Annotated in this window: 49 protein-coding genes and 10 pseudogenes (1 of these 59 running past the window's edge); 33 read left to right on the top strand and 26 right to left on the bottom strand. The window is 35.3% G+C overall.

Annotation, left to right across the window (positions count from 1 at the left end; all coding sequences use genetic code 11):
- Both AAGD69_RS00300 and AAGD69_RS00295 read right to left on the bottom strand, forming a co-directional pair.
- Window positions 1-555, bottom strand: the 5' portion of a protein-coding gene (locus AAGD69_RS00300; protein WP_341812178.1) for an ATP-binding protein. The gene continues 258 nt to the left of window position 1, outside the view; 555 of the gene's 813 nt are visible here — the first part of the coding sequence; the start codon lies at window positions 553-555; its stop codon lies beyond the left edge, outside the window.
- Between the two features lie 144 nt (window positions 556-699).
- A complete protein-coding gene (locus tag AAGD69_RS00295; protein WP_341812177.1) occupies window positions 700-1104 on the bottom strand; it encodes a sigma factor in 405 nt (134 codons plus the stop codon).
- Window positions 1105-1731: 627 nt separating this feature from the next.
- Between AAGD69_RS00295 and AAGD69_RS00290 the strand changes: the two genes are divergently transcribed.
- The 9 genes and pseudogenes from AAGD69_RS00290 (at window position 1732) to AAGD69_RS00250 (ending at window position 8150) form a co-directional block, all read left to right on the top strand.
- Complete coding sequence (locus AAGD69_RS00290; protein ID WP_341812176.1) at window positions 1732-2043, top strand: hypothetical protein; 312 nt, start codon at window positions 1732-1734, stop codon at window positions 2041-2043.
- Window positions 2044-2056: 13 nt separating this feature from the next.
- A complete protein-coding gene (locus AAGD69_RS00285; RefSeq protein ID WP_341812175.1) occupies window positions 2057-4006 on the top strand; it encodes a DUF4815 domain-containing protein in 1950 nt (649 codons plus the stop codon).
- Window positions 4007-4018: 12 nt separating this feature from the next.
- A pseudogene (locus tag AAGD69_RS00280) lies at window positions 4019-5208 on the top strand (hypothetical protein).
- Between the two features lie 7 nt (window positions 5209-5215).
- The gene (locus tag AAGD69_RS00275; protein ID WP_341812174.1) at window positions 5216-5416 is read left to right on the top strand and encodes a hypothetical protein; all 201 of its coding nucleotides are present in this window, start codon (window positions 5216-5218) and stop codon (window positions 5414-5416) included.
- Window positions 5413-5758, top strand: a pseudogene (locus AAGD69_RS00270) (hypothetical protein); the annotation flags it as partial. The gene AAGD69_RS00275 and the pseudogene AAGD69_RS00270, both read left to right, overlap by 4 nt.
- Before the next feature lie 141 nt (window positions 5759-5899).
- Window positions 5900-6734: pseudogene (locus AAGD69_RS00265) on the top strand (transposase family protein).
- 163 nt (window positions 6735-6897) lie between these two features.
- Window positions 6898-7245 carry a phage tail protein gene (locus tag AAGD69_RS00260; protein ID WP_341812173.1) on the top strand — a complete coding sequence of 116 codons (348 nt, stop codon included), beginning with the start codon at window positions 6898-6900 and terminating at the stop codon, window positions 7243-7245.
- On the top strand, window positions 7242-7451 hold the full coding sequence (locus tag AAGD69_RS00255) for a tail protein X (protein WP_341812172.1): 210 nt from the start codon (window positions 7242-7244) through the stop codon (window positions 7449-7451). The genes AAGD69_RS00260 and AAGD69_RS00255 overlap by 4 nt, the downstream gene beginning before the upstream one ends.
- Window positions 7452-8150 carry a hypothetical protein gene (locus AAGD69_RS00250; RefSeq protein ID WP_341812171.1) on the top strand — a complete coding sequence of 233 codons (699 nt, stop codon included), beginning with the start codon at window positions 7452-7454 and terminating at the stop codon, window positions 8148-8150.
- On the opposite strand, the gene AAGD69_RS00245 is transcribed toward AAGD69_RS00250, so the two are convergent.
- Window positions 8147-8959 (bottom strand): transposase family protein, encoded by an 813-nt coding sequence (locus tag AAGD69_RS00245; protein WP_410529851.1) that lies wholly within the window; start codon window positions 8957-8959, stop codon window positions 8147-8149. The two genes, AAGD69_RS00250 and AAGD69_RS00245, sit on opposite strands and share 4 nt — an antisense overlap.
- Here AAGD69_RS00245 and AAGD69_RS00240 point away from each other — a divergent pair.
- Genes AAGD69_RS00240 through AAGD69_RS00220 form a run of 5 tightly spaced genes read left to right on the top strand, consistent with a single transcriptional unit; the run spans window position 8948 to window position 11740 of the window.
- Window positions 8948-9373 carry a hypothetical protein gene (locus tag AAGD69_RS00240; protein ID WP_341812169.1) on the top strand — a complete coding sequence of 142 codons (426 nt, stop codon included), beginning with the start codon at window positions 8948-8950 and terminating at the stop codon, window positions 9371-9373. The two genes, AAGD69_RS00245 and AAGD69_RS00240, sit on opposite strands and share 12 nt — an antisense overlap.
- A gap of 26 nt (window positions 9374-9399) precedes the next feature.
- Window positions 9400-9954, top strand: a complete 555-nt coding sequence (locus AAGD69_RS00235) for an ankyrin repeat domain-containing protein (RefSeq protein ID WP_341812168.1) — start codon at window positions 9400-9402, stop codon at window positions 9952-9954.
- Between the two features lie 2 nt (window positions 9955-9956).
- Window positions 9957-10178, top strand: coding sequence for a hypothetical protein (locus AAGD69_RS00230; RefSeq protein WP_265032659.1), 222 nt, complete (start codon window positions 9957-9959; stop codon window positions 10176-10178).
- A 15-nt stretch (window positions 10179-10193) separates the two neighbouring features.
- On the top strand, window positions 10194-11126 hold the full coding sequence (locus AAGD69_RS00225) for a patatin-like phospholipase family protein (RefSeq protein ID WP_341812167.1): 933 nt from the start codon (window positions 10194-10196) through the stop codon (window positions 11124-11126).
- Window positions 11111-11740, top strand: a complete 630-nt coding sequence (locus AAGD69_RS00220) for a hypothetical protein (protein ID WP_341812166.1) — start codon at window positions 11111-11113, stop codon at window positions 11738-11740. Before AAGD69_RS00225 ends, AAGD69_RS00220 begins: the two co-directional genes overlap by 16 nt.
- Window positions 11741-12021: 281 nt before the next feature.
- Here the strand turns inward: AAGD69_RS00220 and AAGD69_RS00215 are convergent, their stop codons facing one another.
- Complete coding sequence (locus AAGD69_RS00215; RefSeq protein ID WP_410529812.1) at window positions 12022-12834, bottom strand: transposase family protein; 813 nt, start codon at window positions 12832-12834, stop codon at window positions 12022-12024.
- Window positions 12835-13727: 893 nt separating this feature from the next.
- Between AAGD69_RS00215 and AAGD69_RS00210 the strand changes: the two genes are divergently transcribed.
- Both AAGD69_RS00210 and AAGD69_RS00205 read left to right on the top strand, forming a co-directional pair.
- On the top strand, window positions 13728-14501 hold the full coding sequence (locus tag AAGD69_RS00210; protein ID WP_341812165.1) for an ankyrin repeat domain-containing protein: 774 nt from the start codon (window positions 13728-13730) through the stop codon (window positions 14499-14501).
- Between the two features lie 40 nt (window positions 14502-14541).
- Window positions 14542-14898 (top strand): hypothetical protein, encoded by a 357-nt coding sequence (locus AAGD69_RS00205; RefSeq protein WP_341812164.1) that lies wholly within the window; start codon window positions 14542-14544, stop codon window positions 14896-14898.
- 331 nt (window positions 14899-15229) lie between these two features.
- Here the strand turns inward: AAGD69_RS00205 and AAGD69_RS00200 are convergent, their stop codons facing one another.
- Entirely contained in the window at window positions 15230-15973 is a 744-nt protein-coding gene (locus tag AAGD69_RS00200; protein WP_341812163.1) for a helix-turn-helix transcriptional regulator, read from the bottom strand.
- A 248-nt stretch (window positions 15974-16221) separates the two neighbouring features.
- On the opposite strand from AAGD69_RS00200, the gene ligA reads away from it, so the two are divergent.
- Together ligA and AAGD69_RS00190 are read left to right on the top strand one after the other, a co-directional pair.
- Window positions 16222-18144 (top strand): NAD-dependent DNA ligase LigA, encoded by a 1923-nt coding sequence (ligA, locus tag AAGD69_RS00195; RefSeq protein ID WP_341812162.1) that lies wholly within the window; start codon window positions 16222-16224, stop codon window positions 18142-18144.
- A gap of 258 nt (window positions 18145-18402) precedes the next feature.
- A complete protein-coding gene (locus AAGD69_RS00190) occupies window positions 18403-19323 on the top strand; it encodes an Rpn family recombination-promoting nuclease/putative transposase (RefSeq protein ID WP_341812161.1) in 921 nt (306 codons plus the stop codon).
- Here the strand turns inward: AAGD69_RS00190 and AAGD69_RS00185 are convergent.
- Together AAGD69_RS00185 and AAGD69_RS00180 are read right to left on the bottom strand one after the other, a co-directional pair.
- Entirely contained in the window at window positions 19320-20699 is a 1380-nt protein-coding gene (locus AAGD69_RS00185) for a hypothetical protein (RefSeq protein ID WP_341812160.1), read from the bottom strand. The genes AAGD69_RS00190 and AAGD69_RS00185 overlap by 4 nt on opposite strands.
- 3 nt (window positions 20700-20702) lie before the next feature.
- Window positions 20703-21371 carry an ankyrin repeat domain-containing protein gene (locus AAGD69_RS00180; protein WP_341812159.1) on the bottom strand — a complete coding sequence of 223 codons (669 nt, stop codon included), beginning with the start codon at window positions 21369-21371 and terminating at the stop codon, window positions 20703-20705.
- An 815-nt stretch (window positions 21372-22186) separates the two neighbouring features.
- Here AAGD69_RS00180 and AAGD69_RS00175 point away from each other — a divergent pair.
- The 3 genes from AAGD69_RS00175 (at window position 22187) to AAGD69_RS00165 (ending at window position 26815) form a co-directional block, all read left to right on the top strand.
- A complete protein-coding gene (locus tag AAGD69_RS00175; RefSeq protein WP_341812158.1) occupies window positions 22187-23647 on the top strand; it encodes a hypothetical protein in 1461 nt (486 codons plus the stop codon).
- A 210-nt stretch (window positions 23648-23857) separates the two neighbouring features.
- Complete coding sequence (locus AAGD69_RS00170; RefSeq protein WP_341812157.1) at window positions 23858-24043, top strand: hypothetical protein; 186 nt, start codon at window positions 23858-23860, stop codon at window positions 24041-24043.
- Between the two features lie 42 nt (window positions 24044-24085).
- A complete protein-coding gene (locus tag AAGD69_RS00165) occupies window positions 24086-26815 on the top strand; it encodes a hypothetical protein (RefSeq protein ID WP_341812156.1) in 2730 nt (909 codons plus the stop codon).
- On the opposite strand, the pseudogene terL reads toward AAGD69_RS00165, so the two are convergent.
- The 6 genes and pseudogenes from terL to AAGD69_RS00135 all read right to left on the bottom strand — a co-directional run.
- Window positions 26799-27737 (bottom strand): annotated as a pseudogene (gene terL, locus AAGD69_RS00160) (phage terminase large subunit); the annotation flags it as partial. The gene AAGD69_RS00165 and the pseudogene terL sit on opposite strands and share 17 nt — an antisense overlap.
- Window positions 27698-28630 (bottom strand): annotated as a pseudogene (locus AAGD69_RS00155) (integrase core domain-containing protein). The pseudogenes terL and AAGD69_RS00155, both read right to left, overlap by 40 nt.
- Entirely contained in the window at window positions 28552-29361 is an 810-nt protein-coding gene (locus AAGD69_RS00150; RefSeq protein ID WP_341812155.1) for an ankyrin repeat domain-containing protein, read from the bottom strand. The pseudogene AAGD69_RS00155 and the gene AAGD69_RS00150 overlap by 79 nt, the downstream one beginning before the upstream one ends.
- Window positions 29362-29612: 251 nt before the next feature.
- On the bottom strand, window positions 29613-30593 hold the full coding sequence (locus AAGD69_RS00145) for a hypothetical protein (protein ID WP_341812154.1): 981 nt from the start codon (window positions 30591-30593) through the stop codon (window positions 29613-29615).
- 352 nt (window positions 30594-30945) lie between these two features.
- Window positions 30946-31563, bottom strand: a pseudogene (locus AAGD69_RS00140) (hypothetical protein); the annotation flags it as partial.
- A gap of 609 nt (window positions 31564-32172) precedes the next feature.
- Window positions 32173-33732, bottom strand: a complete 1560-nt coding sequence (locus tag AAGD69_RS00135; RefSeq protein WP_341812153.1) for an ankyrin repeat domain-containing protein — start codon at window positions 33730-33732, stop codon at window positions 32173-32175.
- A gap of 171 nt (window positions 33733-33903) precedes the next feature.
- Here AAGD69_RS00135 and AAGD69_RS00130 point away from each other — a divergent pair.
- Both AAGD69_RS00130 and AAGD69_RS00125 read left to right on the top strand, forming a co-directional pair.
- Window positions 33904-34738, top strand: a pseudogene (locus AAGD69_RS00130) (transposase family protein).
- Window positions 34739-34815: 77 nt separating this feature from the next.
- Window positions 34816-34968: a hypothetical protein gene (locus AAGD69_RS00125; RefSeq protein ID WP_410529850.1), complete on the top strand. Its 153-nt coding sequence runs from the start codon at window positions 34816-34818 to the stop codon at window positions 34966-34968.
- On the opposite strand, the pseudogene AAGD69_RS00120 reads toward AAGD69_RS00125, so the two are convergent.
- From AAGD69_RS00120 to AAGD69_RS00105, 4 genes and pseudogenes are all read right to left on the bottom strand, one after another.
- A pseudogene (locus AAGD69_RS00120) lies at window positions 34969-35190 on the bottom strand (hypothetical protein); the annotation flags it as partial.
- A 73-nt stretch (window positions 35191-35263) separates the two neighbouring features.
- The gene (locus AAGD69_RS00115; RefSeq protein WP_341812152.1) at window positions 35264-36085 is read right to left on the bottom strand and encodes a DNA polymerase III subunit delta'; all 822 of its coding nucleotides are present in this window, start codon (window positions 36083-36085) and stop codon (window positions 35264-35266) included.
- A gap of 17 nt (window positions 36086-36102) precedes the next feature.
- Window positions 36103-36690, bottom strand: a complete 588-nt coding sequence (locus AAGD69_RS00110; protein ID WP_253309491.1) for an L-threonylcarbamoyladenylate synthase — start codon at window positions 36688-36690, stop codon at window positions 36103-36105.
- A gap of 118 nt (window positions 36691-36808) precedes the next feature.
- Entirely contained in the window at window positions 36809-37279 is a 471-nt protein-coding gene (locus AAGD69_RS00105) for a hypothetical protein (protein WP_341812151.1), read from the bottom strand.
- A gap of 75 nt (window positions 37280-37354) precedes the next feature.
- On the opposite strand from AAGD69_RS00105, the gene miaA reads away from it, so the two are divergent.
- Window positions 37355-38248, top strand: coding sequence for a tRNA (adenosine(37)-N6)-dimethylallyltransferase MiaA (miaA, locus tag AAGD69_RS00100; protein WP_341812150.1), 894 nt, complete (start codon window positions 37355-37357; stop codon window positions 38246-38248).
- A 3-nt stretch (window positions 38249-38251) separates the two neighbouring features.
- Here the strand turns inward: miaA and AAGD69_RS06905 are convergent.
- Window positions 38252-39094, bottom strand: a pseudogene (locus tag AAGD69_RS06905) (hypothetical protein).
- A gap of 177 nt (window positions 39095-39271) precedes the next feature.
- On the opposite strand from AAGD69_RS06905, the gene recG reads away from it, so the two are divergent.
- Entirely contained in the window at window positions 39272-41293 is a 2022-nt protein-coding gene (recG, locus tag AAGD69_RS00085; protein WP_341812147.1) for an ATP-dependent DNA helicase RecG, read from the top strand.
- Between the two features lie 444 nt (window positions 41294-41737).
- Here the strand turns inward: recG and cgtA are convergent, their stop codons facing one another.
- From cgtA to murC, 3 genes are read right to left on the bottom strand one after another with little or no spacing between them, the layout of a single operon-like run.
- Window positions 41738-42760, bottom strand: coding sequence for an Obg family GTPase CgtA (cgtA, locus tag AAGD69_RS00080; RefSeq protein WP_341812146.1), 1023 nt, complete (start codon window positions 42758-42760; stop codon window positions 41738-41740).
- Window positions 42748-44022, bottom strand: a complete 1275-nt coding sequence (gene eno / locus AAGD69_RS00075; protein ID WP_341812145.1) for a phosphopyruvate hydratase — start codon at window positions 44020-44022, stop codon at window positions 42748-42750. The genes cgtA and eno overlap by 13 nt, the downstream gene beginning before the upstream one ends.
- 4 nt (window positions 44023-44026) lie before the next feature.
- Window positions 44027-45586, bottom strand: a complete 1560-nt coding sequence (gene murC, locus AAGD69_RS00070; protein WP_341812144.1) for a UDP-N-acetylmuramate--L-alanine ligase — start codon at window positions 45584-45586, stop codon at window positions 44027-44029.
- Between the two features lie 26 nt (window positions 45587-45612).
- Between murC and AAGD69_RS00065 the strand changes: the two genes are divergently transcribed.
- The 6 genes from AAGD69_RS00065 (at window position 45613) to AAGD69_RS00040 (ending at window position 49159) form a co-directional block, all read left to right on the top strand.
- A complete protein-coding gene (locus AAGD69_RS00065) occupies window positions 45613-46287 on the top strand; it encodes a septal ring lytic transglycosylase RlpA family protein (RefSeq protein ID WP_341812143.1) in 675 nt (224 codons plus the stop codon).
- 221 nt (window positions 46288-46508) lie between these two features.
- Complete coding sequence (locus tag AAGD69_RS00060; protein ID WP_341812142.1) at window positions 46509-47222, top strand: ankyrin repeat domain-containing protein; 714 nt, start codon at window positions 46509-46511, stop codon at window positions 47220-47222.
- Window positions 47223-47236: 14 nt separating this feature from the next.
- Window positions 47237-47422 (top strand): hypothetical protein, encoded by a 186-nt coding sequence (locus tag AAGD69_RS00055; protein ID WP_341812141.1) that lies wholly within the window; start codon window positions 47237-47239, stop codon window positions 47420-47422.
- A 309-nt stretch (window positions 47423-47731) separates the two neighbouring features.
- Window positions 47732-48049 (top strand): ATP-binding protein, encoded by a 318-nt coding sequence (locus tag AAGD69_RS00050; protein WP_341812140.1) that lies wholly within the window; start codon window positions 47732-47734, stop codon window positions 48047-48049.
- The gene (locus tag AAGD69_RS00045; protein WP_341812139.1) at window positions 48021-48284 is read left to right on the top strand and encodes a hypothetical protein; all 264 of its coding nucleotides are present in this window, start codon (window positions 48021-48023) and stop codon (window positions 48282-48284) included. The genes AAGD69_RS00050 and AAGD69_RS00045 overlap by 29 nt, the downstream gene beginning before the upstream one ends.
- 41 nt (window positions 48285-48325) lie before the next feature.
- Window positions 48326-49159: a hypothetical protein gene (locus AAGD69_RS00040; RefSeq protein ID WP_341812138.1), complete on the top strand. Its 834-nt coding sequence runs from the start codon at window positions 48326-48328 to the stop codon at window positions 49157-49159.
- A 148-nt stretch (window positions 49160-49307) separates the two neighbouring features.
- On the opposite strand, the gene AAGD69_RS00035 is transcribed toward AAGD69_RS00040, so the two are convergent.
- From AAGD69_RS00035 to AAGD69_RS00025, 3 genes are all read right to left on the bottom strand, one after another.
- Window positions 49308-50120 (bottom strand): transposase family protein, encoded by an 813-nt coding sequence (locus AAGD69_RS00035; RefSeq protein ID WP_410529849.1) that lies wholly within the window; start codon window positions 50118-50120, stop codon window positions 49308-49310.
- Between the two features lie 735 nt (window positions 50121-50855).
- The gene (gene glyA / locus AAGD69_RS00030) at window positions 50856-52133 is read right to left on the bottom strand and encodes a serine hydroxymethyltransferase (protein ID WP_341812136.1); all 1278 of its coding nucleotides are present in this window, start codon (window positions 52131-52133) and stop codon (window positions 50856-50858) included.
- A 46-nt stretch (window positions 52134-52179) separates the two neighbouring features.
- A complete protein-coding gene (locus tag AAGD69_RS00025) occupies window positions 52180-53385 on the bottom strand; it encodes an MFS transporter (protein WP_341812667.1) in 1206 nt (401 codons plus the stop codon).
- Between the two features lie 606 nt (window positions 53386-53991).
- On the opposite strand from AAGD69_RS00025, the gene AAGD69_RS00020 reads away from it, so the two are divergent.
- Together AAGD69_RS00020 and AAGD69_RS00015 are read left to right on the top strand one after the other, a co-directional pair.
- On the top strand, window positions 53992-54804 hold the full coding sequence (locus tag AAGD69_RS00020) for a transposase family protein (protein ID WP_410529848.1): 813 nt from the start codon (window positions 53992-53994) through the stop codon (window positions 54802-54804).
- A gap of 46 nt (window positions 54805-54850) precedes the next feature.
- Window positions 54851-55339 carry a hypothetical protein gene (locus AAGD69_RS00015; RefSeq protein ID WP_341812666.1) on the top strand — a complete coding sequence of 163 codons (489 nt, stop codon included), beginning with the start codon at window positions 54851-54853 and terminating at the stop codon, window positions 55337-55339.
- A gap of 53 nt (window positions 55340-55392) precedes the next feature.
- Here the strand turns inward: AAGD69_RS00015 and AAGD69_RS00010 are convergent, their stop codons facing one another.
- Together AAGD69_RS00010 and hemE are read right to left on the bottom strand one after the other, a co-directional pair.
- On the bottom strand, window positions 55393-56586 hold the full coding sequence (locus tag AAGD69_RS00010) for a pyridoxal phosphate-dependent aminotransferase (RefSeq protein WP_341812134.1): 1194 nt from the start codon (window positions 56584-56586) through the stop codon (window positions 55393-55395).
- 124 nt (window positions 56587-56710) lie between these two features.
- Window positions 56711-57604, bottom strand: a pseudogene (hemE, locus tag AAGD69_RS00005) (uroporphyrinogen decarboxylase); the annotation flags it as partial.
- Window positions 57605-57671 lie beyond the last annotated feature (67 nt).

Below are 57671 nucleotides of genomic sequence, written 5' to 3'. Positions count from 1 at the left end.
GAACTCATCTAGAGATTTTCCAAGAGTAGCAGTTAAAATAATATCCTTGTCTTTTATGTGTTGGAGTTGAATTAACCAACCTATCATTTCTTGAGCAAGTTTACCAAATGCTGCCCATTCATTTGCCTTTCCTGTTTTTTCAGAGAAAACATCTGGATGTAACTGTGCCCATGCCAAACATAGTCTTGAAGCAGCTATCATACTGTCGAAAAAAATGCATTGATATTGGAACAGTTTTTGAGAAAGCTCTTTCTCTTTATTGAATGCATACTCATAGTGTTTCTGGCTATATGCTTGATCAGCTCTGACAGCAGGATTAGGTCCACCAAGAAGACAAGCTATATCACGTATATCGTTCCAAGTTTCAATCTCAATGGACCCTCCATCCCAATCCTTAACGGAGCCAAGACCCTCTTCGATATCAAGACAAAGTGTTGGTTTATCTATAGTCTTAAGCAGACTAGTTTTGCCAATACCAGCAGGACCAATTATCACTGCTGTTATGCCTGCTTGTGTTTTCAGTCTTTCATTATTGTTTAAAATTTTAAAAGTCATTTATTCACCTCAATGTTATATGTTATATATTCAGGAAAGGTAAAATTTATGTTCAATTTTTCTTTTTGCCCTTGTAGTAAATGGAAGAGAGTTTTATACGTATTTTTCTTACCATAGTATTTAAAGTAGTTCTTGATATGTTGTTCATCTTAGCAACTTCATATAAGTTAAAGTACTTGAGTTGTTCGCTATCTTTTGCATCTTTCTTGGTAGCGTTGAAATCATGTAATCTACATCAGTACGTTTCGTTACTTCATCTTCAAAAGCTTCTATTTTCTCAATATTGATGTAGTTATTAATATTGCGTTTTATACATAGTTGTTTCTCTAATAAGTTGTTTGCACGACGTTCAGTTAACCTTGCTACAAAAGTGTTAAAGCTACCTTTACTTTCATCATATCTATCAAGATAAGTCCAAATTTCACAGAAGAGTTCTTGCTCAAGATCTTCATGGGTTTCATGAGTAAAGCATTCAAAAAATTTTAACCTTTTAACTTGGTACTGTATATTTTGAACAACTATAGGGTCAACACCAGTTTTTAGTTTCATAACTTTTCCCTAAAACAATTAATGCTTTAAGGATGAGAACTTATAGGTACACTTTGTAGGACAGGAGCAAAAATAAATAATACAGATGCAATTTTTAAACTACTGATATTCAATTACTTTTCTTCGAGAATAATACAGTTCGATTTTTAAATAATACTGCAACAAAAAATTAGGCAAAAATTCATTTTTTTTGGACAAAAATTTTCCAAATCCTGAATATATATTATATAAGCCTTTCAAACTCATCACAGGTGTCAATTCTTACACAATCAGGTCGAGCAGCAATAGCAGCAAGTATAAAAGAGAAAGCCCTTACATCTTGCCTGGGGTAGTGGTGATGGAAACTCTGGAAGTAGTCATCAGGTCGAAAATTCTTTCACCCCTGATGGCGAAATAAAGCTTGATCATACCACTATTAAAAACGTAAAAGTTTTTACAGGACAGACAATTTATCAGCCAAGTATAGACTATACAGTTGATAGCGGTACTGGTGTTATTCAGCGCACAGAAAATAGCTCTATTCCTACAGGTGGAACAGTTACTATAGAGTATACTCAAGATACACCATCTGAGTCCATTAAGTCTGAAAAACTGCTCAATGAACTTGGCAGACGCACTGCAGACGAAGTGCTATTCTGCACAGGTGATGAGAATGGAGAGCTTGTTACTCCCTCTGGAAGGTTTAAATCTTCCGCTGTACCAACCAATAACTTGTACCTTAAATTTACTTTCGATTTCACGGACGCAGCAAATCAAGTGATAAGGGAACTAGGGGTTATGGTTGGTACTAAGGTAAAGGAGAAAGTACCTCCAGGACAGAGATATTTTGAACCACAAGATATAGAAGACCCGGGAATTTTATTGGTTTTAGAGCACACGGTACCACTTATTAGAACTGCAACAACCCGTGAAACTTTTGCCTTTGTCTTTACATTCTGAAGAGGGGAAAAGAATGACTTTGAATAGCTATTATAATCGCTTTAATCCCGATAAAGAATACGAAAAAAGTTTATTCTTAGCAGGAAGAGGTTTGCAGTCAACAGAATTAAATGAGATTCAAGATTATGCTCTTTTTAGGCTCAAAGGCATAGGAGATGCGATATTTCGTGATGGTGATGTTATAACAGGAAGCAATTGCATTATAGATGCAGAAACCGGCGAAGTTACACTTGAATCGGGAAAAATCTATCTTCGTGGAGCAGTTAGAAAAGTTGAAAAAGAAGAATTTATTATTCCACTTAATACTACAGTTCGCATAGGTGTTTATTATGTAGAATCCACCATTACAGAACTTGAGGATGAAAATCTTCGTGATCCTGCGGTTGGTACACGTAATTATCAAGAAGTTGGAGCTGCAAGGCTTAAAGTTTCCACCATTTGGGGTTATCAATCTGAAGGTTTTTTTCCACGTTTTTCTGCAGGAGAATTTTATCCAATTTACAATATTGAAAATGGGGTATTAATAGAACATTCACCTCCACCACAAGCAAACATGGTAACTACAGCTCTTGCTCGTTACGATAAAGAGGCAAATGGTTCCTACGTCGTAAGTGGCCTAGAAGTAATGTTTCTGCAGAAGGAAGAGGAAAGGGGTGGAAAAAAAGGTCGAAAGAGACAGGTATTTGTGGTTAATGGAGGTAAAGCTCGTGTTGATGGCTATGAAATAGAATTATCCCACAGTATTCGAGCTTATTTTGATGAAGATCCAGACATAAAGACAGTTGCATCAGAACCCCATACTTTTCAGCCAAATAGCCAAAGAATAATGGAACTGAAGGTTAATGATTTTCCAATCAATGAAATCAAAAAGGTAGATATAACTGTTCAGAAAACATTTGACATTACTCATGGTTCATACTCTGGAGCTATTGATCCTATACCTGACTCTGCGGTACTTGAGATTATTCAGATAAAGCAAGGAGACGTTATTTATGAAAATAGTATAGATTATAAACTAAACGCCGGAAATGTTGATTGGTCACTACCAGGGAAAGAGCCAGCCCCTGGGAGCAGCTATCAAATAACCTACCGCTTTCACACTCATGTAAGCCCTGAAGATGTGAATGAACAAGGGTGTAAAGTAAGGGGTGCAGTTGATAACAGCTTGGTTTTAGTTGATTATACTTGGAAGATGCCCCGTTATGATTTAATCACCATAGACGCAAAAGGGGTAGTAAGGAGAATAAAAGGAATTGCGCATCCTTGGAAACCATCGATGCCTAAAGCCCCTAGCGGACAACTGTTACTCTGCTACATTCACCAAACGTGGAAAAACGGGGAAAAAGAAAAGGTGAAAATAGTGAATAATGCCATCCATGCAGTACCGATGAATGAGCTTGAAGCAATGAAAAGGGGCATAAATGATCTTTATGCACTCGTTGCAGAGGAACGTCTACGTAATGATGCAAATTCAAGGGATCCGACAGCAAAAAAAGGAGTATTTGTTGATCCCTTCTTTGATGATGATATGCGTGATCAAGGAATTGTTCAGTTTGCAGCAATAGTAAATAAGGAACTGATATTGCCGATAAACGTGGAAATTATTGATGTTGAAAGAGGTAAGGAACCTTATTTATTGCCGTATGAACTTGAGCCAGTGCTTGAGAAGCTTTTACAAACTAAAGAGATGAAGATAAATCCTTATCAGGCATTTGATCCAGTACTGGCAAAAGTTACCATGAACAAAAACATCGATCACTGGACCGAGGTAAAGACCAATTGGTCCAGTCCAGTGACAAGAGAATTTAATACTAGAGAAACAACAGAGCTTCTGTCAAGTAGTACGCATGAAGCTGAATTTATGAGAGAAGCAGTACAAGATTTTGAGATCGAAGGTTTTGAGCCAAATGAGAAGCTTAAAGAGATAAAATTCGATGGCATCGTCATTCAACCCGTGGCATAGGGGGAAAAAAAAGTGGAAAAAAGAGCTAACAACCAGGGAAAATTAAAGGGAAAGGTGAAAGTACCGGCAAATATTCCAGCAGGTACTAAATTAGTACAGTTTTATGGGGATAAAGGAAGCTATGGAGAACCAACATATACTGGTAAAAAAACTATTACCATAGAAGAGCGAAGAAGAGTTTTTTCCAGCAAACGTGTTGATCCTTTAGCACAGACATTTACCTTGGATGAGAGTAGGCATATAGGAGGTGTAGAGCTATGGTTTACAAATAAAGGCAAAAAACGTGTTGTTGTGCAGATTAGGGAAACAACAGTTGGAGTGGCCTCGCAGACTGTTATTGCTGAAAATTCCATCGAGCCAACTAAGATCAATACTGATGGCACAGCAACACGTATAACTTGGTCACCAGTATTTTGCCATGCAGGGCAAGAGTATGCGATAGTTTTACTTACTGATGATGCAGATACAGCGGTAAAGATAGCAGAACTCAGCAAATATGATGCAGTAAACAGTAGATGGGTAACCAGTCAACCGTATCAAGTAGGAGTATTACTGTCATCGAGCAATGCAAGTACATGGACACCGCATCAGAATTTTGACCTTACTTTTCGACTACTAGCTGCGAAATTTACAGAATTTTTTCATGTTATTGATCTTGGCAAAGTTACTGCAAAGAATACATCAGACTTAATCGCTCTAACCAACGTGGAGAAAGTGGGTTTTGATACCAATGTAGAATTTATCTTAACAGATGAGAAAGGAGAAGAAAATTTTCTGTCTGATAATTTGCCGCTCGCACTGCGTGAAAGAATCAGCGGAGAGTTAACAGTAAAAGCAAACCTAAAAGGTGGGAAAAAAGAAGTCCAGTGCTATATCCTGGGCTACAGCTAGTTCTAGGTAATCTTTCAGAGTCCGGAGATTATGTAACTAGGAGCATTACAGCAGGTTCTAACACTAAGATTACCATTACCTATGATGCGCTGATACCTGGTACTGCAGATGTTAAAGCATATGTGGAACAAAGCGCCAAAGGATGGCAATTGGTGAATTTAACAACGGGAAAACCAATTGGAGAAAATTGGGTAGAGAGGACTCATGTGCTGACAAACTTTAATGCAAATGAGACAAGAGTAAAATTGGTCTTGAGTGGAACGGTTGTTTATCGTCCTAAAGTGAAAAATCTCAGAGTAATAGTAACATAAATTTTAAATGACTATTGATCAAACCAAAAGAGGACATTTGCTTCCGCATCCAGAGAATATTGCGGTGGAAGATGTAGTACGTATTCGCAGAGCCATAGAAAAAATAGATGAGGATATGAGTAAGAGGGAAAATAAACACAATCAACTTAAGAGTGATTTCGAACGGTTTAGCTTTGAAACTTTTTTAAATCTGTGGGGTAACAAATGACCATTGCCAAAGAAGCAATAGATGCGTTGCAGCAAAGAATTAAAGATTTAGCAGTAAATAGCACAGCTGATCAATTAGCTTACCTTGCTAAGTCATTGGAATCGATGGTGGGTAAAAGAGAAATTTCTGATATCGTGCAAATGACTAAAGTAAAAGAAATAATTGATGCACTACAGAGAAGGCTTAAGGATTTAGCGGTAAGTAGCACACCAGATCAGCTTGCATATCTTGCTAAGGCATTGGAATCAATAGTCGACAAAAGTGCGGTTTCTGAAATTGTACAGATAACAGATGGTAAGCTAAAAGAACTTCTTGATAGTGCAAAAAAACACTTGAATGACATAAACAGCAATAAAGCAACCTCTATATCGGCAATAACTGCAGCAAAAACAAATTCTGTCAATAGACCTGCTGCAAAAGGTGATTGAAAAAATAATGTGAGAGAAGTAGAAGAAGAATAAGCAGATTGAGTAAGGTAAAAAAATGAGCTTTAGTTACTATAACATGAAGAAACACCCAAGAAACTTTCGTAATATAACAGGTTTAACTATAGAGGAGTTCGAAAAGGTAGTGGAAAAAGTTAGGTCTGGGTGGGAAAGAGTTGAAAAACAGAAAAAGTGCCATGGTAGAAGATCACAACTACCAACTCTAGAAGATAAGTTATTTTGCGTAATTTTGTACTATCGCACTTACATAACACATAGATTTTTAGGGTGCCTGTTCAATGTGCACAACGCAAATGTATGTAGGTTACTGAAGAAAATAGAGCCATTACTTGCTAAAAAAGTTACTATAACAAAAGATAGAAGTATGACACCAGAAAAAATACTGAAGATTCTGGCTGATGTTACAGAACAGCAAATACAGAGACCAGAAGATAGTAAAAAACGGAAGAAATCATATTCAGGAAAAAAAAAGAACCAACACTATGAAAACTGAGATTGTTATCGAAGAAGGTGGAAGAATTTTATCAGTGTCAAATTCATATCGTGGTAGAATTAATGATTTTCGCATAAGGAAACAAGAAAAATATTTACCAATCGATAGCATAAAATATGCCGATTCTGGATATCAAGGTTGGCAAAAATTGCAAAGCAATGTTATAATTCCATATAAAAAGTATCGTAAAAAGCCATTAACTCCAGAGCAGAAAGAGCATAATAGAAGATTAGCATCATTTAGAATGAGAGTAGAAAATAAGATCCGTGAGATAAAGATATTTAAGATTATGTCTCATGTTTACCGCAATTTTCAGAAAAAATACAACCTGAGGTTCAATATTATTGCTGGTATTGTGAATCTTAAGCACGCCTTTTAGTTAACCTTGATTTTAGTCACCCTCCTTTCCTTCTTTTTATTGCTTGATTCTCAGCAGGTCTATAGCCAAATCAAGATATCCGTAGCCTTGCAGATGAAGTAATAAAAAGGATAAGAGAAAAGTCACGTGATGTTTTATTTGATACGGTAGAGACATTTTATTGATGTTATCTCTTGGTCCGTATAAATTTGCTCCCACAAGTTTAAGGTATAACAGAGAAAATCGTTGGAGCACAATTGAGTGTATTGAAAATATGCCACTATTGCAAAATATTGGTCAAGGAGTGGAAAATATAGATTTAGAAGGAGTGATTTATCTTCATAATTTTAATGGCTTAAATCAATTAAAGAGTATGAAAGAAGCTGAGAAACCACATGTTTTAGTAGATAGTTTAGGTAATATTTTAGGACAATTTGTAATTACTAGGTTAGAAGAAAAGCAGATGTATTTTTTACCTAATGGACTACCAAGAAAAGTTGAATTTAGTTTGAGTTTGAAGAGCTATAGATGACTATATATTACTTAACCAAAGAAGGAGAAATGCTAGATCTGATTTGCTGGAAACATTACGGATTTACGGATGGAGTAGTGGAATTAGCACTAGCAGAAAACTTAGGTTTGGCAGAATATGGAAGCTTTTTGCCTGCTGGATTAAAGATAAAGCTTCCTATTATCCAGAAAATAGTACAAAAATCAAAATTAAGGGTGTGGGAATAAATGCAGCCAGATTTTATAATAGATAAATGTGAATCAATTATAGATAAAGTTATATCATTGCGCCTTACCGATGAATCTGGAACTATAGATGATGTAGCCGAAGTACATATTGATTACAGGGATGAAAACTTAAATGTTCCGAATGAATTAAATATCGCTCTGGGTTACAGAGAAACTGGAGTAGTACCTATGGGTATATATACAGTTAATGAAATTACGGTGCAGAGTTCACCTAAAACCTTACTAATAAAGGCTCATGCAACAAATTTAAGACTATCATTAAAGGAGAAAGTATCAAAAGAATGGCATCAAATTACTCTGGGTAACTTGGTTAAGGAAATAGCAGAAAAGCACGGATATGGATGCAGAGTTGCAGAAGAATTTGAAAATGTGTTGATTCCACATATTAACCAAATAGAAGAAAGTGATATAAGTCTGTTAACAAAGATCGCAACAGAGCGTGAAGCAATGGCAAAGCTAGCTGGCGGATATATACTTTTTATTCCAAAAGGCAAAGCAAAATCGGCAACTGGAAAAGCTTTAGGAACAACAGCTATTAGACCTCAAGACACGATAAATTGGAAAGTGCATTTTACCGTAAGCAGGTACAACTCAGTGATTGCAAAATGGCATAAGATCTGCTGCGAATCAAGCAATAAAAAGAAGGAAAGGAGGGTGACTAAAATCAAGGTTAACTAAAAGGCGTGCTTAAGATTCACAATACCAGCAATAATATTGAACCTCAGGTCGTATTTTTTCTGAAAATTGCGGTAAATATGAGACATAATCTTAAATATCTTTATCTCACGGATCTTATTTTCTACTCTCATTCTAAATGATGCTAATCTTCTATTATGCTCTTTCTGCTCTGGAGTTAATGGCTTTTTACGATACTTTTTATATGGAATTATAACATTGCTTTGCAATTTTTGCCAACCTTGATATCCAGAATCGGCATATTTTATGCTATCGATTGGTAAATATTTTTCTTGTTTCCTTATGCGAAAATCATTAATTCTACCACGATATGAATTTGACACTGATAAAATTCTTCCACCTTCTTCGATAACAATCTCAGTTTTCATAGTGTTGGTTCTTTTTTTTCCTGAATATGATTTCTTCCGTTTTTTACTATCTTCTGGTCTCTGTATTTGCTGTTCTGTAACATCAGCCAGAATCTTCAGTATTTTTTCTGGTGTCATACTTCTATCTTTTGTTATAGTAACTTTTTTGGCAAGTAATGGCTCTATTTTCTTCAGTAACCTACATACATTTGCGTTGTGAACATTGAACAGGCACCCTAAAAATCTATGTGTTATGTAAGTGCGATAGTACAAAATTACGCAAAATAACTTATCTTCTAGAGTTGGTAGTTGTGATCTTCTACCATGGCACTTTTTCTGTTTTTCAACTCTTTTCCACCCAGACCTCACTTTTTCCACTACCTTTTCGAACTCCTCTATAGTTAAACCTGTTATATTACGAAAGTTTCTTGGGTGTTTCTTCATGTTATAGTAACTAAAGCTCATTTTTTTACCTTACTCAATCTGCTTATTCTTCTTCTACTTCTCTCACATTATTTTTTCAATCACCTTTTGCAGCAGGTCTATAGCTATGAAAAAGGTGAAACTATATCAGAAACAGTTGGCTCTGGTAGTCCAAGTTATACTATACAGACGCTTTACTCTAATGTAGAATCAGCTCTAAGTGCAGCAAATGCTAAGTTAAAACAACTTAAGCGAAATAATGCAGTGTTGGATATCACTATGCCTGGTAACTCAGAATTATTTGCAGAGGCGAAACTTAGCTTGTTAGGGTTTCATCAAGATATAGACGGTGAATGGGTAATTGACAGAGCAGAACATGTGTTAGATGGTTCAGGTTATCGCACTGTGTTATCAGCATCTATCAGTAAACGTTAAGGGAAAATCAGTAAAACAAATGTTTAATGTTGAAAAAAGTATTGAATATGAATAGAGACTCAAAAAATAAGCTACACTTTTGGTGGTTTATAGTAACAGTAGTATGTGTTATTATTACCTGTTGCTATATGAAAGCAAAAGCTACAGACAATTATAAAACAATACTGCGGATTGCATCTGAAAATTGTAACTTAGAAATTGTGAAGTTTTCAGCAAATAATCTATTAGATATTAATACACAGATTCCCGAATTAACAGCATTACATTATGCATCCAGTGCAGGATGTGTGGAGGTTATTAAATTTCTAATAGAGAAAGGAGCTGATATAAACACAGCAAAATATGAAAAATGGACAGCATTACATGCAGCTTCATACAAAGGTAACCTAGGGATAATTAAACTTTTGTTAGAAAAAGGCGCAAACCCTAACATTAGAGAAACAGATGGAAAAAATCCAAGAGATGTAGCTGTACTAAGATCACGGCACAATAAAGATAAACCTTACAGGGAAATCATTAAGCTACTTGCAGAAGCAGAGGATCAGAATAAATCCGAAAATAAGCTATTATCGGCAATATAAACATGCAAAATCAAAAAATCCCAATTACGGTAATTATTACCATGTTAATCCAAACCGTAGCAGTAATCTGGTGGTTGGCCAAGCTCGATTTACGGGTGCACATCCATGATAAATTTATAGAAAAAAACCAAGGACTAATAGAAATAGTCTATCGACTTGAAGAGAGAGTGAAAAACCTCACTGAAGAAGTCAATGAACTTGAAGCCATTCACAAACACAAATAACAACTAAGTTTCACAATGACAAAGTACATCTTATCCGTTGACGGCGGAGGCATAAGAGGCATCATACCGGCCATAATATTAGCAGAAATAGAAAAGAGAGCAAAGAAACCGATTGCTGAAATCTTTGATCTTATGGCAGGAACTTCAACAGGTGGCATCGTTGCAGCAGGGTTATGCAAGAAAGATGAACGAGGAAAACCTCAATACTCTACAAATGACTTGGTCCAGCTTTATCAACAATATGGATCATATATCTTTGAATCATCATTCTGGAGAAGGTCAATCGCTTCTTGGCTAAATGGTGCTCAATACTCATATAAAAACATAGAATTCATTCTCGATAAATACTTCGGCAAAAGTACTATTGCTGATGTTTCAAGTAATCTACTGCTTACCAGTTATGACATTCACAATAATTGCCCATTTTTCTTTAAAAGCTGGAGAGAAGACAGAAACTTTATTAAACTAAAAGACGCGCTCAGAGCTACAACAGCTGCACCAACGTATTTCATACCAAAACATCTAAAAATCAACCAGATAGACAGAGTATTAGTGGATGGCGGGGTATTTGCCAATAATCCAGCTGCTTGTGCATATGCAAGTGGCAAGAGGTTGTTTCCAAATGATGATATTGTACTGGTATCAATAGGTACTGGAAGAACAAATAGAAGTATAAAGTATACTAATTCAAGGAGATTTGGAAGAATAGGGTGGATAAAACCACTACTACATGTGATGTTTGCTTCAAGTTTAGATGCAATAAACTATCAGCTTGATCAAGTAATAGGCGACAAATATATACGAATACAATCGCAACTGAAAGTAGCATCAGCTGAGATGAATAATATTACATTCAAAAATATTAAATATCTGCAGCAAGAGGCAAATGCAACGATAGAGGACAACCAGGAATTAATAGATAAATTTTTGAAATGCCAAGCAAGATAAAGAACTTATATAAAAAAGCAAAGAAGGGCTTAAAGAATATAATTTCGCCCAAAAAGCATAAAATTGTGACTAAGGGTCAAGAAGCTAAAATTTCAAACGATAAGCCAAAACCGCTCTCTGAAATTGTGATGAAACCTAGCCTATGCTCGGAAGTAACCTCTAAAGCAGAAAACGTCAAAAAAGATAAAAAAGGAATAAAAGAAAAAATAAAAAGCTTAAAAACAAAACCCGTAGAAAAAGAGCTGAAAAGAGGCAACGTGTTCAAAAAAAGCTTCAAAAAGCTAAAAGCAAAAGTAAAAAAATTAAATCCTATAAAGGTTAAGAAAAATAAGATAATCGGGAGCAAGAGATTAGCATTTTTATTGACATCTGGCACGATTATAGCAATTTTGCCGACATTCAATTTAGCCCCTTTTGCAGCGTTAGCAGTAACTTCTGCATGTGTTTTCAGTATTAATTTTATTGCAGTCAAAACATTAAAGAAGTTTATCAAACAACGCAAATTAGCAGCAGAATCTAAAGAAGTAGCTGAACCAAACAAGCCGGAAGAAGAAATTCAAGATGTATCGATTCAGCAAGTAGCGGAAAATTCTAAACAAAATTCCAGAGAATAGATTGGCAACTTCTAATGCAGACATATTTTCAGTGTAGCAAATAAAGAAAAGAAAACAAATTTTGCTTGTAAAGTCTCCTCTTCGCTACCCTGGGGGCGCCGTTTCTCAAATTATTAATAAATATATTCCAAAAGGGTTATCTACGCTTTGCTCTCCTTTTATAGGTGGGGGATCAATAGAGCTAGCATTAGCCAGCAGAGGAACAAAAGTTTATGGCTATAGACCTGCTGAGAATCAAGCAATAAAAAGAAGGAAAGGAGGGTGACTAAAATCAAGGTTAACTAAAAGGCGTGCTTAAGATTCACAATACCAGCAATAATATTGAACCTCAGGTTGTATTTTTTCTGAAAATTGCGGTAAACATGAGACATAATCTTAAATATCTTTATCTCACGGATCTTATTTTCTACTCTCATTCTAAATGATGCTAATCTTCTATTATGCTCTTTCTGCTCTGGAGTTAATGGCTTTTTACGATACTTTTTATATGGAATTATAACATTGCTTTGCAATTTTTGCCAACCTTGATATCCAGAATCGGCATATTTTATGCTATCGATTGGTAAATATTTTTCTTGTTTCCTTATGCGAAAATCATTAATTCTACCACGATATGAATTTGACACTGATAAAATTCTTCCACCTTCTTCGATAACAATCTCAGTTTTCATAGTGTTGGTTCTTTTTTTTCCTGAATATGATTTCTTCCGTTTTTTACTATCTTCTGGTCTCTGTATTTGCTGTTCTGTAACATCAGCCAGAATCTTCAGTATTTTTTCTGGTGTCATACTTCTATCTTTTGTTATAGTAACTTTTTTGGCAAGTAATGGCTCTATTTTCTTCAGTAACCTAAATACATTTGCGTTGTGAACATTGAACAGGCACCCTAAAAATCTATGTGTTATGTAAGTGCGATAGTACAAAATTACGCAAAATAACTTATCTTCTAGAGTTGGTAGTTGTGATCTTCTACCATGGCACTTTTTCTGTTTTTCAAGTCTTTCCCACCCAGACCTAACTTTTTCCACTACCTTTTCGAACTCCTCTATAGTTAAACCTGTTATATTACGAAAGTTTCTTGGGTGTTTCTTCATGTTATAGTAACTAAAGCTCATTTTTTTACCTTACTCAATCTGCTTATTCTTCTTCTACTTCTCTCACATTATTTTTTCAATCACCTTTTGCAGCAGGTCTTATGACGCTTTTCAACCATTAGTAAGATTTTGGCAGGTGCTTTTAGAAGATGCTTCTTACCTTGCGGAGGTAGTTAGGAAATACCAAAATATGACATCTACCATACTTACAAAAAACATTTTTCACCTTGAAAGATAGAATTGAAATTGCTGCAGCATTTTTTGCATTAAATCGCTCATCTTTCAGCGGTACAACATTGTCGGGCGGTATGTCTCCAGACGTTTTACACTAAGTTCAATAGAAAGATTGGCAAAATTCTCAATTAAAAATCTTACTGTGGATTTAGCTGACTTTAAAAAAAGTATTCCTAAACACGCAAATATATTGTGATCCTCCTTATTTAATTGATCAAAAACTATACGGAAGAAGAGGTTGACCATGAAGAAACTTTTGTCGACTCGCGATGTTATCGTATAATGATTGTGAGGAAATACGGGATATGTATACAGAACATCACATCATTGAACCCAAATGGAGTTATGGAATGGGCAACTCAAAAAAATCAAATGAGATTTTAATCTTGAGTAAAGACTATAGCAAGTTTCAGTATCGCGGTCAAAAAATCAGTAAGTAAAGAAAATTCAGAGCAAATTTCCAAATAATAGATTTCTATATTAATAGATTTGCTTAAATATCTCTCTATTTCTATTTAAATATTATATATTTAATAAAAAACACTAGCAAAGCGGGAATTTTATTCGTAAAATAATCCAAAAGTGAGTGCAAAAGTTAATAATTTAAAAATGTTTGTCGCTGCATACTTGAATACAAACACATTTTTTGTGGGGTTGTTATGACAATAGAAAAGATGTTAAAAAAGGCTGCAAAGGAAATTTATCACCTCAGACATCCTAGTATTCTTTCTTTATTAGTTCGTGCAGCCTTCAAAGAGATTATCAATAGTAGATTTGGTACTAAAATTTTACATTTCTCTGCAAAACGCGATCTTTACAACTTATTTCTATTCCTTGTGGAATATGATGCTAACGTTGATGCCGTAAATAAAAAGGGCAATACAGTATTACACGTTGCCTCTCAATATGAATCCACAGCAATAGCAGAGGTTGCTGTAGTTATGAGCAAAAATGTTAATGCTCAGAATATCGATGGCGACACTCCTTTGCATTATTCAATAAAGTATAAGCACCTTGATGTTATGCAAAAGTTGTTACAATGCGGTGCAGATATCAATTGCCAGAATCGTCTCGGTGAATCTCCTCTTCACATGGCTGTAAAATATGCTGACACAGTAACGTTGGGATTGCTGATCAAAGGGGACGCTTTTCTTGAAATTAAAAATATAGAAGGAAGTACCCCTCTTCACCTTGCAGTTTCATTGAATAAAAAAGATCATGTGGAGCTTTTATTGCAAAATAGAGCAGATATTAACGCAATCGGAAGAGATAGTTGTACTCCTCTGCACCTTGCTGTTATGAAAGGCAATAAAGAAATTGTCGAGTTATTATTAGATAGGAAGGCAAACGCTCATCTGAAATGTTTTTATAACTCTGAAGAAGGTTATACAGTACTGGAAAACGCTGTAGCAAATCGAAAAAAAAAATTGTAGCATTGTTTCTGCTTCATGGAATCATTTTAGAGTAGAGAAGATGTCCTACGAGCAAATCGTTATATACGGTATAATATTAATTATTGCTATTAAAATATTTCTCTTTTTCAGAAGAATATACAAAAATCTCGTCAGAAAGGCTCCATTGAGAGAGAGTGAAAAGAAAACAGAATATAACTTTGAGAATCACGACATCCGGGTTTATAAAGAGAATCCGGAAATAGTTGCTATTGCAAAACCAGTGGGCAAATGGACAAAAATGGCTATACTCAATAATGAATTGATGCAGCGTTTGGCTCAATTGATAGCGGAAGAAGGCGATGAGAAGGGATACTGGCAGCTATTTGTGAAAGCTCAAGCTTCAACCCATGGTAAGTATAAGGGAAGGGGAAGATAGCTCCGTTTGGTAGATCATACAACTTGTTTCTCTTTCGCTGCTGAAGTTAGTATACCCTTTTTATTCTTTATAAACAGCTTTGCACAACAGCCAACATTTGTGCAAAGGTATTCGTTAACCACTTTCTATCAATGACTTTATTTTATCTAAATCACACTCCTTGCTTGAAACTTCTTTTTATAACTGAGGTTCACAAAATAACGTATCGCTCTATAGATACACCTTTTATAGCTCTTATTATTTTTCGTAGTTTTTCCACTCTTAGCTCCTAAATATAAAAACTATGCATAAAAAAAATATTATATATAAATATCTATAAAGGTATATCTTTTTATTTTAGGTTTTCCTCGCTGATTTTTACTATCTCAGACACAAATGTGCACAATGAATCCTTTAATCTTTGATCACCAATTTTTTGATATTCTTGCATTATACTCAATATCTTGTTTTCTCCTTGACCATCCTCATCTTCACAATAGGTTTCATCTTTTGATGTAGGCAGTAGAACTCCATAATGTAATGATAATCCTCCTGCTATTTTAGGTACTGTTTTGAACGATATGTCCCCTTCCTCATATCTTTGTATTTGTGAATTTGTTAATCCGGTCCTATCTGCTAACTCTGTCTGTGGATAACCTCTTGCAAACCGCCAATCTTTTGCCTTATGCGCCATTTGGTAACTTATAGGTCTTATCTCTGTTGTAACCTTTCTAATTTGAATCCCCTCTGACACACATCTGGTTAATGCGCACACCGCATCACGAACTTTTTGGTCCTTAATTCTTTTTAGGTTTTGCACTAAATCAAAAGCCTTCTTGTCTTCACTGTTAATACAATTTATTGGCTTCGGGAAGAAATATTCAACATCACGCGGTGATTTTTGTGCTATCCTTTCGAGCGTTTCAGGTAGAATGTTGTGTATCCCTCGCTCATACTTTCCTATTAGTGACTTTGCTACACCAGTTTTTTCTGCGAAATCCGCTTGAGAGCAATTTAGCTCTAGCCTAACATCTTTGACCTTTTGAATTATATGGTAGCATAAAGAATCAGGATCTATCTTCTTTTCGGTACTCATGTTTTTATTCAATTGCAGTACAAATATATATACCCTTTTATAAAATTTTATTAAAGATAAAACGTTTTTTAGCTAGCCAAGCGGCAAAGTTAAATACTTTTCTGTTTTTATTTAAATATTATATCTTTAATAAAAAACACTAGCAAAGCGGGAATTCTGTTTGTAAAATACCACGAAAGTGAGTGCGCAAGTTAATAATTGATTTACAATTGTCGCTATATACTGAAACAGTGGTTGAGGTAAAAATTATGACTGAAAATACATTAAAACTACAAGAAGAAATAAAGCGTCACAATGAGTTGTACTATCGGGAAAATATATCAGAAATAACCGATGCAGAGTACGATGAACTGGTAAAAAAAGTAGATATTCAAACCGTTGGTACTGCGCCTGATAGAAGATTTTTAGAGGTGGAACATATTGTACCAATGCTCTCGTTGGACAAGGCTCATGGACGAGATGAAGTTGAAGAGTTTCTTGCTAGGGTTAAAAAACTTCTGAATGTGCATGAGTTGGAAATCATATGTGAGCCAAAAATTGATGGATTGTCGTTTTCTGCAATTTATGAGGATGGTATGTTCATTAAGGGTTTAACTCGAGGTGATGGCCATTACGGTGAAGATGTAACAAAAAATGTTGCAACTATAGCAGGATTGCCTAAAGTTTTACCTGATGTAAAGGGCAGATTAGAGGTCAGAGGAGAAGTCTATATAAGAAATGACGACTTTTTAAAATTAAATGAGAACAATGGATTTTCAAATCCACGCAACACAGCGTCAGGTTCATTAAGGCAATTGGATCCAAAGGTTACCGCTAGTAGGCCACTTAGGTATTTCGCATATTCTTTAATTGGTGGAACAGAAAATACCCAGTCTGAAGTATTAAATACGCTGAAAAAGCTTGGATTCTGTGTAAATGAGCATCAATGCTTAGCAAAGAATGTGGACGAAATGCTGGGGTTTTATAACAGAATCTATAATGACCGTTATAGTTTAGGGTATGATATTGACGGAGTTGTCTTGAAGGTAAATAATTTAACATTACAAAGTCGTCTTGGGAATACCAACAAGGCTCCAAAATGGGCAATAGCACACAAGTTTCCAGCAGCTCAAGGAAAAACTAAGATAAAGAAGATATCAGTACAAGTGGGCAAAACTGGTGTACTCACTCCAATCGCTGAATTAGTGCCAATAAACATAGGTGGGATGGTTGTTATTAGAGCAAACCTGTATAATAAAGATGAAATTAAGCGTAAAGACATAAGAGAAGGAGATGTCGTAGTAGTGGAACGAGCAGGCGATGTGATTCCTAAGATCATAGATGTAGACAAAAGTTTTCGTTCTCCAAATGCACCAAAGTTTGTGTTTCCTGATACTTGCCCGGAGTGTGAAAGTGCAGTAGATATATTTGAAGATGAAGCTGCAGTTAGATGTTCAGGTGAAAACGTTTGCCCAGCACAGCAAATAGAAAAGCTGAAATATTTTGTTTCTCAGTTGGACATTACCGGCTTTGGTGATAAGCAAATAGAGTTCTTTTATGACCTTGGTTTGATAAGGAAAATATCTGACATTTTTGCTCTCGAAGAAAAACTCAAAAATTTCAACTTAAGCGAGCTAAATGGATGGGGAAAAAAAGCAATATCTAATTTACTCAAATCCATTAATAGCAAAAGAGTTGTGAGTTTGGATAAATTTATATGTTCTCTAGGGATTCGATACGTCGGACCACACGTAGCAAAATTACTAGCAAAACATTATAGCTCATATGAAAATTGGTATTCTGCTGATGAAGAAGAATTAATGAGCATAATAGGTGTAGGAGAAAAGATTATAGATTCATTAATATCTTTCTTCTCTGAAAAAGATAATGTTAAAATGGTAAAGAATCTTGCCTCTCAACTAAAGATTGAGCCTGTAAGTGCTAATGTTAGTAATTCCCCTCTTAGCGGTAAAACGGTAGTTTTCACTGGAACCCTATTAACAATGGATAGGAAGACAGCACAAACAAAAGCAGAATCCTTAGGTGCACAGGTGAGTTCAAGTGTATCGCCTAAAACGGACTTCTTGGTTGTCGGCGAAAAACCTGGGTCAAAGCACAAAAAAGCTGTGGAATTGGGTGTTAAAATTTTAACTGAGGAGGAGTTTAATAAACTAATCATGAGAGAAAAATAAACGCTATTAAAGGGTATCTTCGATGGCCATTACAGTTGCTAAATTCATGATATCCATTTGCTGGTCTTTTAAGGTACCTTACAGAAGGGTTGATTAAAAGATGTACAAAAGGACGTCTAAAGCAGAAAATGCGATTTTAAGCCCATTTCTGAAGGTCATTTTTTCTCGAAGCTTAAAAAAACAAGATTTCAATATAAAAAAGTTGAATATTTCTTCAGAATTGTGTATAATTATTAATGCTTTTTAGGTACCCTTGCTATGGCTCTTTCGAAGTTTCTCGATCCGAAGAATGATGTCGCATTTCGGCGTATCTTTGGTACTGAAAAAAATAAAGGTATCCTTATTCACTTCCTCAATGATATTCTTGGCTTCACTGGTAAAAATGAAATAAAGGATATAGAGTTTTTAAGTACTATTCAAGACCCTGATATCGCCGCTAAAAAGCAAAGTATTGTTGATGTTCTCTGCAGAGATGAAAATGGGGTGCAAGTGATCGTCGAAATGCAGGTCGCTAAAACTAAAGGCTTTGAAAAACGTGCCCAATACTATGCAGCTAAAGCTTATTCAAGACAAGCTGATAAGGGCGATCAATACCATAACCTTAAGGAAATTATCTTCATTGCTATAGCGGATTGTATCCTGTTTCAGGACAAGTCTGAGTATAAATCAAAGCATACTATTCGGGATGAAGATACTAATGAACACGATCTAAAAGATTTTTACTTCATATTTATTGAATTGCCAAAATTTCCAAAAACCAAAGAGGATCAGCTTTCAAGTATAGTCGAGAAATGGATCTACTTCTTTAAATATGCAGATGAGACTAGTGAAGAAGAGCTGGAAAAAATAATAGGTAGTGATCTAATAATTAAAAAGGCCTATGAAGAGCTAAATAGATTCAACTGGTCAGAAAAAGAATTTATTGCCTATGAACAGGAAATAAAACGTATTCTTGATGAACAGGCTGTCCTCGCTCAAAAACTTGATGATGCTACTGAGAAAGGTAGACAAGAAGGCATCCAAATCGGCCATGAAAAAGGCAGAGAAGAGGGCGAAAAACAGGCTAAAATAGCAGTGGCTAAAAATCTACTTAAAGCTGGTGTATCTATCGATTTAATAGCTGAATCTACTGGCCTTCCTAAAGCTGAAATAGAGCAACTTCAGGAAGAATTAGCCTAACGTGATCTTTTTAGTTGGTTATTTACTGTCACACCACTTAAATAAGATTCAGGTCTATCATTTGTTTCATCAGTAGTTCCCGGTGACCGACTAGTGTTAGTGAGAGAAACAGTAGAGGCAATAGTTGCAGAATCAGTAGTACTACTATTTCGGAAAACAGTGGCAAGATGTTTTATTGACCGCTTTAAAGAGAATTTCGGCTCGCGTGTTTGCTCTGCTTCTCCAATTTCACTTTTTGAGCCTATGAAAGGAATTACTTTGGTTGCTTGTACTACTTCTTCCATGTTCTTACCATTTTTTAAGCTATCAAGATACTCCCTAGCTGTCATACTCACCTCTTTTTTATCTATTAGATCCTGAAACTTTTTGCTACTTAAATTCATATCGGCATTGATAAGCAACGGTACACTACCTTCTATATTAATTTTAGTTCCGAAGTCATATAGCTGTACCCTGGATAATTCTTGACCATTAATCTTAATAAGACCAAGCTTCTTATCCTGCTCTGCTAGAAGTCGACGTTCTGTTTTAATTTCCTTTGCTAGAATTTGCTTATCTTGACTAGACAGTAGATTATTTGCTTTGTTCACATCGAAATGCTCAATAAGAAAGCCTTTATCTTTTATTTTATAGCCAGCAAACTCTACTGCTTTATCTAAGACCTCCATAAGCTGATCAACACTTTTTAGCCCAGAAACAAACGCTGCATTGCTATCAAAATAAGCATAATTATCACCAACTCTATAAATAGCAACGACATGATTGCTTGTTACTAAATGAATAGCAAAGTCACCTTTAATTCCAGCTATATAATTTGATAAATCACTGAATGTTTTGTAGCCCTTATTATGAATCAAGCTTGAAGGTAGACTATTTGTAGCAGAATCTAACTGCCTTTCAAAATTGTTAAGTAATTTACTAAAAGCAAAAACCTCTCTTTCTTCTCTTTTAGATATTGGGTTACCCCGTGCTATACGCTCGTAAATTTCAGCTGAAGTTTCTAAATTATTCAAAAATGATTTGTTATTCTGTAAGGATAAAGCCTGAGATAAGCTACGAGTAATTGCAGTACACTTACCATTAATTTTAACATTCCTTGCTTCAAAAGAAGGCAAATAAAGACCTTGTTTTATTGATTCAATTAATGCACTTTGGAAATTATGTGATACAAATTGTGATAAATGTAAATATGCTTTCTGTTGTTCTTGACGAAATTGTATTGAACATCCATCATGACTGTCATGGTAACCGTACTCCTTTCTCACATGTTCCGTTCTTTGGTAGTATGCAAGAGATCCCGGTCCTGCTCCTCCTGCTGCATCTCTCAATCTTCTCCGTCGCTCTTTGTCATATACTGGCGCTGGAGCATTTGCCACAGCTTACCCTGCTCCTACTACCACATCTCCCACAAGTTGTACTGTTTGTAGTGTCGCATCTACCATAAATCCTACTGCTCCCAATACCACTCCTGCTGCCAACCCTCCTGCAACCAGTGTTGTTCCTACTGCCACCTCTCCTGCATATGTAGCAACTTCGTTTAGAGAATAATCATTTTCATAGAGTAATTGCGTCACTCTAAAATGAGGCCATAGCTCCCTAGCAATATCAAGTGGCTTTTTACCATCCTTATCTTCAGCGTACACATCGGCCCCTTTATCAATTAGAAGCTTTGCAACTCCCTCTTCACTTTTTTTGGCAGCCCAATATAATGCTTTCATACCATCATTATTTCTTACTTCAGTATCTGTACCATAATCTAATAATATCTGTGTTGCATTTACATACCCATTTTCAGTAGCCCACATCAATGGCGTATCACCTTCAGTATCCTTAGCGTCAATATACTGGCTTACATCTCTCTGTGTTTCTTTGATTTTATTGAGAACTAGTTTTATTACTTCCTCATTATTACCACTAACTGCTGAATGTAATACTGTATGATGACTATTTCTTGCCAATACATCAGCTCCCCTATTAAGGCATTTTTTAACCTCATTAAGATTGCCTTGATCTGCAGCATCAAATAATTCCTGATCAATTTCTCTCATAAACCCTCCTATGATACTAGTCTTTCTTTACACTATAAAGTTGCTACTAAATTATGTAAATTCATTACCCGTAGCACAAATATTTTTGATTGCAATAATTTTTTTGAGATTATAAGTTTTGGCTTTATCAAAAATAAATGGCAAGAAGGTTAAGCTGTGGTAATGGGAAGAAATTGGAACTAAAAAAACTACAGCGAAGATAAAGTGCAAATAAAGTTAGACATAATAATAAAGATTTTATTCCATTGTTTTTAGATAAATCTCTATTAATTCAGCAATATATATCATCAAAGACTTAAACAATACAACCATTTTCAGCAACCAAAACCGCCGTACGTGAGAACAATTTTTCTTGGAATGGATTGGTCTAGAGTTAAGATCTTGGATATTTTTGAGCACCTTTAGTAAGTAAGCGTTTTCTCCATTTTCAAGTTTTCGGATCGAGGTATAGAGAGTTTTTTACTATTTGTATTGCTCTGCCTCTGATGCTCTCTCCTTTGACGGTAATTTTATATCATTACACTATAATATGTTGCAAATATTATGCCAGAGAGTATAATAAAACCTATATAAAATACTTTACAAGAAAAAGTGGTGGTAGAGGCAAAAGTGAACATTAATAAGAAGGAAAGCGCATGCTAGAGCTTGAAAAAGCAGCAAAAATAAAAAATATTATTGAAAGGTTAAATGGCGTATGGTATACTATGTATAGTGTAAAGATATAAATAATTTTATTGACATCTTTATATTAATAGTTCTTAAATGTTTAGTACTGTAGAATTAAATTATTAAGTTTTATAAAGGTAGTAAAAATAGTGGAAAGCTTTTCAGGTAGTAATAAAGACACTAATTTTATTGAGATGATAAAAATAATGGAAAATTTTTCAGATAATAACAAAAACGGTAGCTCAATCTTCCAAGGAAAAATCAGGGAGCAAGATTTCTCTGCAGAGCAAAAGCTAAACGAGCTAAAAGCAGCCATAGAGGAGCTTGACAGACAAGATTTGCTCAGAAGAACCGAGTGTGAGCGTCAGGCCTCTAGTTATGTCGATGAAATGTCATCTCAAGCAGAGCCACATATCGGAGAAGGAGATGATGAGGATTACTTCAATGGTGAAAGAGAAAGAGTATTCGGAGATTTCTGGAGTTTCTTTGAACCTCTCTTGAACCTTTTTGAAGTAAATGTAAGTCCGCAAGACTACCAAATGCTCAAGGAGAAGAAAGAGAAAAACTGGCTTGCTGCGATAATTAAGTTTTTGCGTGACAAGCTTAAGGAGTTAATCAAGAAGATCTTCACAAATAATTTAGATTTGAGTTGGGACAAGAGGTTGGACAAAGAGATAAAAGAATTGAAGGAGAAATTAGACAGTGGTAAGTTATCAGAAGAAGAGTTTGCAAGGGTGCTCGAACGTCTACAATTTTTGCAGGGTCTGAAACTCAAGTTACAGCTGGCCGTTGTCGGATGGATTGTTACAATGTTCGCAGAGATGTTTGGAGTTGAGCTAGCAGCTATAGTAGAGGCATCTACAGAAAAAGAAGATAAAAAAGCAGAAAAAACATCATTAAAGGAAGAAGCAACTAAAGAAGTTCGTGAAAACGTAGAAATAAAGGTAGATGAAAGAGAAAAACCTAAAGTGCCAGTTTCCCTTTTTGACGTTTCACCTGGATTTGTAAGGCCGGTTGTTCTGAGCAAACCAGAACTTGAAATTGTGTCAGATCCTTTGAAACATCTATTGCGTTTTACTGAGCTTGAAAGAAAATATCATGAAAATTCACAAAAACCAGAAAAAGTGAATGAAGAGAAAAAAGCGAAGCCGAAGGTAGCTGTGTGTCCACCTGCTCCAAAGCCTGCAACGAATACGACGGAGCAGGGGAGAAAAAAGGTTTATGGATGCGATAGTGATTGGGAAAAAATGATAAAGCAAGATAACAATAATACCTGTCAAGCTTCAAGCCAATTTGCTAAGAATAACAAAGATGCTTCAGACACCCAAGGCGCTGTTCTTAATAGCCAACCTATCCCAAAGCCTATTTCTAACAAAGGAACTTCAAGGCAACCTAACGGAAGAGCTCCAGGAGAATCTGTTCAGAAATCTGCAACAAAGCAATCCATTAAAAGTTCTGTTGCTGATTGTGGATTTGATTTTAACATAGGTACTTGGAATGGTGCTGAGCATGAAGGTTCTGTAAGTAATGCTCAACCACCAAAAGGATTGACTAATGATGTAAAAGTTGAGAAATGTGTAGAAGGTCAGTCAGCAGGGAAGGTACTATAACGTTAGATTACAGTGATTTCTTTTTTGTCATGTGATCTAGGGTTCCAGTACTGGGATGACAAGAAAGGGTAGCGCGTGACGCTAGAATCTAGAAAACTGAATTTTATGAAAAAGAGTGAATAAAATTAAAAAAAAAAATATAAAAAAGTGCTTGCACTTAATTTTATTTTTAGTATATTAATTACATAATATTTTTACTTGGGAGTCAATATGCATAGTGGTAATGATAAAAAAGGTTTTGATGCTGAAAAGTGGAAACGTGAGAATACAGCACCAGGTGGTGGTATAGTGCAGGGAGCAAAAGGAATGAGGTATGATGACCATAGTAACGCAGCCAGAAAAGTAGAAGAAAGGAAACGTCAGTCTAAGCAGTCTGGTAGTTCTATGAACCGTTAAGTTAAAGGGTAATTGTCGTAATTTAAAAATAGGGAGGGTGGTATGCCTAATACAGAAACAGTAAGAGCTTTGGTTAGTGCTTTTAATATACATAATTATGCTCGTAATACAGTTAAAACTAATTTTACGCTGCAAAGCAGGGGCGGGGGGGACTGTATCGTAGTTTCATTTGATAAAGGTATGAAAGGGTATCAGTGTGAAAAATATCTGGACAGTATAAAAGGGAAGATAATACGTGAATTCTACGGCATTGAGGAAAGTAATGATGCAGAAATATTGGATACAGCTAAGCTAATTTTTGATGTTAATTCTTTTCCGTTTGAAAACTATGAAGATGTTAAATCTTTTTCATTTAAGAACTATAAAGGAGATTGGCTCGTAGATAAACAAGGTAGGATTGAGTTTGTAACACCTGTAGATCAGGGCGTAATTTTTAATTTGAAGTCTCACTTGGCTTCTTCACTTGAAAAGGATGTTCTAGAAGATATGCGGGTTAGCAGCACAACTGTACCATTTAACAAGGGAAAATATTTGTGTCATTCTAAATTTCCTGATAAAGAATCACGTAAGCAATTTGAGCGTGAGTTTTTATCAAGGATGGAGAATAGATATGGGTATAGGAGTGTTTTTAAGAAGCCCCTGAAGGTTGAAGGCAATAGTGTATATATCAGGGACGTTTTTGATGACGCTCGTTTTATTGATAGTGTAACACGGTATAAGGCATGGCTTGTAGGTATGTATCTTGGAGTTGACAGTAGTGCTAATCATAAAGTGAAGTTATTTAAAGATATGATAGTAGAATCTATTGGTCAATTGACAGGAGTGACAATATATGGCTTTGTATGTGCTTCCCCTTTAGATAGAGAAGAGGCCTCAGTTCTTATATCTCTTGTATTAGATAGCGGAAGAAGGCGGGTATTGACAAACGAAGAAGCTCTTAAACTAAATTATGCATTTAATTATGCTGTATTTAATGATCTTTATGGTAGAATTCAGGGAGAATTATTAATAGATAGAAGGAATGGGATATATGGCATAGACTTTTCTGATAAAGAAATTTCTCACTGTGTGATAACTAAAATCATAGAAAGCTCTGTAATCAACAAAGACCATGAACTGTCCATTGACCCTGAGCTTCATTTTCGAGCATTGTCGCCTGCACAGTCGCCATTCAATTCTCCTACACATGCAGGGCCGAGTGGACTAAGAACACCGCCTAGACAAAGGCAAGAAGACAGAGATAGCGGTTATGACAGTAATTCGCCTCCAAAACCTAAGGATTCTGGTTCTTCACATGGTGTTCCAGGGCCATTGACTGAACTGTCAGATATGGAATGGAAGTCTACCACGCAGAGTCAGGATGGAGCATTAGAGGGGTCTCCCAGGCAAGGATCAGAAAAGTCGCTGCTGCATAATCCTGTAAATTTAGCTGGAACGAGTGGAGAACTCCCGCCACGGTCACATCTGAGTTATACTACAGTTAGTTATGATGTTTCAGGGCCATCTTCATCATCTCAATCTGTAGGTGCTGTTCAAAATCGTTGGTTACCACAAGGCACGTCCGAAAATAAAAGGATACCGTCAATGCAACTTACTAAACCAGGACCTAGTGGTTTATCATGGTCACAGAGTAGACCTTCATCATGGAAAGGTGCTAATGAAAGTGGATCAGCATGGACTAGTACTCTGGGCTCTTATTCATCACCGCCTCCTCTTATTCCAAGTAGTGATAGTAGTGTTCCAGGATCCCGGCTACCTGTGGCTAGATCTTCATCATCGAAAGGTGCTAGTGAACGGAGAACTAGTGATAAACCTCTTACTGAGGAAGAAGAAAAGTTGTTTAAAGCATTACTTTATGCGTTTAACTTAAATAATTATATTCAGGAATATCCTCATACTAACTTTATTGTAGAAAATGGGAAGATTGCTAGTTCAATTAATGATGGTGTTGATGTAAAAGAATATTTAAAGGAGCTAAGAAATTCTATGATAGAAGAGTATTATCGTACTGAGGAAAAAGCAAAAGAAGCCTGTGATCTCAATGAGTTTCCATTTAAATTTCTTTCTAATTGTGAGAAAAACCAAGAAATAACAGTTGTTGCTAATATAAGTAGTGGTGCCTTATCTAACTTAAAAAAACTTTTTATTCGGGAGCATGAGAGAAAAGTAGAAATAGAAGATATCAACATTAACATCGTCGAAGAGGCAGTGAAATCTAAAAAGAACATATGGGTAAATTCCCAGATAAGAAGAAGAGGAGAAAAAGGAGGATATTACGAGAAGGTACGTCCTTACGAAGCAATTACAACCTGTTATCCCGATGAAAGCAATTTAGAATATATTCCAATTATAAAAGACAAAGGTGGATACTGCCTTGACCGTAAGTATTCATCTGAGGAAGTAGAGTCGTTTATAAAGCAATGGCGTCGTCCTAAAGGTAAATCAGTAGCTGGAAAGGGGAAGCCCGAAGATAATAAAGACAGCGGTTACTCTTCCGGGTTCGTAACTGATGCTGAAAAGGTAAGCTCCAATGATGAGCCTATGGATTATCAAGCATCGTCACATGTGCAGCAGCAAAATCCTTGGTCTGACAATGAAGGTAATTCAAGGGAATCTTCGAGAAGCGGAAACAGTAATTCATCGTCAAAACGTGCTCTAGAATTAAGTGTGGAAAATTTGAGAATATCCACAAAACTGGATGCTACTAAGACCGAACAGCAGTGCTCTCCCGCAAAAAAATCTAGAAGAAATTGGTCTAATCCACCGCTCTGAGCCACCCAAGTGTTTTATTAGGGTTGGGGCCAAAATCCCTGACCCTGAAAGCACTGGTGTTAGTTTTTCTCATCCATTGCAGATATTGCACCGTACTATCCACTTGATCATCGTGGCGAGCTTCTGGGAACATTAAAATTTCATACTCAAAATCATTGAGCCATACCGCTTGCTGTGGCAAAAAAACCCTGCCAGACTCTATCACCGGAACAATTTGATAAAATCGAGTGAGTTTGTCATTGTGTGGCACTATTTCAATAATCGGTAGATCGCTATTTGCCTTTAGCTCTTGTGTTAATTGCTGACCACTCGTTTTTGCTTCAATCAAAATTGCGTGTGGTGCCCATCTTGCAGCTAGTGACAGAACTTGCTCTTTAAGCTTTAGGTACTCAAGCTTTGCTCGATATACATCAAGTAAATAGAATTTATTATCTATTTTTGCCCAGGTGGTACAGACGCTAAAGTCGCTGGAATCGTTTGTTGAAACTGCAGTGTCCCAGCTTTGAGTTACATGTGAGGGATTATCAGGGAAATTTTTATAGCGCTTTAGCCACTCTCGTTTAATTATACCGCTTGAAAGCGGCAGGGGATTTTGTTGATATTGAGCAGCAAAAGCGTAACTCCCAAGTTCAACTTTTATCATCTCAACTTCTTCTCTTCCTCCCTCGAGGGGATATAATAACTCATTTTCTTCTCTTGAATATAAACCTTTTTCTTGTGTCGTAATTGAGTCGATTATCTCCACTTTTTCAGAAATCATTGGCAAACAAATGTGATGCCATATGTTTTTTGGCTTGGAGAGAAGGTGCCCGGTTAGGTCTTCCAGGTGCAGCCTGTGCATAACAAGCACAATTACTCCTTTTTTTCTATCGTTGAGCCTCGTTACCAAAGTCTGATCGAACCAATTTGTAACATGCTTTCTAAGATATATGGTCCCAGAGTGTGATGGTGTGGATTTAGTATGAACAATTCAGGAGCACTGTAAAGATATAAACTCAAAAGGTGTAAGACCCCTAAGAGTTTTGAGTCTTTTAGCATAATTGTGGGCCATAACAAAGTCATAAAGATGCTCTTTGAGTTGCTGGTGAGACTGATAGTAATACTTCTTAACTGTGGCATTCTTTAAAGTTTTGTTCATACGCTCAACTTGCCCATTTGTCCAAGGATGGCTAACTTTTGTTAGACGGTGTTCAATGTCATTTTCTTCACAAGCTCTATCAAATATATGTTGAAAAGCGTATTTATGGCGTTTTTGGTTGGTAAATTGTATACCATTATCTGTCAAAATAGTATGGATTTTATATGGTAAAATTTTAATCAAATTACGTAGAAACTCAGCAGCTATAGGTTTTGTAGCACTTTTATGCAACTCAACATACGTAAATTTGATCTATTGCAACAAACAAATATAACTTTCCTTCTTCTGTTCTGACTTCTGCAATATCAATATGCTATAGGATATTGTTTGAATTTCTTTTTTGGTTTAACTTCACCATCAACATCTGGTAGTCTGCTAATGCTGTAGCAACGATGTAGACTAGAAGTGTGGGATTGAGGTTTGCAAAGCATAGAGACTGTCATCTAATGGCAATAGAGTATGCTTACGAAATGCAACACTCCTCTTCTAAAGTTAAAACAGTTGATCTTGCATGCTTCGGACCCATATCAGCGTCTTTGGCAAAAGACCGTTTTCTCCATTTAATGATAGTTTTTGGATTAAGGTTTAGAGAGTTTTGCTATGCTCTCTTTACTATTTTGTATTGCTCTACGAATCGTCTCTGTTGTTTTGGCGCACCCATGTAATACTTGTCCCATAATTCCTCCTTTGATGGTATTGTTTTCTCATATTTTATCATACCATCACACTCTAGGACTGTACATCTAAGAACACCTTCTATTTCTTCAAGTATTAAATTTGTTACAGTTTCTTTATCATCTTTTTCATTGTCATTTTTATCATCATTACAAAGATTATCACTTGAACTACAGTTTGAATCTTCTTCTGTGTTACAATCACTCAATTTAACAGACTCTATCTGACTATCATCACCAGAGCTATTTGAACAATCATCTACCGAACCATCAGGTGTTGCCGGATTCCCTTCATCTGCATGAGAATCATCTAAATCATAACCCAAATCCTTAATAGCTTGACGGCACTCACGTTCAGTAACATATTCAAATGGAGTCTTTCCACTTTGATCTTGCACATTTTGATCAGCTTTTGCTTTTAAAAGAAGTTCTATAGCTTGAAGGCAGTTATTTTCAGCAGCATAATGTAACGGAGTCTTTCCACTTTGATCTTGCACACTTGGATTAGCCCCTTTTCCTAAAAGAAAACCTATACCGCCAGTATCGTTACGTTTAGCAACGTAATGTAACAGAGTTTTTCCATTTTCTTCGTTTGTACATTTGCCTGCTTTTAGACGCCTCTTTATACGTTTAATAAAATCGGAATCATCTAATAGATTGCTATTGCTTTTTAACTGATCTAAAATGTTAAGTAATTTTTTATTTAATTCCTTGCTTGATACCCCACCATTCATATTGCATAACCATTACTCACTAATTCTTCAGTGATTACCGTAATACATAGGTAAGTCAATAAAAAAATACCCTTTTCCTTCTTCAGTTCTAAAACATTGTTAAAAGTCTCAAAAAGATGAGTTAAAAAGGGTTCTGCTTCCAACTTTTTTGCTGTAAATTTTTGCAAAATTTTAAAACTCACATCTACTCTATTGTGGTATTTTTGGCAACCAATTTTATATCGACATTAAAAATAGTGAAGAAGGTTCTACTAAGCAGTTAACCCTTTTGAATCGGAAAAGGGTTTGACGTCAAATTGTTCTATCTTTTTTACTTCTTCAAGCTTGGTACCGGGTTTTAGCACATTATACAATGCAAAACTTATACACGCTAATCCAATAATTCCCCCAACTACCGCTATAGTGTACATTTTCAAGGCATAAGATATAACGCTACTCACTAACAACACTGCACCAACACTACCAGCCATGACTGCTCGTCTTTGTTGCATTGCCTTTGTTAATGGTCCTTCTTTTTCGTTTACAGCGCTTTCTTTTTCAGATTTACTATAAGAACATGATAGTGTTTGATCTTCTATTATAATTTCAATAGAAGGCAAAAGCTCTTGCATAGCAGCTTCTGTTGAAGCAGTGATATTCTTTAAAGCTTCTTTGTTGTTTTTGCATATCAGTTGGTGCTTTTCTATATTATAAAGATCCTCACTGCTTTCGTTGATATTCTCACATAATTTAGCATTAGTTGATATAGTTTCAGTATCATCAATTTCAGGGGCAGTGTTTTGATACTCTATAGCTGTTGTATTTAGATTTAGAATTTTTTCACTATTTTCTTCTTCAACTATAGTAGTTCCAGTATCTATAGCAGTCTCTATTGTGACAGTGGAAGGTAGGGTTTGCTGCTTTATAGGTGGTTGTTTACATGCTAATTCTGAAAGCTTTTGTTTTTTGGCTTCTTGTAAGATATCATTTACAGCTTGATCATTCTTATACAGTTTTGCATGATCTAGTAGTGTAAACGTCTCATTTCCGTAAGTTATTTTTGTCGCAAGAATTTTCTTTGTATTGTAATGAGATTTTCGTAATACTCCATTTTTGAACTTTTCTGCAATACCTTTCCCTTCTTCTATTTTTCTTGCCAGCTTAAGAAGCTTTTCTTTATCTTTACTTGTTAATTCACCATATGCCAGCTCATAAATTATATCCTTTTCATTAGCATTTCTTAATGTTTTCATATAATGTTTCTCCTATGATAGTTGTGCAGTAAAAAACTTAAATCTTGTAAAATCTGTGAATATTTTGAAGAATATAAAAATTCTTCCAATTTGATTGGATTGAGGAGCTCGCGATACAACTCTGAAATAAGCGGTGAGTTTTTGGGTTTACGAAAATATCTACAATTGTTGCAATAAAAATAGCTGAGAAATTGGGCCGACTCCTTTTTGTGTATAAGATCCGAAAATAAGTTTTTGAGGCTTTTCGTATAGCTTCCAGGTTCAATCTTTCAATTTGTCTTTGAGCGCAGAAACCCCCTAGAAATCACGCTTTTGAACTCTATATTATTTTTTGTAACATTGTCGTAGGCGTTAGATCCGTCAATGCTTGTAGACGTTCGAGCACCCTTGCAAACTCTTCTTCTGACAACTCACCACTGCCTAATTTCTCCTGCAATTCTTTTATCTCTTTGTCCAACCTCTTGTCCCAACTCAAATCTAAATTACTTTTGAAGATCTTCTTGATTAACCCCTTAAGCTTATCACGCAAAAACTTAATTATCGCAGCAATCAGGTTTTTTTCCTTCTTCTCCTTGAGCATTTGGTAGTCTTGCGGACTTACATTTACTTCAAAAAGGTTGAAGAGAGGTTCAAAGAAACTCCAGAAATCTCCGAGTACTCTTTCTCTTTCACCATTGAAGTAATCCTTATCATCATCTTCGATATGTAGTTTTGCTTGAGATGATATTTCATCGACACAACTAGAGGCCTGACGCTCACACTCGAGCCTTCTGAGTAAATCTTGTCTGGAAAGCTCCTCTACGGCTGCTTTCAGTTCATTTAACTTCTGCTCCGCAGAGAAATCTTGCTCCCTGATTTTTCCTTGAAAGATTGAGCTACCGTTTTCGTTATTATCTGAAAAATTTTCCATTATTTTTGTCCCCTCAATAAAATTACTGTCTTTATTGTTACCTGAAAAGCTTTCCACCATTTTTACTCCCTTCATAAAACTTAATAGTTTAATTTCATAATACTAAACATTTAAGAAGTGTTAACGTAAAGATGTCAATAAAATTATTTATATTTTTACACTATGTATATTATATCATACGCCATTTAACCTTTCAATAATATTTTTTATTCTTGCTGCTTTTTCAAGCTCTAGCATGCGCTTTCCTTCTTATTAATGTTCACTTTTGCCTCTACCACCACTTTTTCTTGTAAAGTATTTGATATAAGTTTTATTATACTCTCTAGCATAACTTGTGCAACATATTGTATTCAGAGTGTATTGAACGAGCCTGAAAGGCTGATAAACGAGTATCAACAAAGACTGTCAGAAAGCAAAGATAAAGGTTACTATCCTACGTTAGATATATCTTAGCCACTTAAGTAGGGTTGGGCCTGACCCTGAAAGCACTGGTGTTAATTTTTTCACCCATTGTAAATACTGTACTATCCACTGTGGCGAGCTTCCGGAAACATTAAAATCTCATACTCAAAGCCATATCGCTTGGTGCGGCAAAACAACCCTGCCAAATCGGAACAATTTTGAGTGAGCTTATTATTGTGTGGCACAATTTCAATAATGGGTAGATCGCTATTTGCCTTTAGCTCTTGTGTTAATTTGCTGCGAACAAGCTTGCGTAAAATCAGTAAATGGAACATCCTTAATAGTCTCGATTGACTCTGTAGACACACTATCATTTTTCTCAAAGCCTTTATCTTCTATAGCTTCCAGAATACTTTTTCCTCCCAAAAGACAGTTTTCTCCTAAACTTTTCTTCTCAGCTTTTAACTTGTTAAGCCTTGCTTCGCTCTCATCATCAATTTCTACTTCTATTTTATTACCACCTTCCTTACTAGGACTTAGATAAATATTAATCTCTCCTACCTCAGTGGTAAAAGACATTTTAATGCTACTTTCTAAGACATCTGTGTAATTTCTTTTTCCATCTTTTGTACCTTCAACTCTTACTATACTCTCCCCAATTTGAATTATGCCGACTTTTAAATTTAACTCTTTAGCTTTTTCATGGTTTAAGATTTTCGCAGGTTCAATAATACTATCTTGTGAATATTTCATATAAAAACATTGATTATCTATCTTCACTGCCTCTAGCTTCCCCTTTTGAGCTTGTCTATCTCTGCCTACAATACCTTCATATGCTATACTTATTAGCTTGTTTTCAATTTCTCCACATTTCTCACCGGGATTACGTATATAATCAGATCTATAATTTTGTGCTAGCTCAGTATCGCTACCGCTGGAGAAAAATTCTTCTTTTGCTTTCCCACCTTCTAACAATAAATTACTAGTGATGCTTTCTATGATGTCTAAAGCTTCATCTTTATCTTCATCGTTTTGGTCGGTAATATCATTAACCCTCCCTATATACTCTTTGGTTCCATCGCGTGGTTTCACACGATCACTAAGAACACCTTCTATTTCTTCAAGTATTAAATTTGTTACAGTTTCTTTATCATCTTTTTCATTGTCATTTTTATCATCATTACAAAGATTATCACTTGAACTACAGTTTGAATCTTCTTCTGTGTTACAATCACTCAATTTAACAGACTCTATCTGACTATCATCACCAGAGCTATTTGAACAATCATCTACCGAACCATCAGGTGTTGTCGGATTCCCTTCATTTTCATGAGAATCATCTAAATCATAACCCAAATCCTTAATAGCTTGACGGCACTCACGTTCAGTAACATATTCAAATGGAGTCTTTCCACTTTTATCTTGCATACTTGGATTAGCTTTTATTACTTCTAAAAAATACCTTATACCGTCAATATCGTTACGTTCAGCAACGTAATGTAACAGAGTTTTTCCATTTCGGGTTTGTGTATTTGGATTAGCTCCTGCTCCTAGAAGAAACATTATATATTGAGTATAATTGGAATTATCTAATAGATTGCTATCGATTGCTAACTGATTTAAAATGTTAAGTAATTTTTCATCTAAGTAATATGACAGAGTTTTTCCATCTTGGCCTTTTGTATTTGGATCAGCTCCTGCTTGTAGAAGAAACATTATATATTGAGTATAATTGGAATTATCTAATAGATCGCTATCGATTGCTAACTGATTTAAAATGTTAAGTAATTTTTCATTTAATCCCTTGTTTGGTACCCCACCATTCATATTCTATAACCATTACTCACTAATTCTTCAGTGATTACCGTAATACACAGGTAAGTCAATAAAAAAATACCCTTTTTCTTCTTCAGTTCTAAAGACCTGCTGCAAAAGGTGATTGAAAAAATAATGTGAGAGAAGTAGAAGAAGAATAAGCAGATTGAGTAAGGTAAAAAAATGAGCTTTAGTTACTATAACATGAAGAAACACCCAAGAAACTTTCGTAATATAACAGGTTTAACTATAGAGGAGTTCGAAAAGGTAGTGGAAAAAGTGAGGTCTGGGTGGAAAAGAGTTGAAAAACAGAAAAAGTGCCATGGTAGAAGATCACAACTACCAACTCTAGAAGATAAGTTATTTTGCGTAATTTTGTACTATCGCACTTACATAACACATAGATTTTTAGGGTGCCTGTTCAATGTGCACAACGCAAATGTATGTAGGTTACTGAAGAAAATAGAGCCATTACTTGCCAAAAAAGTTACTATAACAAAAGATAGAAGTATGACACCAGAAAAAATACTGAAGATTCTGGCTGATATTACAGAACAGCAAATACAGAGACCAGAAGATAGTAAAAAACGGAAGAAATCATATTCAGGAAAAAAAAGAACCAACACTATGAAAACTGAGATTGTTATCGAAGAAGGTGGAAGAATTTTATCAGTGTCAAATTCATATCGTGGTAGAATTAATGATTTTCGCATAAGGAAACAAGAAAAATATTTACCAATCGATAGCATAAAATATGCCGATTCTGGATATCAAGGTTGGCAAAAATTGCAAAGCAATGTTATAATTCCATATAAAAAGTATCGTAAAAAGCCATTAACTCCAGAAGCAGAAAGAGCATAATAGAAGATTAGCATCATTTAGAATGAGAGTAGAAAATAAGATCCGTGAGATAAAGATATTTAAGATTATGTCTCATATTTACCGCAATTTTCAGAAAAAATACAACCTGAGGTTCAATATTATTGCTGGTATTGTGAATCTTAAGCACGCCTTTTAGTTAACCTTGATTTTAGTCACCCTCCTTTCCTTCTTTTTATTGCTTAATTCGCAGCAGGTCTATGCATCTTTTACCAAATGTTGAAATATGGACAAGAGTATGTGGAAAAAGGAATGAGCTATTACGAAACACGTTACAAAGAGAGAGTTGTAAAAAATTTAATCAAAAAAGCACAGGAATTTGGCTACATATTAGTTCAACAAGAAGAGCTAGTTAAGGGAGTTTCTTAGGAGCATATGATAGCCAATTTTTGGCAAAGTAGCTATATTGATTGCCTTGTTTAGCTTAAAATTTGCTTCATAAATGCCGCTTAACAACTCCTTTCCTTTTTCTAAGGTGAAGTCCTGGTCTAAAGCTATATTCTTGATTGAACTTAATTCTTTCTGCATGTTTAGTATGGCTTTCGTCAAAACTTCTATTGATTGCCATACAGTTAATTTATTATCAGTCAAATTATATACTTCGAGTATTAAATTAACAGAATTTTATCATGAATTTATGTTAAAAGTATTATACTTTGTAAACTTATGTCATGATATTAACTACATTAGCTAAAACATGCTTTTTATCTAAGTGAAGTTGCTTAGCAACAACGAAAAGTTCATCTATTTTTTTCCACTGACCTAGTAAAATTTCAACACCATTTACCTCTCTCTTTATGCTTTCTAAAATGAAGGCCTGAATTATATATGATGCTAGTTCTAGTTCGATTTCGCTATTAATTACTTTATTAATCATATTGGGATTCTTTAAATCATGAAGAAATTTATAAAAGCATTTGTATGCTTCATAAGCATCACTACTTATTGCATTTATTATCATTCCTGGCATTCCAGGAAATAAAGTAATCATTTCGTCAAACGTTTGATCATCAAATTTACATTGAGATGAAGCAACTTGCTTTGTTTTGTCATAAGTTAATGGAAGTAAATTTAGCTGAAAGCACCTACACTGGATAGTAGTTTGTATATCATATGGCTTATGGCTAATTATAAATATCTTAGAATTTTTTGGCGGCTCTTCTAATATTTTCAATATTGCGTTTTTAGCGTTATTAGTCATTGCCTCTAAGCTATCTATTATAGCCATTTTGTGTTCTGATTGAATGGGACTTAAGTGTAGAAAGTTTTTCATTTCTCTGACTTTTTCTATTCCGATAGTATCACCTTCAACAATGTGTAAGTCCAATGCTACTTCATTATAGCTTTTTATGAGTAACCAATTGGAGAAGGATTTTGCAAGTGTTGCTTTTCCTATACCTTTTTTACCACAGATCAGCCAAGACTGAACAGATAAGTTGTTCATTAATTTTTTTTTGGCCTGGTTGTGACCTATTACTTTTTTCATTCTTTCTCCTATAGATCTTAGTTTGAAAATGCATTGGTTACTGTTTGTAATAAAATTGCACCTTCCCTTAAAACCTTAATCTTATCTTCGGTTAAGTCAATAATAGTAGATTCTATACCAGAAACTAATTCATCATCTTCAATCACTGCAGATAAATGTTGCTTAATGGATTGTGGTATATCGTCTGCCTTACATACACTTTTTTCTCCTGAAATATTTATACTAGTTGCAACTATTGGAACTTTCAGTTTGTTTAGTATTGAAATTGCAATAGGATGTTCAGGGATTCTGATGCCTATACTATCTTTAAAGAATTCGTTTGGCAATATATTATTGTTTTTAAGTGGTAAAATATAGGTAATCGGTCCAGGAGAAAAGTGATTTACTAAACCAATATACTTTTTCTCTAGCTTTGCTATTCTCATCAAGCTGCAAATATCACTAACAAATATAGACAGTGGTTTATTTTGAGAGCGTTTCTTTATCTGATATATTTTTCCTATAGATTCATTATTTAATGCATTACAAGCAAGAGCATAGACTGTTTCTGTTGGAAAACACACTAACAAGTTGTTCTGTATTGCATTTATTATTTTAGATACCATATAGCTAAAAACTTATTCATAACAACTAGATCAATTTTGTTGCATTGTATCTTATATAGTAACTGCTAGTTTTTGTGAACGTAATGCAACGCAGCTTACCATTTGTTATGCAGACTTGCTACAACCCAAACTCTTCATTGACTTTATCAACTATTGCCTGTGGTGGATCCTCTCCCCATCCTGAATACAAAATCTCTCCATAGTCTGCAACATCTATAGAGCCAGTTCTGCTTTTTGCTAGAAACATTTCTCTTTTCTCTTTATCAACTAATACATAATGCCACGCTGATTTTCCACGATCTTTACCACGGACTAAATATACAAGATCTGACCTACTTCTTTTTGTTGCATCAGCAAAAGATCTTTCATTGACAGTTCTGCTTTTACTTTTTATGCCGCCACTTTCAGAAAAAGCTTCCTTGGATTCGGTTTTTTTGTTTGCTAATTCAGAAATTCCCCCTTTTCCCCCTAATGCACGTTCTTTGGCGTTTTGAGACGAATACTTGCTGGAAAAACCTTCCCCTGTACCGCCAGGAGTCCTGTTTGTGAAACGCTTAATAAATGAATTATTGTCGTTGTTTTCTGCCATAAAAATCTCCAAACTTTAGATTGTAGGACCCAAATTTTTACTACACTCTATCATATGTTAATTAAATTAATATAAATGAAAAATAATATAGTAATTATTACAGGAATTACAGCTTCAGGTAAATCAGAATTGTGTGATAACCTGATAAAAAAATATAACAATATCAGCATAATAAATTGTGATTCAAAGCAGGTATATGAAGAAATTCCCATAATTACTGCTCAACCACTAAAGCAAGAAGAATTTTATACATTATATGGTTATGTTTCAGCAAAAGAAAATTATTCCGTGGGTCTATGGTTAGAGGATTTAGAAAAAGAAGTTAATCACGCATTAGAAAATGCTCAAATACCTATCATCACTGGAGGAAGCGGGCTTTACATCAGCAGTTTAATCAAAGGCTTATCATCAATGCCACAAATAAGTCAGAAAGTAAGGAAAAATGTAAGCGAATTAAGGAAAAATTTAAGTAAAGAGGAGTTTTACAAATTAGTGCTAAGCAAAGATCCAAGGATTCAAGGTAAAGTATTCATGAATGACTCGCACCGCCTTTCAAGGGCACTTGAAGTTATCACTGAAACTGGTAAGACAATCTTTGTATGGCAAGAAAATAGACAGCCTCCTTTATTCGATAATTTTAAGATATATACAATTTTGCCTAAACGTGAGGATGTATACCAAAAAATAAATTCTCGTTTTATCAAAATGATCGAAAATGGAGCAATTGATGAAGTAAAAAAGCTACTTAGTATGAACTTAGCTCCACATTTGCCAGCTATGAAAGCACATGGAGTGCCAGAAATTGTAAAGTATTTGAAAGGTGAGATTACTTTAGACGAAGCGATACAGATTGCTCAAACAAACACAAGACACTACGCAAAACGCCAGTACACTTGGTTTAAAAACCAGTTCCCAAGTTCTGAAGTAATTGATTGTGCAAATGAGCTAACAGCGCTTGAAATATTTTAATTGTTAGTTTCCAGGTGTATTTCCATGCTCATTGCTATGAATGAGCGGTTCCATATTTTCCAGATGGCTGTTCACTTTTGGTGGCTTATCCAAGTCATGCTCTATTTTTATTTTAAAAAATCCAAGCCTCTCGCAAAATTTCTGAAAACACTCTTTTATAATGTCAAACAAGTTTTTATCACCTATATTATAGTCCTTCAGTCTCTTAGGAACAGTAAGTGACAATTTACCATCTTTATATATTACACCCTCTTTCCCATCTTGAGATTCAAGTGTGAATTCAATTGAGCTGTATAGATCTCACACCTTGTCACCGGCTTTACCATCACTCCTTTGGAAAAATATTGGTAATTTCATATCCGATCTAATACTTACATTATTTTGGTCAATATAATCAATATTCATTACTCTTTTAGGGGAGAATACTAGAAATGAATGTTGGCCAAGTGCAAGTTGGGATTCTATAAATACACCAGCTTCATGCCCTGCCTGATTACAATTGGTAACCAGTTCTTCTAGGATAGAATAACTTGGAACTTTTGCTTCAGCATATTTAAATATCTCCTTAAAAACTTCTTTTGCAAAAGGACGATAGTCTTTATTGTTGTCCTCATTTTTTGGCAGCAAACTGTCATGTTTTTTGTATAGCTTGGCAATAAAATCCCTACTTGTGCTTTTCTTATTAATAACAAAATCCATTCTGCGCAGATCGCAGAACGCTGTGTTACCAGAATTCGCTTCAGCATTATCTTTGCCAGCCCTTAACCTGCTAAAACCAAACTTTTCTGCTTGAGCTTTTAGTGTAACTATTGGATTTTCCTTTTCTTGTGGTATAAAGCTATTCATTGTCAATACCCTGTATATGAATTACTAATAGTATAATAATACATAAAAATGATTAATAAGTCAATAAAAATATTTTATATAAACGCAAGTTCTATGACAGCAAATAGTGTATAGCTTGACTATAAGGTGACAGGATCTTAAGAAGACTCTATTATTGATAAACAGTTTTACACATGCATGAATCTCAATGAGCAATCAGATGTGCTGACTTTTCTAAATAGCAATCTGCCTAACGCAATATTGCCTAAACTTTGTGGTGGGGACAAAGTGATGGACCTGCTATTTTATAGGCCACTTAGTTACGTAGATAGAAGTAAGTCACTGCCCGATGCTCAAGCTGGAGAATTTATAACTTTTATTGCAAAAGTTTATGAGCATCAGTCGCCCACTTTTAGAGGTAGACCATATAAAATAGTCGTTGAAAGTGAGAGTCAGTATATATTCATAGTCTTTTTTAATCACTCAGTTAAGTATTTATATAAACTATTTCCAGTTGGAGCCTATGTAATCATCAGTGGCAAACTCGAAAAATTTGCTGAGCATTGGCAGATTACTCATCCAGATTACGTGTCGCTTGACATCAACCAATTTAAAGAAATAGCTCGCATAGAGCCAGTCTACCAATTATGCCGTGGCATTACCAATAAGAGCATTGGGAACATAATAAGCTCTAACCTGAAAGAATTGCCTGATTTGCCAGAGTGGATAGATGATACATTAATCAAGCAAAAAAAATGGCTAAGTTGGAGGGAAAGCATCATAAAGTTGCACAGACCAAGCTCATTGGCGGAAGCCGAGGTTTGTAGAAAAAGGCTTGCTTATGATGAATTGTTTGCGTATCAGCTAGCACTGAAACTTGCAAGAGAAAATCATGTAAAAGAAAGGGGAAGAGAATTTATAGTATTGAATAAATATAAAGAGCAAGTTTTAAATGAATTATCGCTTCAATTAACAAACGATCAAATTCGTGCAATAGATGAAATTTCAGAGAGGCAAAAATCCAAGTATCGCATGATGAGCTTGCTGCAAGGTGATGTTGGTAGTGGCAAAACCGTAGTTGCACTTTTTGCGATGCTAAATGTGGTAGAAAACAACATGCAGGCAGCTCTAATGGCACCGACTACTATCTTGGCGGAGCAACATTATAATTGGATTGAGGAAGTTTTATCCTGTACCGATATAAAAGTTGCGCTGCTTACTGGTAAAACTTCGCGCAAGGAAAGAAAGATTATCATGAACGAACTTGCAAGTGGTGTTTTAAATATAGTGATTGGCACCCACGCGTTATTTCAAGCTAACGTTACATTTAAAAATTTAGGGCTTGCAGTCATAGACGAGCAACAGCGATTTGGAGTGATGCAGAGAAATCGCTTGGTAGGAAAAGGAGAAAATGCCGATATACTTTTCGTTACTGCAACTCCCATTCCAAGAACCTTGCAGCAAGCTATGTATGGTGACGTTGAATGTTCAATTTTGAGAGAAAAACCAAAATCCAGATTGCCAATAAAAACTGTAACTATGAACATTAGTAGGGTGCCAGATGTTATTGAAAAGCTAAAAGGTGCTATAAACAGGGGCGAAAAAGCATATTGGATTTGTCCATATATAGAAGAAAACGAAGAGACCAATATTGCTGCAGCAGAGATGCGTTTTCAGGAATTACAAAAAACATTTTTTGATAGAGTCGGGATAATACACGGAAAATTGACTCAGGAGCAGAAAGATCAAGTTATGTTTTCCTTCAAAAGAAATGAATTTTCTTTGCTTGTTGCAACCACTGTGATAGAAGTTGGTATAGATGTGCCAGATGCAACCATTATGATTATAGAAAATGCAGAGCAATTTGGGTTATCACAATTACATCAGTTAAGAGGCAGAGTAGGACGAGGAAACAAGCCATCTTTTTGTGTATTATTATACGATAATTTAAGTAAAAGCTCATCTTCAAAGTTAAAGATCATGTGTGAGTCACAGGACGGATTTTACATTGCTGAAAGGGATATGATGCTAAGAGGCAGTGGAGATATTTTAGGCACAAAACAATCAGGATGTATGGAATTTAAATTTGCTGATTTATATCAGGACAAAGAGCTGCTCAACCTCGCGTATAATAACGCAAAAGGTGCAATGGCTGATTTTGAATTACTGCTTGATATATTTGAATATAGAAGTAGATTACATTTTTCAAAATTTCAGTAGGAAAACTTCTTATCCAGGTAGCTCGCAGAAACGAATTAAATGCAAAAATTCCTTGACAAACTCCGCCAGCCCCCTTATCATGAAACTGAAGCTATTGTATTTGCTTTCACCAATTTGCAGATTAAAAGGTATAGATACTGTATGTCTTTACAAACTTCATCTAGATTTTTATCTAAATAAGCTGAATGCGCTTACAAAGCGTTACAAGACATCAAAAAATGCCAATACTTGACAAAGATAGTAAAGGACTAGCCAACTCGGGAATTCTTTGTCTTTTTTTCTGATTGGTAAATTTCTTAAATATTTATAGCTAACATGAACTGGGCAGTGCGTCACGCGCTGACCATTTACTGTGCAAATCACCTTCAAAAACAAACGTTCGTACACATATATTCTAGTTATATGATATAAATAAATGAAAAACATCAATTATCTAAATGAAATTCACATCTTAAAAGGATCATATACATCGATTTCCTTAGAATTACTCTTTTTCAATTTTTCACTTAATAATCTTAAAATAGGCTGTAAATCACCATTAATTGATAAGCACAGCACTTCTTTATTAAGATAATTGGCTAGGTGATTCTTCTTTTCCAGAATTTCTGCTTCTCTCAGCAAGTCGCATTTGTTTAATACTACAATCTCTTCTTTTTCAACAAGATCACCATTGTAAAGTTCCAATTCATTATGGATACAACTATAAGCCGAAACAACGTCATCATGAGTTACATCGATTAAATGAAGTAAAATTTGACACCTTTCTATGTGCTTTAAAAATTTATGTCCGAGCCCAACTCCAAGGTGAGCATCGGTGATTATTCCAGGAATATCTGCTATTACAACTTCGCTATCATCCACTTTTGTCACACCTAAGTGGGGTCTTACGGTGGTAAATTGATAATCGCCTACTTTTGTATCGGAATTTGAGCAGCGAGTCAAAAATTTTGATTTACCTGCGTTTGGCATGCCAATAATTCCAACATCTGATAAAACTTTTAGTTTTAATAATACATGTTTTTCTTCGCCAGGCTGACCGTAAGTAAAATGTCTTGGTGCCTTATTAGTAGAAGATTTAAAATTAGTATTTCCAAGTCCACCTTTTCCACCCTGTGCTACTTGAAATTCCATACCAGGCTTGTCAAGGTCTACTATTATCTCTTCACTTTCTTCATCAATTATTTGTGCACCGACTGGAACTCGAAGTATAACGTCTTTCCCTGCTGTGCCAGATCTATCCCTTCCTGCACCATTTTTCCCATTATCTGCTTTAATGTGTCTTCTATAACGAAAATGAAGCAAAGTGTTGAGATTAGCGTCGCTGATGAAAACTATGTTTCCACCCTTTCCTCCATTACCACCATTTGGACCACCAAATTCAACGAACTTTTCTCGACGAAAACTTGCACAACCGTCACCACCATCACCGGCTTTTAAGTACAATTTTACTTCGTCTATAAAACCCATGCTAACCCACGATAATATTTAGCATCTTTTCCTAATGTGCCTTCTATTCTCATTAGCTCGTTATACTTCGCGAGCCTATCAGAACGCGACAGCGACCCGGTTTTTATTTGCCCGCAATTTGATGCAACTGCTATATGAGATATTGTTGTGTCTTCTGTTTCACCTGAGCGGTGAGAAATAACAGCTTTGTAGTTGTTTGATTTTGCCATTTCAATAGCAGCAAAAGTTTCTGTTAACGTCCCTATTTGATTTGGCTTGATCAGTACAGCATTTGCCATTTTTTCTTCTATTCCTTTGCCTATTAGTTCACAATTTGTAACAAATAAATCATCCCCAACCAATTGAATTTTACTCCCCAATTTTGCAGTAAGCAATTTCCAACCTTCGTAATCGTCTTCACTCATTGCATCTTCTATAGAAACTATTGGATATTTTTCCACAAAGTCACAATAGTATTCAGTCAATTCTTTTGAAATAAGCTCTTTATTTTCAAATTTGTAAATTCCATCTTCATAAAAAGTAGATGAAGCAACGTCAAGGCCTAGTGCAAAATCACTTTGCGCTGAATAACCTGCTGATTCTATAGCGTATACGATCAAATCAAGTGCTTCTTCAGTACTTTCAATATTTGGTGCAAAACCACCTTCATCTCCTACGTTTGTGCTATAACCTTTTTTCTTAAGAATGCTACGTAAGTTGTGGAACACCTCCGCAGATATTCTAATTGCTTCACTGAAAGTCTCAGCACCAATCGGAAGAATCATGAATTCTTGGAAATCGAGCTTATTGTCTGCATGTACTCCGCCATTAATTATGTTAATTAACGGAACCGGCATAATACTTGCCTGCTCTCCTCCCAAATACCTATACAACGGAACTTTAAAACTGTTTGCTGCTGCTTTTGCAACCGCAAGAGACACACCCAAAGTTGCATTTGCTCCAAGTTTAGATTTATTTTTTGTTCCATCCAGTTCAATTAATGCTTTATCAATTGCATTTTGGTTCGCTGCATTCATTCCAATGATTCTATCTGTTATCACTCCATTTACAGCTTGAACAGCTTTCAGCACTCCCTTACCACAATACCTTTTCTCATCTTGGTCTCTGAGTTCCAAGGCTTCCAGTTTACCGGTTGAAGCTCCAGAAGGTACAGATGCTCTACCTATTACTCCATCACAGAGTTCAATTTTCACCTCAACAGTGGGGTAACCCCTGCTATCTAAAATTTCTCTTGCAAATACGTTGTTGATTATCTTATTCATCGCATTAAACCTTAACTTCCGCAATAAGTGCTGCAGTTTCCTTTGCCAATTTAGCTATATTACTACCAGCACCAATAAATAATACTATATCACCTGGACTTGTTGAATCACTAACAAAATGGGAAATGAGTAGAGAATCATTCATGATTTTTACGCTATCAAACCCATTACTGATTAAAGCTTCTTGTATATCATTAATCCCACAACCAGGAATAGGCTTGTCTTCTGGGGGATGAACAGGAGTGAGGATTACATAATCAAACATCATGAAAATTCGTATGAATTCATTAAAAAAATTACGAATGCGAGCAAAACGAAGTGGTTCGATAATTCCTATTACTTTTCCTTTAGTAATCGAACGTGCAGCCGTTAAAGTTGCATATATTTCATTTGGATGATGGGCATAATCCTCAATTAACTTAACACCTTTAATATTGGCAATCAAAGAGAATCTTCTTGCTACTCCTTGAAATTCCAAAAGGCCTTTTTTAATCTCTGCATTGCTAATCCCGAGCTTTATCGCAACTGATATTGCAGCCAAGGCGTTACTCATTTTGTGAATACCTATTGCGTTTGCTAGTACTACGTTTTTTAAAGGGCTGGATTCCAGTGTCAAGCACTGGGATGATACCTGTTTTTCTGTCATTCCAGTGCTTGACACTGGAATCCAGTTGTTCAAAACGTCAAATTCTATGCTGTTAGCACGCTGTTTAATGTTACTTGCTCTGACATTACTCACTTTGGCAAAGCGTGACGCTGATTTTTTTTTCTGGATCCCAGTGTCAGCTACTTGGATGACAATGTCATCATCCTCAAATCCAAACATCATAGAGTTACTTGCATCATAATTAATGCCTACAGAATCAGGCAAAACTGCAAAACCTGCTTTGCTTATAAACTGAGAAAACGCATTTTTAATATCGTCGAATGTACCATAATGATCCATATGATCGTCGTTAATACTCGTTATGACAGCAATATTTGCAGGAATTTTTATCATGGTTCCATCAGACTCATCAGCTTCGATTAAAAAAATGTCACTCTTTCCAAGTCTTGAATTACTCTGATACGAATTTAGTATTCCTCCTACAATTACAGTTGCATCAATATTAGAATGATCAAAAATAGAAGCAATCATAGCCGTTGTTGTCGTCTTTCCACTTGAACCTGAAACTGCTATCACATATTTATCTTTCATAATTTCAGTAAGTATGTCTGATCTATGCAAAATGGTTTTATTTTTATTTCTCGCTGTTACTAACTCCACATTATCAGATTCTATCGCAGAAGAATGTACAACTATTTGAGCTTGGCTTATATTATTAGCATTGTGACCAATAAAAACCTCTATGCCCAGCCTTTGTAATCTATCTACATTGTTGTTTGATTGTGCATCACTGCCTTGAACTTTGCAATTGGAATTGTGAAGAATTTCAGCAATGGCACTCATTCCGATTCCACCTATACCAACTATATGTATTATTCTTTTTTGAGTTTTGTTAATATTTAGCAGTAGATGTTTACTCATTATTAAATTTATTATAGTATAATTTAAAATTCTCATAGTATCGAACCCTCTTACCGAATACAATGATAAAAAACCTAGCCTTCCTATGTCTAATATTTGTTTTGATGAGTAGTTGCAGTTTTAGCAACAGGTTTAATTGCACTGCAGGTCATTATAAAATTGGCTGCAGCTACACAATAAATGGTATAACTTATTATCCAAAAAACTGTAAACACTATGAAGAGATAGGGATAGCGTCGTGGTATGGAATAGAAGATCATGGCACGCTTACAGCAAATGGTGAAGTGTTTAACCGTCACTTGATCTCTGCAGCGCATAAGACTTTGCCCCTACCCTGCTTTGCTCTTGTCACTAATTTAGAAAATGGAAGAAAGCTTGTTGTAAGGATTAACGATAGAGGGCCTTTTATTGAAGGCAGAATAATAGACTTATCAGAAAAAGCAGCTCAAGTCTTAGGATTTCATAAAGTAGGGCTTACAAAGGTAAAAGTCCAATACCTAAGAAAGATGTCAGAACAATTGATACAAAATACTCCTCATTACAGAAAGCAATATGAAAAAGAAATGCAGAAACGTCACCCGAAACAAGACAGTGCAGAAAGTAAGGGATATGTTGCATTTTTTAAAAGTGCTCAGGCTGCTAAGTCAGCTGCATCGAAGCTTCGCAATCAAGGAATAAAAAATGTTAGATTGCTTTTTAAGAACGATCAATATTGCGTGAAAGTGAGTTATAAGTAGAAAACTCTAGGCTCTGCCTAAATAATTTATAATAGATTTCTTGTATAACCACCTTTTGAGTAACCTTTGGCAGTTTGGATGACATGAGGTAATGTAAGAAGTCTAATAGCAAGTAATTAATGCTGTTTTTTTCTGATACCAGGTATTACTTAAGTAATGAGATTGACTTTCTTGCTATAATATGGTAATTAAAAATATTATTTAAAGCAAGAGGTAAAGTTATGACAACGAAATACGATCAGTGGGAAGAAATATTAAGTGCAGTTAACAATGAGGGGAGAAACCTAAATGAAAATAATGTAATTGAAAAAATAAAAGAGAGATTAAAAGTAAAAGATAAAGATGAGTATGATAAGTGGGAAAAAGCTGATTTTGATGTGAATCATCGATTTGAATGGTTGGAAGGTAGGAAGCCCACATTACTACATCTGGCTGTTTGCCATGAGGCAGCAAGTGTTTTGAATGCTCTATTGGGAGTAAAAGAAATCAATGTTAATGCAGTAACAGGTAGACTTGAATGGACCCCTTTACACGAAGCTGCTTACTCTATCCATAATGAGACAGTAGATGCGTTATTAAAGTCAAAAAAAACAAATGTCAATGCAGTAGATAAAGATGGATGGACTCCTTTACATTGGGCTGCTGCAGTTAGTAAGAAAAGTATAGTAAAAGCTTTAGTAGAAAATGGAGCAGATTCTTTATTGATAAATAATAAAGGTCAAACTCCAAGAGACTTAGCTCGTGATTATATGAAGGAGTTTCTGAAAGAAGCAGAAGAAAAACAGCTTAGAAAGCAAAACGAAGGAACAAACAATTTACCACAAAATAAGGATGATAATAAAGATACAACACATCTTCTAGGAAAAACAGAGAAAAAACAACCTACATCAGCGACCATGAAAGGGTTTTTGTCGGTGGTTCAGTTGCGGTATTAGGCGCTGCGATAGCAGTGACACTTTTTGCAGCTGGAACAATTGCGGTTGAACTAATGCCTGTGGTAATAGCCGTTGCTGCAATCGCAACAGCGGCACTGGCAGTTGGTGGTGTTACATACATGCTGTCAAAGCCTAGTACTAAAGTGGATGAAACGAAAGAACAACAAAACGTGAATGGGAAGGTGCAAGGAGCAGCATAATAGGTAAGTTGGTATAGCTTTTGAGGGTAGGCAGGGTGCCATCTAAGTAGCGGACACATGGACCCGGAAAACTATGGTAGCCTAGTAATTGTGTAATGAATACGGGAATGTTCGTACAGTTGTGTGTCAAGCACTGGAATGACAAGTTCTCGGCAACCCCTACGTCATACCGCCGCAGATAGATTCCGCTAACACGTAGCGGAATGACGGTTTTTCAAATTGTCGGTAAATCTAAGTCAGTTTAGCTATAGCACTATAGAGACAAAAATCAAAATTTACTTATTTACGTCTCCAATTTCATTGTGTATAATGGAGAAAAAGATTGATATTTCGTATTTTATGTCTCCATCATTTATTGGTAGGCAAACCGAGTTGAAGCAACTGCTGGAGCTTACGGAAAAAAACACTGCATCTTTTGTAGTAGTCAAAGGAAGGCGTCGTATAGGAAAAAGTCGTTTAATTCAAGAGTTTGGTAAACATTTCGAACAACATTACTCATTTGCAGGTTTGCCACCAGAAAAGCATACTACAACATCCCACCAACTTAATGAATTTTCTAGACAAGTTGCTAGACAATTTAATACATCTTTTGCTAGATATGACGACTGGAGTATGGGCAGTTGGTGAACGTTTACTATCTGGCAAAATATTATTGCTCTTTTATGAAATTTCTTGGATGGGCTCAAAAGATCCAACTTTTTTAGGCAAAATAAAGAATTTTTGGGATATACAGCTAAAAAATAATAACAAGCTAATTTTTGTCGTTTGTGGATCTGCATCATCTTGGATCGAGAAAAATATACTTAGTAGTACTGGTTTTGTAGGAAGAATATCGTTGACTTTAACACTCGGGACTTTCTGATTGCAATGAATTTTGGCCAAAAAATATACGAAAAGTTTAAGGTGCTTGCAGTAAACGGTGGAATTCCAAAATATTTAGAAGAGGTAAATTTTAGACACAGTGCTGAAAGAAATATTAAAACGCTTTGTTTTACAAAAGGTGGATTTTTAGTTGAGGAGTTTGACCAAATATTTTCAGATCTATTCATGCGAAAAACAGCTTTTTATAAGCAAATAGTGAGAGCTCTTTCTACTGGAGCTAAAGAACAGGAAGAAATTTTTACTGCTTTAAACATTGCAAAACACGGACGCATTTCTGAGTATCTATATGAGCTCGAGCTTGCCGGTTTTATTGCAAGGGATCACACTTGGAATATAAAAACTGGTACTGATTCACGATTCAGAAGGTACAGACTTCAAGATAATTATTTAAGGTTTTATCTAAAATATATTGAAAAAAATCTAGGAAAAATTAATCGCGACACCTACTCTATGAGATTACTCGCACCTCCAGGAGAGTGGCATACAATTATTGGACTTCAGTTTGAAAATTTGGTGCTTAACAATAGAAAGAGCATACATAATATCTTGAGAATTGATGGAATAGTAAGCGAAAATCCATTTTTTCAGAGGAAGACAGGTGCTGGTTGTCAAATTGATTACATGATTCAAACAAGGTTTAACACTCTCTACATTTGCGAAATCAAATTTTCAAAAAATAAAATCGGTCATTCAATAATACAAGAAGTACAAAAGAAAATAGATACACTAAAGCGTCCAAAAGGCTTTTCATGCCGTCCAGTTCTTATTCACGTTAATGGTGTGAGTGATGACGTTATAGATAGTGATTACTTTTCAAACATAATTGATTTTGGAGAATTATTGAATTGTAAGTAATTCTTGCTCTACTTTTTCAACTTTGTGTTGTTTAACATTGGAACAAGATTCCAGATGACATCTTTCATGAACTCTTATTATAACAATAGACCTGCTGAGAATCAAGCAATAAAAAGAAGGAAAGGAGGGTGACTAAAATCAAGATTAACTAAAAGGCGTGCTTAAGATTCACAATACCAGCAATAATATTGAACCTCAGGTCGTATTTTTTCTGAAAATTGCGGTAAATATGAGACATAATCTTAAATATCTTTATCTCACGGATCTTATTTTCTACTCTCATTCTAAATGATGCTAATCTTCTATTATGCTCTTTCTGCTCTGGAGTTAATGGCTTTTTACGATACTTTTTATATGGAATTATAACATTGCTTTGCAATTTTTGCCAACCTTGATATCCAGAATCGGCATATTTTATGCTATCGATTGGTAAATATTTTTCTTGTTTCCTTATGCGAAAATCATTAATTCTACCACGATATGAATTTGACACTGATAAAATTCTTCCACCTTCTTCGATAACAATCTCAGTTTTCATAGTGTTGGTTCTTTTCTTTCCTGAATATGATTTCTTCCGTTTTTTACTATCTTCTGGTCTCTGTATTTGCTGTTCTGTAACATCAGCCAGAATCTTCAGTATTTTTTCTGGTGTTATACTTCTATCTTTTGTTATAGTAACTTTTTTGGCAAGTAATGGCTCTATTTTCTTCAGTAACCTACATACATTTGCGTTGTGCACATTGAACAGGCACCCTAAAAATCTATGTGTTATGTAAGTGCGATAGTACAAAATTACGCAAAATAACTTATCTTTTAGAGTTGGTAGTTGTGATCTTCTACCATGGCACTTTTTCTGTTTTTCAACTCTTTCCCACCCAGACCTCACTTTTTCCACTACCTTTTCGAACTCCTCTATAGTTAAACCTGTTATACTACGAAAGTTTCTTGGGTGTTTCTTCATGTTATAGTAACTAAAGCTCATTTTTTTACCTTACTCAATCTGCTTATTCTTCTTCTACTTCTCTCACATTATTTTTTCAATCACCTTTTGCAGCAGGTCTTATGCTATAGGTTGCAAGCGAGACGTCATACCGCCGCAGTATCTCTAGATCCCGCTAACAAGCAGCGGGATGACAGTTGTCATGGTGTCATGAAAGTAGCTGACACTGGTTTCCATCCAAGAAGGTGTCATCCCAGTGCCCAGACACTGGGATCCAGAAAACTTAACTCTACACCAAGTAAATGTACAATAAGAACTAAATTCCAGACTGGAATGACATCATAGGGGCACTGGGATGACAAAAAAAGGAGCGCTGACCATTTTCGGTCTCTTAAGTTACTTTAGCCATAAATACTTAAGAAATTTACTAAACGAAAAAAAAGGCAAAAGAAGCCCCGTGGTGCGAGTTTTGACCCTATAATAATTTAAACTGGCGCTGTAATAATGTGCTGACGCTTAGTTTAAGCGCGGTTTGGCTGAATGTAGAAAAAATTTAAAAGACATGCAGCCGCTATAATTTTATGTAATCCGCCAAAAAACACACTAAGTTTTTTACTGAATTTTGTCATTGAACCTGCGCAGATCAAAAACAAGTTTTGAGTCAGAAATACCCTTAATACTACAATAAGGGAGCTGGCAAAGCTTGTCAAGCAACTTTTTCCGTTTCTACCAGCTACTTGGATGACACCACATAAATTAATAAATAGGAAAATTACTGCAAATCTTTTCAACTTTAGTTTTTACTGCTTTTTCGACACTTGAGCTATTTCCGCTGATTAATCCCTGAACCACTTCATTTACTAGGCTGGCTATCTCTTTAAAATTTTCTGCCTCAAGTCCGCGTGTTGTCTCAGCAGCGGTGCCAAAACGGAGCCCTGAAGTGATGGTTGGCTTTTCTGTATCAAATGGTACAGAGTTTTTATTGCAGGTAATGCCAGCCCTCTCAAGGCTATCTACAACGTCTTTTCCAGTTAATTTCTGCGATCTTAAGTCAATTAGCACTATATGAGAGTCAGTGCCACCGGTTATAATGTCGAGTCCATGCTTTTGCAATTCTTGAGCTAGTACTTTCGCATTTTCCACGATTTTCTTGCTATAAGTTTTAAACTCTGGCGCTAATGCTTCTTTAAATGCAACAGCTTTTGCAGCTATCACATGCATAAGTGGCCCGCCCTGCAATCCTGGAAAAACTGCAGATTGAATTTTTTTGTGTAATGCTTCATCATTGGTCATCACTATTCCACCACGAGGACCACGCAAAGTTTTGTGAGTTGTGGAAGTCATAACATGTGCATATTCAGCAGGAGACGGATATTCACCTGCTGCAATAAGTCCCGCATAGTGAGCAATGTCCGCAAGCAAATAAGCACCAACTTTATCTGCAACTTCGCGAAAACGTTTGAAGTCCATTTTCCTTGGATAAGCAGAAGCGCCAGCTATGATCAATTTTGGCTTATGTTTGAGTGCCAGCCTTTCTATCTCATCCATATCCAGCAAGTAAGTGTCTTTATTCACTGTATATTGAATTGACTTAAACCATTTACCAGAAAGGCTTGGTGCCGCACCATGAGTTAGATGTCCACCGCAACTCAGTGATAATCCAAGTATTGTATCGCCTGTAGTAAGCAGTGAAGCAAATACCGCCTGATTTGCCTGAGAACCAGAGTGAGGTTGAACATTTGCAAATTTAACACCGAACAGCTTACAAAGTCTTTCTATAGCTAGACTTTCAACTTTGTCCACATGCTCACAACCACAGTAATACCTTTTGCCTGGATAGCCTTCTGCATATTTATTAGTCAGAAAAGAGCCTTGTGCTTCCATTACTGCTTTACTTGCAAAATTCTCTGATGCAATTAATTGCAATTGTGACTTTTGACGTTGTAACTCTTTTTCTATAAACTGATAAACCTCGTTATCAAAAGACTTTAAACTATTTTTAGAGCCACAGATTTTTTTTAAAACACTCATCATAGATCAAACCTCGCTTTAATTTTAAGATGCACAAGCAATTTTAAGACTACTTATCCTGCTTTTTTAACCATAAGAGCCCAAAAACAGCTATTAGCAAACATACAGGAATAATAGATGTTGCTTTTATCAGCAATTCAGCACTATACACAGGATTTCCTTGTATTACTGTTCTATCCCAACATAAATTTATTATTTTTGCGATTCCAGTGTGAAAAAAATAGCCAAAACCCATGACTATCATGTTTGACACAGATGTAGCTAAGCCTACTAAGTTATTATTTACATAACTTAGTGCTTTATAAATTGTAACTATTTGATATCCAGATGCAAAGCCGATAATAAAAAGCGTAGGTAATACAACATACAAGCCACCAATCTGAGTAAAAAGTAATAGAAAACCGGCGATCATTGCAAATGAGCATGAAATTATTACTTCATAATGCTTATTTTTATACTTTTCCAATAAATAAGCCAAAGAGAATGATCCTGTTAACATTCCTATCAATATTACGGAAGAGAGAGAAGACGCCAAGTCTTCATTCATTTCATATACTTCAAAAAAGAATGCTTTCGCCCAACCATCGGCAAAACCTTGCATTGGACCGACCATGAGTCCACCAAAAAAGCTAATTAGAATAATATGCTTGTTGAGAAGTATGTTTTTTAAGTCTCTAATGCTAACTTTTTCCTGCTGAACATTGCTTTCAGGTGTTACTAAGAACAGCAACAGAGCAAGTAAACATCCGAATGCTGAGAAGGTATAGATAACACAATTCCAGCCAAATTTATTGAGTAAGAAGTCTAACGGTAATCCGCCACATATCCCCCCCAACACTCCTATAATTATGGATAAACTGGCCATTCTTGCTGATTTTTCTTGCGCAAAATACATGCTTGCAACTTTAAAAAGCCCAATTGCTGAAGCGGACGACCCAATTCCCACAATTACTCTGCCAACTATTGAATAGCTCCACTCATCAAAGCATATAAGCGGTAATGTTCCGGTAAATGTCAAAACGGTACAAGCAGGCAAAACAAACTTGGGTCCAAATCTATCAAGGAAAAGACCAACAGGTATATGAGCTAGCATAGAGCCTACATAGTATAACCCACCAAACTGGCCAATATCTGTAATACTTATGTTAAATTTTGTTATCAATCCAGGCGCAATTATGTTTGGAATTACGCGTAATATATATTGGTACGCATAAAACAGTGACGCTAACAACCAGATTAAAAAATTCCTCTGCAGTACTTTACCCCAAAGCTAGTATTATAGATACTCTGTTTATAGAAAACAATATTTTTATGAATACTTATTTTAATTTACTGAAATTTTATACAGCTGAACTCATAGCCAACATAAGTAGTTTATGCATTAACTAAATTTTCCAGGTTCAAGTTTGGATGATGGAAAAAGTTCACTTTTTCTATTTTTAAAAGAGACCTTTTATTTTACTTATAATTTTTTCTACCATATCTACAACTGGCTCATGAATAAGGTATATGAAAAAAATTACACCACAAATGACAAGTATATTTATGATTTTGCCCTTATTCATCTTTATCTTGAGCTTCACTTTTGTTACAAGATCCATTTTATTTATGTTTTTATTTCATGCTAACAATTATATATTAAATACCATAATTTTCAGTAAAATTTGACTTTAGAAGTATCCTATTAACTCAATATTAACCTTTCTACATGTAAAATAGTTAATATAGCATTGAGGTAGGTTGATGAACATAAGCACAATAAGATCTGCTGCAAAAGGTGATTGAAAAAATAATGTGAGAGAAGTAGAAGAAGAATAAGCAGATTGAGTAAGGTAAAAAAATGAGCTTTAGTTACTATAACATGAAGAAACACCCAAGAAGCTTTCGTAATATAACAGGTTTAACTATAGAGGAGTTCGAAAAGGTAGTGGAAAAAGTGAGGTCTGGGTGGGAAAGACTTGAAAAACAGAAAAAGTGCCATGGTAGAAGATCACAACTACCAACTCTAGAAGATAAGTTATTTTGCGTAATTTTGTACTATCGCACTTACATAACACATAGATTTTTAGGGTGCCTGTTCAATGTTCACAACGCAAATGTATTTAGGTTACTGAAGAAAATAGAGCCATTACTTGCCAAAAAAGTTACTATAACAAAAGATAGAAGTATGACACCAGAAAAAATACTGAAGATTCTGGCTGATGTTACAGAACAGCAAATACAGAGACCAGAAGATAGTAAAAAACGGAAGAAATCATATTCAGGAAAAAAAAGAACCAACACTATGAAAACTGAGATTGTTATCGAAGAAGGTGGAAGAATTTTATCAGTGTCAAATTCATATCGTGGTAGAATTAATGATTTTCGCATAAGGAAACAAGAAAAATATTTACCAATCGATAGCATAAAATATGCCGATTCTGGATATCAAGGTTGGCAAAAATTGCAAAGCAATGTTATAATTCCATATAAAAAGTATCGTAAAAAGCCATTAACTCCAGAGCAGAAAGAGCATAATAGAAGATTAGCATCATTTAGAATGAGAGTAGAAAATAAGATCCGTGAGATAAAGATATTTAAGATTATGTCTCATGTTTACCGCAATTTTCAGAAAAAATACAACCTGAGGTTCAATATTATTGCTGGTATTGTGAATCTTAAGCACGCCTTTTAGTTAACCTTGATTTTAGTCACCCTCCTTTCCTTCTTTTTATTGCTTGATTCTCAGCAGGTCTTTAGATAATACATTGCAAAATTACATAACAAAATACATTGAACAAACATTCGCTACACATGTGTCAGGCAATAGATATGACAAATTGTATAGGGAACTTCTAAGTGGCATAGAAGAGATAATAAAACTCACTATAAACGAAGCAAAACATTATGACAAAAGTTTGGAAAATCTATATAACGATTCAAGATTTAATAAGAAATTTATTCAAGCTGTTGCTAAACATAAGGTGTCGGAATTTTTAAATACTCACCCGAAAAGAAAAGAAATTGTTGCAGAATTTTACAATGAACATCACATTAACGAAAGTGATTTAAAGACTCTGGAGAAAGGGAAAGATTTAGTAAATAAAATAAATAACATTAACTTACTGCAACGAAATAAAAAAAATGAGGAATTCAATATTAGAAAAACACTTGCTCACTCAATAAAAACGCCTTCCATAGAAAAATACAAGTTAGAACATTCAAGATAACCTTAGTGAATATTTTTGACGCGGTGAAATGGGTAATTTATGGATAGTCTATTTCATTTTAACTCCTGGCACGCTTTAGTAATACTATCACATCCAATTTCTAATTGTTCCTGAGAGGTTGCATAAGAAATTCTGATAAAATTTTCTAGACCAAATGCAATTCCTGGAACCACAGCAACTAAATGATCCTCTAGCAAGTATTCAGTGAAATCAAGATCATTATTTATTACTTTACCACTTTTTGTACTCTTACTGAGCAATCCTTCACACGAGACAAATAAATAAAATGCACCTTGCGGAATGGATGCTGATAATCCCGGAGCAGAATTTAGCTTTTTCACCATAAAATCTCTACGACTCTTAAAAATCCTTGTTCTTTCTCTCAAAAAACTATGGTCACCGTTTAATGCTGCTGCTGCTGCTGCTTGTGCTATCGAATTTGGGTTAGAAGTGCTCTGAGACTGCAGCGTAGAGATAGCTTTTACTACATCACTTCTACCTGCAATATACCCTATTCTCCAGCCTGTCATTGCATAGGCTTTTGACACTCCATTGACTACAAAAACTCTGTTGTAAAGCTTTGGCTCAACCTGAGTGATAGTAAAAAACTTTTCGTCGTATATTATATGCTCATAAATATCATCTGTAACGACATTTACATGTGGATATTCAAGCAATATTTGTGCTATGTCTTTCAATTCATCATATATGTACACAACTCCTGCAGGATTGTTCGGTGAGTTAAGAATTAACCATTTAGTTTTTTTAGTTATCCTGCTTTTCAATAATTCCGCTGTCAGTTTAAAATTTTGTTTGCATTCCACTACAACTGGTAAGCCCCCAAAAAGATTTACCATATCAACATATGAAACCCAATAAGGAGCTGGAATAATAACTTCATCTCCAGAGTTAATTGTTGCCATAAACAAATTGAATAACACCTGCTTAGCGCCAGTACCAACACAGATTTGGTTAAACGTGTACTCGAGGTTATTATCCCTTCTTAACTTATCAATTATTGCTTCTTTCAGCTCACGCGTTCCATCAACAGCAGTATACTTAGTTTTACCTTCACTTATTGCTTGAATAGCTGCTTTTTTTATATGATCTGGAGTATCAAAATCCGGTTCTCCTGCAGCTAAAACACAGATCTTTTTTCCTTCATTTTTCAACTTATTTGCCTTATCAGTTACAGCAATCGTAGGTGATGGTTTTATTAGGGACATTCTTTTTGCAAGGTCTGACATATCTTACTGAAGCTAAATTCAAATGATAAACCCTGTACAGCAAAAAAGCTAGGAATTTTGTGTATTGTATTAGTAGCTTTTTACCAAATTCACCAACGCAGTGATATTTTCAACTGGAGTATCAGGGAGTATTCCATGTCCGAGATTAAATATGAAGGGTGAATCTCTAAAGCAATCTATTATACGTTTTGCTTCTTTTATTGCTTCCGTTTTATTATAGGCTAAAAGATTAGGATCAAGATTTCCTTGTAGAGGGATTTTTAGATTCGCTTTCGCCCATTCTATTGGAACATTATAATCTATACTTACTGCAGATACACCTGTTTGTTCGCAGTAATCCTTATAAAGATTTCCAGCAGACCTTGGAAATCCTATTATTGGAAAATCAGAAAATCTATCCTTTATTGCCAAGGTAATTCTCTTTGTTGGTTCGATAACATATTCTTTAAACAATGGTTCCGATAATGCACCAGCATTACTGTCAAATAGCTGAATAACATCTGCTCCAAATTCTATCTGTTTAATTAGATAAATAATCGTTGCTTCCGTTATTCGTTCAATTATTTCCTTCAAATACGAAGGGTAAAAATTTAATACTTTGGAAAAAGTTTTGCTGCTTCCACCTTCTATGATATATAAAGCTACTGTCCATGGGCCACCAGCAAATCCTATAAGAGGCTTTTTTTTTGATAGCTGACTTCTGACTTTCTTTATAGCGTTTAGAATTGGTAAAATTTTAGCTTCAATGTCTTGTGGACTTTTCAATTCTTTAGGATTCTTTATAGGTTTTATTCTCGGGCCCACATTACGCAGGAAATTCACGTCACAACCCAAAACATCAGCTATTATTAAAATGTCTGAAAAAATTATCGCCGCATCTACGTCAAATCTTGTCACTGGCTGTAACGTCAATTCTGTCACTAAATCTGTGTTGTAGCATATCTCCATAAAATTATTCATATTTTCCACTGCTTTGCGGTACTCAGGAAGAGACCTGCCAGCCTGACGCATTAGCCAAATAGGCACTCTTTCACCTGGCTCATTTTGCTTGATAACTTCTACTATTGTTGTTTTGCTCCTTTCCA

The sequence above is a fragment of the Wolbachia endosymbiont (group A) of Conops quadrifasciatus genome (assembly GCF_964027015.1).
In the GTDB taxonomy this organism is placed as follows: domain Bacteria; phylum Pseudomonadota; class Alphaproteobacteria; order Rickettsiales; family Anaplasmataceae; genus Wolbachia.
The sequence above is the reverse complement of the archived record's forward strand: the minus strand, read 5'-3'. Positions and strand labels throughout refer to the sequence as shown.

What these genes read in the sequence shown, in the direction of transcription:
- AAGD69_RS00165 (WP_341812156.1), top strand. Translation starts at nt 24,086, where the DNA reads ATGCCTAATACAGAAACAGTAAGAGCTTTGGTTAGTGCTTTTAATATA.
- AAGD69_RS00205 (WP_341812164.1), top strand. Translation starts at nt 14,542, where the DNA reads ATGTCCTACGAGCAAATCGTTATATACGGTATAATATTAATTATTGCT.
- AAGD69_RS00275 (WP_341812174.1), top strand. Translation starts at nt 5,216, where the DNA reads ATGACTATTGATCAAACCAAAAGAGGACATTTGCTTCCGCATCCAGAG.
- eno (WP_341812145.1), bottom strand. Translation starts at nt 44,022, where the DNA reads ATGAATAAGATAATCAACAACGTATTTGCAAGAGAAATTTTAGATAGC.
- AAGD69_RS00215 (WP_410529812.1), bottom strand. Translation starts at nt 12,834, where the DNA reads ATGAAGAAACACCCAAGAAACTTTCGTAATATAACAGGTTTAACTATA.
- AAGD69_RS00010 (WP_341812134.1), bottom strand. Translation starts at nt 56,586, where the DNA reads ATGTCAGACCTTGCAAAAAGAATGTCCCTAATAAAACCATCACCTACG.
- AAGD69_RS00110 (WP_253309491.1), bottom strand. Translation starts at nt 36,690, where the DNA reads ATGGTATCTAAAATAATAAATGCAATACAGAACAACTTGTTAGTGTGT.
- AAGD69_RS00260 (WP_341812173.1), top strand. Translation starts at nt 6,898, where the DNA reads ATGTTATCTCTTGGTCCGTATAAATTTGCTCCCACAAGTTTAAGGTAT.
- AAGD69_RS00045 (WP_341812139.1), top strand. Translation starts at nt 48,021, where the DNA reads ATGACGACTGGAGTATGGGCAGTTGGTGAACGTTTACTATCTGGCAAA.
- AAGD69_RS00245 (WP_410529851.1), bottom strand. Translation starts at nt 8,959, where the DNA reads ATGAAGAAACACCCAAGAAACTTTCGTAATATAACAGGTTTAACTATA.
- AAGD69_RS00200 (WP_341812163.1), bottom strand. Translation starts at nt 15,973, where the DNA reads ATGAGTACCGAAAAGAAGATAGATCCTGATTCTTTATGCTACCATATA.
- AAGD69_RS00235 (WP_341812168.1), top strand. Translation starts at nt 9,400, where the DNA reads ATGTTGAAAAAAGTATTGAATATGAATAGAGACTCAAAAAATAAGCTA.
- recG (WP_341812147.1), top strand. Translation starts at nt 39,272, where the DNA reads ATGAATCTCAATGAGCAATCAGATGTGCTGACTTTTCTAAATAGCAAT.
- AAGD69_RS00180 (WP_341812159.1), bottom strand. Translation starts at nt 21,371, where the DNA reads ATGAGAGAAATTGATCAGGAATTATTTGATGCTGCAGATCAAGGCAAT.
- AAGD69_RS00190 (WP_341812161.1), top strand. Translation starts at nt 18,403, where the DNA reads ATGGCTCTTTCGAAGTTTCTCGATCCGAAGAATGATGTCGCATTTCGG.
- AAGD69_RS00170 (WP_341812157.1), top strand. Translation starts at nt 23,858, where the DNA reads ATGCATAGTGGTAATGATAAAAAAGGTTTTGATGCTGAAAAGTGGAAA.
- AAGD69_RS00285 (WP_341812175.1), top strand. Translation starts at nt 2,057, where the DNA reads ATGACTTTGAATAGCTATTATAATCGCTTTAATCCCGATAAAGAATAC.
- AAGD69_RS00060 (WP_341812142.1), top strand. Translation starts at nt 46,509, where the DNA reads ATGACAACGAAATACGATCAGTGGGAAGAAATATTAAGTGCAGTTAAC.
- glyA (WP_341812136.1), bottom strand. Translation starts at nt 52,133, where the DNA reads ATGATGAGTGTTTTAAAAAAAATCTGTGGCTCTAAAAATAGTTTAAAG.
- AAGD69_RS00210 (WP_341812165.1), top strand. Translation starts at nt 13,728, where the DNA reads ATGACAATAGAAAAGATGTTAAAAAAGGCTGCAAAGGAAATTTATCAC.
- AAGD69_RS00255 (WP_341812172.1), top strand. Translation starts at nt 7,242, where the DNA reads ATGACTATATATTACTTAACCAAAGAAGGAGAAATGCTAGATCTGATT.
- AAGD69_RS00125 (WP_410529850.1), top strand. Translation starts at nt 34,816, where the DNA reads ATGTTGAAATATGGACAAGAGTATGTGGAAAAAGGAATGAGCTATTAC.
- AAGD69_RS00220 (WP_341812166.1), top strand. Translation starts at nt 11,111, where the DNA reads ATGCCAAGCAAGATAAAGAACTTATATAAAAAAGCAAAGAAGGGCTTA.
- AAGD69_RS00295 (WP_341812177.1), bottom strand. Translation starts at nt 1,104, where the DNA reads ATGAAACTAAAAACTGGTGTTGACCCTATAGTTGTTCAAAATATACAG.
- miaA (WP_341812150.1), top strand. Translation starts at nt 37,355, where the DNA reads ATGAAAAATAATATAGTAATTATTACAGGAATTACAGCTTCAGGTAAA.
- AAGD69_RS00065 (WP_341812143.1), top strand. Translation starts at nt 45,613, where the DNA reads ATGATAAAAAACCTAGCCTTCCTATGTCTAATATTTGTTTTGATGAGT.
- AAGD69_RS00115 (WP_341812152.1), bottom strand. Translation starts at nt 36,085, where the DNA reads ATGAAAAAAGTAATAGGTCACAACCAGGCCAAAAAAAAATTAATGAAC.
- AAGD69_RS00050 (WP_341812140.1), top strand. Translation starts at nt 47,732, where the DNA reads ATGGAGAAAAAGATTGATATTTCGTATTTTATGTCTCCATCATTTATT.
- murC (WP_341812144.1), bottom strand. Translation starts at nt 45,586, where the DNA reads ATGAGAATTTTAAATTATACTATAATAAATTTAATAATGAGTAAACAT.
- AAGD69_RS00135 (WP_341812153.1), bottom strand. Translation starts at nt 33,732, where the DNA reads ATGAATGGTGGGGTACCAAACAAGGGATTAAATGAAAAATTACTTAAC.
- AAGD69_RS00020 (WP_410529848.1), top strand. Translation starts at nt 53,992, where the DNA reads ATGAAGAAACACCCAAGAAGCTTTCGTAATATAACAGGTTTAACTATA.
- AAGD69_RS00145 (WP_341812154.1), bottom strand. Translation starts at nt 30,593, where the DNA reads ATGAAAACATTAAGAAATGCTAATGAAAAGGATATAATTTATGAGCTG.
- AAGD69_RS00150 (WP_341812155.1), bottom strand. Translation starts at nt 29,361, where the DNA reads ATGAATGGTGGGGTATCAAGCAAGGAATTAAATAAAAAATTACTTAAC.
- AAGD69_RS00230 (WP_265032659.1), top strand. Translation starts at nt 9,957, where the DNA reads ATGCAAAATCAAAAAATCCCAATTACGGTAATTATTACCATGTTAATC.
- cgtA (WP_341812146.1), bottom strand. Translation starts at nt 42,760, where the DNA reads ATGGGTTTTATAGACGAAGTAAAATTGTACTTAAAAGCCGGTGATGGT.
- AAGD69_RS00225 (WP_341812167.1), top strand. Translation starts at nt 10,194, where the DNA reads ATGACAAAGTACATCTTATCCGTTGACGGCGGAGGCATAAGAGGCATC.
- AAGD69_RS00250 (WP_341812171.1), top strand. Translation starts at nt 7,452, where the DNA reads ATGCAGCCAGATTTTATAATAGATAAATGTGAATCAATTATAGATAAA.
- AAGD69_RS00105 (WP_341812151.1), bottom strand. Translation starts at nt 37,279, where the DNA reads ATGGCAGAAAACAACGACAATAATTCATTTATTAAGCGTTTCACAAAC.
- AAGD69_RS00035 (WP_410529849.1), bottom strand. Translation starts at nt 50,120, where the DNA reads ATGAAGAAACACCCAAGAAACTTTCGTAGTATAACAGGTTTAACTATA.
- ligA (WP_341812162.1), top strand. Translation starts at nt 16,222, where the DNA reads ATGACTGAAAATACATTAAAACTACAAGAAGAAATAAAGCGTCACAAT.